The following is a 57,671-nucleotide window of genomic DNA, read 5'->3' on the forward strand; positions in this document are numbered from 1 at the left end:
CATTTTTGGCATCATCGAACTGGCGGGCGCTTAACTGTTGATCTAAGGTAGTTTCGGTCATTTCAATTAAAATATTTAAGATAGATATATGCATTTCCCGCAACAAAAGTTTAGCCAAAGAATAAACTTAATTGAAAATTATCCGGAATGTTGCAATAAACCAAGTGATAAAATAGTGTCTTTTTATCGTCCTGATTTTTGGAAAGCAATTGCAGTATTCCGTTGGTTAATTTCTTCCTGCTCTACCTTCTGCCATGAAAAATGGCATCCGTTCGATCAGGTTTATTTGGGTTATTTTTCTGCAATCAAGCCGGTTTTCCGTGCCACAGGCCTAAGTTTATAGCCCTGATCGGAGCGTCATCCCCGATATTTCATCGGGATAAAGCGGAGAGCAGGAGTAACGTTAAAAGAAGCGTATAGCATTGCGCTCCAAAAACAGCCGGCAATCTTATTATTTACTTTATGTAGTATAAACCTGCATGACAAATAACATTACGATGTTCCTTAATTCGGCTGATTATTTTATCTTTAGGCGATTTTAAAAAGACTGGTCTGCAAATCTGCAAAACCCGTCAGATATTTAACCTTAATAAGCAAAATCAATATAAACATGTCAAATACATCAAAAATTATCTACACCAAAACCGATGAGGCGCCAATGTTGGCAACCTACTCACTTTTACCTATTGTACAAGCTTTTACTGCGTCAGCAGGTATTGATGTAGAAACCAGAGATATTTCTTTAGCAGGAAGAATTTTGGCCAACTTTCCTGAGTATTTAAAAGACGACCAAAAAATTGGTGATGCTTTAGCTGAGCTTGGCGCACTGGCCACCACTCCGGAGGCAAATATTATTAAATTACCTAACATCTCGGCTTCAATTCCGCAGCTGGTAGGTGCTATTACCGAGTTACAGGCACAAGGTTTCGCCGTGCCAAATTATCCTGATAATGCACAAAGCGAAGAAGAAAAAGCAATTAAAGCTAAATATGCAAAAGTTTTAGGCTCGGCAGTAAACCCGGTTTTACGCGAAGGTAACTCTGACCGCAGAGCACCTAAAGCAGTTAAAAACTATGCAAAACAAAACCCACACTCGATGGGTAAATGGTCTGCAGATTCAAAAACCAGAGTAGCCAGCATGACTGAAGGCGACTTTTATGGTTCAGAAAAATCGGTAACCATCGATACTGCCAGCCAGTTTAAAATTGAATTTGTAGCTGCTGATGGCGCTGTTACTGAATTAAAAGGTTTATCACCGTTAAAGGCGGGTGAGGTGATTGATTGCTCTGCATTGAGTTTATCGGCATTAAAGGCCTTTGTAGCTAAAGAAATTGCTGAAGCTAAAGCGGCTGGTGTGCTATTATCTGCTCACTTAAAGGCAACCATGATGAAGGTTTCTGATCCGATTATTTTTGGTGCCATTGTAGAGGTTTACTTTGCCGATGTTTTTGCAAAATATGCTGATTTATTTAAAGAACTTAACATCGATACACGCAATGGTTTAGGTGATGTATATGCGAAAATTGCAGGTAACCCTAAACAGGCTGAAGTTGAAGCTGCGTTAGCGCAAGCGATTGAAAACGGTCCGGCACTGGCTATGGTTAACTCTGATAAAGGGATTACCAACCTACACGTACCAAGTGATGTAATTGTTGATGCTTCAATGCCAGCCATGATCCGTACTTCGGGCCAGATGTGGAACAAAGAAGGCAAATCGCAAGATACCATTGCTTTAATTCCTGATCGTTGTTATGCTGGTGTTTATACTGCAACAATTGACGATTGTAAAGCACACGGCGCTTTTGATGTGACTACCATGGGTTCGGTACCTAACGTAGGTTTAATGGCTCAAAAAGCTGAGGAATATGGTTCGCATGATAAAACTTTCCAGGCTACAGCAAGCGGAACAATCCGCGTAACGGATGCTGATGGCAAAGTATTTTTCGACCAGAAAGTTGAAAAAGGCGATATTTTCCGCATGTGCCAGACTAAAGATGCACCAATTCAGGATTGGGTTAAATTAGCAGTAACCAGAGCCCGTTTATCTGAGACACCAGCTGTTTTCTGGTTAGATGAAAAAAGAGCGCACGACAGAGAGATTATTGCTAAAGTAAATACTTATTTAAAAAATTACGATACTACTGGTTTAGATATCCGCATTTTAGCACCGGTTGAAGCGACTAAATTTACTTTAGAACGTATCCGCAAAGGTGAGGATACCATTTCGGTTACTGGTAACGTATTGCGCGATTATTTAACCGATCTTTTCCCGATTTTAGAACTGGGTACTTCGGCTAAAATGCTTTCAATCGTTCCATTAATGAACGGTGGTGGTTTATTTGAAACCGGTGCTGGTGGTTCGGCCCCTAAGCACATTGAGCAGTTTATTGAAGAAGGTTATCTGCGTTGGGATTCGTTAGGCGAGTTTTTAGCACTTCAGGCTTCTTTAGAGCATTTATCGCAAACACAAAACAATGCAAAAGCACAAATTTTAGCTGATGCTTTAGATGAGGCAAATGCTAAATTCCTGGCTACTGATAAATCTCCTGGTAGAAAATTAGGTACCATTGATAACCGTGGTTCGCACTTTTACCTGGCTTTATATTGGGCTGAGGCTTTGGCTGCACAAACTAAAGATGCGGAATTACAAGCCAGGTTTGCACCATTGGCAAAAGCTTTAACTGAAAACGAAGCTAAAATCAATGAAGAATTAATCGGTTCGCAAGGTAAGCCGCAGAATATTGGCGGTTACTATAACCCTAATGATGAATTAGCCAGCAAAGCGATGCGTCCTAGCGGAACATTAAATGCTGCTTTGGCATCGTTGTAGGCATTGTAAATAGCTAAAAACAAAGCTGTATCATAATGTGAGTGTCATCCTGAGCCTGTCGAAGGACTTAGGTTGCTCTTTATCACTTTATGATACAGCTTCTTTTGTTTAAAAGGGGATTGTTGCCACAATAACAAGTTTATTCAAACCACGCTCTCCCCTTATCCAATCGTGTTAGGAAATCGAAAAATGATATGCCAATTTCGATATGATATTGTTTATCTAAATCTATAAATGGTGATAATACAATACGATATTGATCATTTTCATCTCTTTCAATAGCGATAAATTCACCGCCACCGTTTCCTCCGATTGCCAATGTATTTGGTAAGTTTTCAAAGATACCATAATCAAGGTTTTGATCCAGTAACTCATCTAAATCCCATAGTATCACAAACTCTTTTCCAATGTTTACCTCAAATCCTGAATAACTATTGAGATAATGCCTGTAATCCTGTGGTATTTGAAAATTTGTAATCCGTTCTATTTCGGCAATCGCTTCTGGTGATGGAATTGATCTTTTGGGCCAATTATATTTATTGAGTATCTCTTCAAATCTTTTCATTAAGGGGCATTTTATTCTAAAATATAGAAAAGATGTATTGCTGACAAATTAAAGATTTCTGTGTGCAGGCATCTAAAATTACCGGCTTTCCCGGTTGTATGTTAATCAAATATTTTCAATATTGTGCAGGCATTCACAAACCAAAGTCCTGTCAATTTGTTATATTCATATTAAATTATAGGAGATTCATCACATGGCAAATAATAAACCTTCACGCGATAAACTGCACAGTACCACCGAAAATGGTGGCATTAATAAAGAAAATTTATCATACAACGAAAGCAAGCAGAGTTATGAACTTGATGTAAAAGGTACAGATGAAGATTACGATCACCCGATGGGCTACGAAACAGTGGCCGCAGGTGCCCGCGACGATGATTCTACTTATGATGAAGCCAACCCATACGTAGGCGACGAATACGCACGGAATGAAGAAATTGCAAACGATGATTTGGAGGAATTAGGTATGCACGTAGATAATGGTGAAAGTGTAAAGCTAAGTGCTGAAGATGAGATTCTGGCCCGCACGCCTGAAGATAACCGCGATGATTTGGATGAAGAAGGTTATCCGGTTAATGATACGCCCCAAAAATAGTCAATAGCACACCGTCGGGAAGATGGTGATTTGACGAAACAATCATATAAATGGAAAAGCAGGGTTACATTCGGTGTAGTCCTGCTTTTGTTTTATACCTTAATTTTAATTGCTTTTATGGGTTGATATCCAGGTTAAATCTCCTGCGCAGCTCATCCAGTTTCGGATTTTTGTTTACCAGGTAATCGTATTTTTCGCGGTTACCATACAACCTGTTTTCCAGTTTACGCTCTACCTGTTTATAAGTTACCAGTACCCCGAAATTTTTAAGTTCGTTTCTTAAGTAATTTAAAAGTTCAACAGATTCCTGCTGAATGAGGTGTTCCTGGGTTTTACTTTCTACTGAAATTTCAATCAGCTCGGGCTTTAAAAGTACCGGTGCAAAGTTGTTCAGGATGGTAAACAGGTTAATTTTATCGGCAGCTTTAAGAATTTGCACATAATTGCTCCACACCTCAAGCAAACGGTCATAACTAAAAACTTCACGTGCTTCGCCGGTTATAGCTTTTGGCTTACCGTCGTCGTCGCTATCTGCATTTCGTTCAAAATCGTTTAACGAAGGAATTAAGGTGCCCGCTGTTTTTTTGGGGATATTGATACTGATAGAAGTAGCCGTAGGCATGCTTACAGGCCTTGGCGCTTCGCTCGATGTATTTAAAGGTATACTCGCCGGAACTTCAGTCTTTGGGATATTTACTGTTGCCGGTGCAGCGTTTTCACTTTCAGCTTTTGGCTTTATGCTTTCGGCCTGCACTGCCTTTTCGGCTACGACATTAGTTTTTTTTTTATCCTGATCTCCGTCAGTTGCTGTGTTATTGGTATTTAAAGGCTGTTGTGCTAAATTGACGACGGACCGGATATGGCACATTTTAATCAGCGCCAGCTCTACCTGTAAACGTTGGTTTTTAGAGTTTTTATAGTTTAAATCGCAGGTATTGGCCAAATTTAAGGCCGTTAACAGGAATGATAATTCTGTTTGCCTGCACTGCTCTAAATATTTTTGTTTGATGTTTTCGCTTACCTCTAAGAGCTTAATGGTTGCATTGTCTTTACCTACCAGTAAATTACGGAAGTGACTCGCCAAACCATTGATAAAGTTGTTGCCATCGAAACCATTGTTCAATATTTCATCAAACAGGAGCAGGGTTTGGCTAACTTCGGCAGCAGTTAAAAAAGAGGTGAGTTTAAAAAAGTAATCGTAATCTAAAATGTTAAGGTTATCGATTACCGCTTTATAGGTAATGTTCTTATTGGCATAACTGGCAATCTGATCGAACATCGAAAGGGCATCACGCAAACCTCCGTCAGCTTTTTGCGCAATAATGTGCAAACCATCACTTTCAAAAGCAATGTTCTCGCGGTTGGCAATGGTCGAAAGATGATTGGCAATATCTTCTACCTGGATCCGGTTGAAATCGAAAATCTGGCAACGCGATAAAATGGTTGGCAGGATTTTGTGTTTCTCGGTAGTAGCCAGAATAAAAATAGCATATGAAGGTGGTTCCTCAAGGGTTTTCAGAAAGGCATTAAATGCACTTTGCGATAACATGTGAACCTCATCAATGATATAGATCTTGTATTTTCCGGCTTGTGGCGGTATGCGCACCTGCTCAATTAAACTACGGATATCATCAACCGAGTTGTTTGATGCCGCATCGAGCTCGTGCACGTTAAAAGAATGCCCGTTCTGAAATGACTGGCAATTGTCACAGGTACCACAGGCTTCCATATCGGCTGTAGGGTTAGTACAGTTAATGGTTTTGGCCAGGATACGCGCGCAAGTGGTTTTACCCACACCCCGCGGACCGCAAAACAAAAATGCCTGTGCAAGCTGGTTGTTTTTGATGGCGTTTTTTAAAGTACCCGTAATGTGCTGCTGACCAACCACAGTTTCGAACGTGGCCGGGCGGTATTTGCGGGCAGAAACAATAAAATTTTCCATCGGCACGAAAATAGGAATTTTTTACGAGTTGAGACTTGAAGCAACTGGAATGTGGAAAAGTTATAAATTGTATAACAAAACCGTTAAAATCAAAATAATGAAATTAAACCATTAGTGATGGTAGTTGTAAAATAGCTTATAGCTTTGCTCAAAGGATTCAAAACTACCAAAAACCTGCGTTATGGCTTTTTCTGTATCATAGCCCTGATTGGTAAGCCTGATGATTTGTTTTAAATTTTCGGTTCTTTTGCCTTTGATAAAAAAGTAAATTACACTGTAAGCGGTGTTATAATTGTCTTGTACCTCATGGCCATAAAATGAACCATTGTAAATGCCGAAGAATTTTTTTAACCGTTCAGCATCCTTTAAATCAATACCTGCTTTTATACTTTTAATGCGAAAGTCTTGCGGAGCAGCATATAAATTGCCTTCGCTATCAAAATCGAGTGTTTCGAAAAACTCTGCCAGTCCTTCATTTAGCCACCTTGGCGATTGTTTAAAATTAAACTGAAAAATACTGTGACTTGCCTCGTGTAAGGTAATGGCAATGAAATCGCGGTTTTTGTATACAAAAGCCTGGTTAATGTTGTCAATATAAAAGCCGTCGCTACTTGCTGGTGCATTATATTTTTTCTGCTCCAACCGGTAATCTTTGTTTTTGCCGTACAAGTTTATTTTCACCGGAGCGGTAATGTTCTCCCGGGTTTCGAAAATTTCGTTGCAAAACATGCGCTCGTAAGCAATTAGCTTTTCGATTTTCTTTTGCTCCGTATCGCTTATTTTGCAGTTTATAGTATTAATCTCTACATACTGGGCATAGGAAGCAAGACTAATCAAGTTAATCAATAAACATATCAAGCGCTTTTTCATATTGCAATATACCTTGTTTAAGGGTTATTTTGGGCTTATTTCATAATTGCTTTCAGTTCGTGCCTGTACTCTGATGCACTTTTACCAGTAAACTCCTTAAACAGCTTATTAAAATGACTAAAATTATTGAAACCGCTTTCGTAAGCAATATTGGCAATGCTGATCGGTTTTTCGGCCAGCAGTTTTGAAGCATGTACCACGCGATACTCGTTTACGAAATGCGTAAAGGTTTTTTTAGTAATCTTTTTAAAATACCGGCAAAAAGAAGGTACGGTCATACTCGACATTTCTGCAATATCATGCAGACTAATTGGTTCCTGGAAGTGATCTTTCACAAAGTTGAAGATCATGTTAATGCGGTCGTTATCCTGCACCTGCATTTCCATTGAAAAACCCCTGGCATTTAAAATTTTATAATCCCTGGCGTTTTCGAGTACCTTTAATACATATAATAAGGATAGCAAGCGCTCAAAAGGAGGCTGGTCATCCATCATTTCTATTTTGTCACCAATCAGGGCCTTGGTTTGGTTGCCAAATGCAATACCACCTTTTGCTTTATCGAACAATTCCTGTATGCCTTTAGTCTCCTGCAAGCTTAAAAAACCGGTACCCAAAAAATCGGGTTTCATCTGGATTACGGTTTCATTTTTATTACCGGTATTGGTATCAGTAAACCCGCAATGAGGCAAATTACTACCAATTAAAATCAAATCGCCTTCGGTATAATAAGAAACGTGACTACCAATTTGCCTTTTACCTGTACCGCCGTTTACAAAAACCATTTCAATCTCGGGATGGTAATGCCAAAGGTGCGCCATGTTATTTTCGTTGGCAATGTATTTCGAGTAATAAAAAGAGCTGCCGAAAGAGGGCTCTACTACTTCAAAACTTGGCTTCATGTTGATTAATTTTATATGCTAAAATAGGTTAAAAATATGTTAAATTATGTGTTTTACCGAAATATGACTGAATTAGGGGTAATATAGCATAGATATTGGCCAATATGCAATCGTCTGGGTATTTAAGCTTTGCCTACCTTAGTACCATCATAAAGTAATTAACTCTTTAAAATATTTGGTTATGAAAAAGTTCTTAAAAATCGGTTTAATAGCAGCGTTATTTTTTACTGCTACGGGTGTACACGCTAACGATGATGATTTTACTTTAAAAGTAAAAGGTGAAAAAGAAAAGTTTATCCGTTTTTCTGCAGATAAAGCAGAAGATCTAAATTTATCATTAGTAGGTGCTGATGATGAAGTATTGTTCGAAGAAACCATCCATGCTTCTGCTACAACAAGCAAAGTATATGATTTAAATGCACTTCCTGACGGAAAATATGTGCTAAAGGTAGAATCGGAAGCTAAACTTGCAAAATATAATGTAGTAATTGAAAATGGTGAGGCAATTGTTTCTGAGCCAAAAATTGCTAACGTTTTTAAACCAGTTTATACTAAAACTGATGATGTGGTGACCCTGAGCTTAAACAACCTGGATAAAAGCCCGATCGAAGTAAAAGTTTACAACGAATATAACGATGAGGTTTATGCAGAATCGTTTAAAGACAAAGCACAGTTAACTAAGAAATTCAACATCAGTAAAACAGATTCAAGATCGTTAACTTTCGTAGTAAAGTTTAAAGATGAGAGTTTTGTTAAAACGATCGAAACTTACTAAAAACTAACAGCTAATTGATTAGGGAGATTATCGGATAGATAATCTCCCTTTTTTGTTTGCAGTAAAAGGGTAGATGTAAGACGGAAGATGTAGCTTTTCGTTATTATCTTCCATTTGTCATTTCCCATTTTACATTATTCATTAATATATTCTGATTAATCGTTTGATTTTAAGAAATATATTGTTACTTTTGCATCCCCGTAATATACCTCGGGATTAAAAAATTAAAAACATAATTAATAACAATGAATCAGTACGAAACTGTTATCGTTCTAACCCCGTTGTTATCTGAAGACGCAGCGAAAGAGGCATTAGCTAAATTCAAAGCAGTTCTTACTGATAACGGAGCCGAAATTATCCAGGAGGATAATTGGGGTTTGAGAAAATTAGCGTATCCAATTGACAAAAAGTCAAATGGTTTCTTCAACTTAACTGAATACAAAGCTTCAGGTGATTTGATCGCAAAATTAGAGCTTCAATTAAAACGCGATGAGCGTGTGTTACGTTTCTTAACTATCCGTTTAGACAGACACGCTGTTGCTTACAATGAGAAAAAGCGTAGTGGTGCTTTTAACAAAAAAACTAAGGAGGTTGCAGCGTAATGGCAAGAGAACAAATTCAATACGTAACTGCCCCTAAAGTAGAGGATAACCGTAAAAAATATTGCCGTTTCAAGAAAAACGGAATTAAATATATCGATTACAAGGATGCAAACTTCTTGTTGAAATTCATTAACGATCAAGGTAAATTATTACCAAGACGCCTTACTGGTACTTCGTTAAAATTCCAACGTAAAGTGGCTCAGGCTGTTAAACGTGCCCGTCACATCGGTTTGTTACCTTTCGTTGCTGATCAATTAAAATAGGAGGCTAGAGATATGGAAATTATTTTAAAACAAGATATTAAAGGCCTTGGTGAGAAAGATGATGTAGTTACAGTAAAGCCAGGTTTTGGCCGTAACTATTTAATCCCTCAAGGATTTGCTGCATTAGCTACTTCTTCTGCTAAAAAAGTATTGGCAGAAAACTTAAAGCAAGCTGCTTTTAAACAAGATAAAATTAAGAAAGATGCTGAAGGTGTTGCTGAGCGTTTAACTGCTGTTAAACTTTCAATTGGCGCTAAAGCTGGCGAAAGCGGAAAAATCTTCGGAGCGGTTAACACCATCCAGATTGCTGAAGCATTAAAAGCTCAAGGCTTTGATGTAGACCGTCGTCGTATTACTTTCGAAACTGAACCAAAATTTGTTGGCGAATATGTTGCTAACTTAAACTTACACAAAGAAGTTAAAGTTCAGGTTCCTTTCGAAGTAGTTGCTGAATAAGCATTCTTTAAGAATCATAAAAAAAGTCCTTTCAGTTTTCTGAAAGGACTTTTTTTATGAAATAGATTTGAGACGTGAGACATGCGAAATGCAAACTAAATCTCACATCTAATGTCTCAAATCTCAGATCTTTCCTATCCCTTCGGAGTGGTTGGTCTGATTTCTACCTTGCTTGGCAGTGTTCTTGCCGGCATGGCTAATAAATCTACCAGCAGTTTGCCCATATCTTCTGGCTGAATTTTCCAGGCATCTGCCTCGGCATCAGGATTGTGATCGTTAAAATGACTGGCTACCGAACCCGGCATAATGGTACTTACTTTTACACCATATTTTCTTAAATCTAACATTACCGCCTGAGTAAAACCGGTTAAACCAAATTTACTGGCATTATAAGCCGAGCCTCCGGCAAAAAAGTTAGTGCCTGCCAGACTAGAAATGGTGAAAATATGCCCTTTCGTTTTTTTGATCTCTTCTACAGTAGCTTTAATGCTGTAAAAAACACCGGTTAAATTGGTATCGATGATTTCGTTCCATGAATTAATATCCAGCTCATCAATTGGTGCGAAATGCCCCACACCTGCATTGGCAATCAGTACATCAAGCTGTCCCCATTTCTGAATAATCAGGTCTACTGCTTCCTGCTGCGATTTAAAATCTTTAACATCCGCTTCAATGGCCAAAACATCGCCATGCGCTACTAAACCGGCAGCGGCCTGATTGGCTGCGTCAATCGTTCTGCTGGTGATGGCTACTTTATAACCGTCTTTTAAAAGGGCTTCGGCAACACCGAGCCCAATTCCTTTACTTCCTCCTGTAATTAGTGCAACTTTCATGTTCTCTTAACGTATATCTGTCAAAAATGTTTACTTAGATTTTGAGCTGGCAGGGATGGGGAGCTGTTTAATTTCGATATCTTTAAAATCAACAGGCTGACCTTCGCTTTGCAAGGCGATAAATCCCGATTTAAGCGCTTTGCCATCTATTTTAATTTTGGGGTCGAAACGGTTAGCTACGCCTCCGCCTATTTGTGGTTTGCTGTACTGCAGCACGGTATCGCCATTAATAATATGTGTAACCAGCGAATCGCCCAATACAATTAGCTCTGCCGATACCCACTGGTCGCCATCGTAAGTTTTCGATCTCGAATCTAAACAGTGCCCGGCGTACATTTTACCATTGTAGAAAATTTCGGTACCTGGTGAGCACATGTTACCGGTAGGGCGTGGCCTGCCATCGCTCAAACCACCTAAAAACTGCATTTCAATTGAAATTGGCCAATCCTGCTCTTTAGGCATGGTTTTCGGATCCTGCGAATGGAACATCACACCGCTATTGCGTAAAGTGTAGCCTGGTGCGCCTTTTTGCAGCTCACCAACCATACGGTATTTTAACTTTAGGTGATAGTATGAAAAAGGTGTTTTGTAGTAAAGGTGACCAAACTGATCATTAAAATCGCCATATTGATCGTAACGTACTTTTATAATGCCATCTTCTACGCGGAAAGTGTTTCCGAAGTTCACATTGTAATCGTGGTGGTGGATTTTAACATTCCAGTCTTTAATGTCTTTCCCGTTGAAAAGTGAAATCCACTTTCCATTGCCAGTGGTGTTTTTTGTAGTGCTGCAACCCCATAAAAGGACCAACATAAAAAGGTATCCGATTTTCTTCATCTGTGTAAATTTGAAACCCCAAAATACAGAAAATCGGAGCATTTAATTTTATTTCAGTATTTAATTTACAAATCGGCCGTTGGTTAATAATTCTTTCCGCTTGCATTTTCCTTTTCCATCGCTTTAATTACCTTTGCGCTATGGCGAAAACCCGGACAACCAGAGCGAAAAGTAAAGCAAAACACCCGCTTTTAAAGAAGATTACCAATATTGCATCGAAGGTATTTTTATACTTCCTGCTGGTTTCTGTTTTGTGGGTAATTGCGCTACGTTTTATTAATCCGCCAATTACCTTATTGATGGTTTTGCGTAACATTGAACGCAAAGCTGATGGAAAGCCTTTTAAAACCGAGAAAAAATGGGTTGATTTCGATGATATCTCAGATAACATGAAACGAGCTGCGGTATCGGCCGAGGATCAGTTGTTTTTAAAACATATTGGTTTTGATATGAAGGCCATCGAAAAAGCATTTGCCAGCAATGCCAAAGGCAAAAAAGTAAAAGGTGGCAGTACTATTTCGCAACAAACAGCAAAAAATGTTTTTTTGTGGCCAGGCCGTTCGTGGATCAGAAAAGGCTTTGAGGCTTACTTTACCTTATTAATTGAACTCTTCTGGAGCAAAGAACGTATTCTTGAGGTTTACCTCAATGTAATTGAAATGGGAGATGGTATTTACGGTGCTGAAGCTGCAGCGCAGGAATACTACGGTAAATCCTGCACCAAATTAACCAAAAAACAAGCCGCCTTAATTGCCTCTTGTTTCCCTAATCCATTGCGGTGGACACCTAAAAATGCAACACCATACATCAGGCACCGCCAATATTTAATTTTAAGAAATATGAACAGGCTGGGACCACTTGATTTTTAGTCAACAGTCTTTAGTCCTTAGTCTTCAGTCTATTTTTATTAATAGATAAGGGGACTCGGGACTAAAGACTTATGACTAATCATGATCCTTATTCCATCTGATTTTAATCCCGCCTTTTTCATCATCAACTGCTTTCAGGTGTAAAACAATACCACGCATGCGGGCCTCGCGCTTTTCCTGTTTGGTCAGGTTTTCATCCCCTTTGGGGTTTCTGAGTGGGATATCCATCGCTACATTGGTACCCGGACCCAGGGCATAAGTTCCCTTTACGTTAAAGTTCAGTGCGCTCGAGCTTACCTGCATCGGACTGATTTCTACTTTATCGCCATTGATATTTAAAGTACCATCGAGGTTTTTAATTTCTACGTTGGATAAATTCCGGTTGGCAAAGGCAAACTTGCCTACTTTAACCATGGGTTCGAAATTAACCAGGGCGGCATTATTAAGGTTAAATACCACTTTTCCGTTGATAGAACGGGGCAAGATTTTACCAGTATGCGAAATACGACCAGAAATATTCACCAAAGAAGACAAATAGCCTTTCAGGTTTTTATTGGTAATGGTATTCTGCCCAAAATTATCAAAAGAGTAAAAGAAATCTTTAACGCTTACATGGCTGATTTTTGAATTGATTTTAAAGCTGTTTGAAGCGGCCTGCTGGATAATATTTCCATTAAGCGATAATTGACCACCTGCATGCGCTACGCTGATTTTATTGAAGAATATACCTCCGCCACGTAAAGAAATATCAGCATCGAGGTTTTTGGCCATAAACTTCTCATAAATAGCTTTATTCACGGTAAGGCGGATATTCATTTGCGAAAGTTCTAATACGTTACTCAGTTCTTTCGAAACCACCTGCTTATTACCGCTTGATTTTGTTTTTTTAGCATTGCGCGGGCCTAAAAAAGGTAAAAACTCTTTTAAATAGAGTTGCGGACTGTTCATTTTAAGATTTACCAATATTTTTTCGGGGGCGGTATAATACAAATTGGCAAAGTTGGCAATGTCGCAGTTTACATTTAACTCGCTCTTACCCAGTTGGAAATGTCCGTTGCGGATGGATAAGTTATTTTGATTGAAATTGATATTCAAGGCACTTTTTACGAGGTGCAGATTACGCGGAATGTAAAGGATATCGGCATCGGCGATCTTTATTTCGCCTGAAACTACTGGTTTGGTAAACCTGAAGTTATCAATATCTGCCTGGCAGTACAGTCTTAAATCAGCTGTTCCGTTCTTGAACTCAAAATCGTTGGTTCCTAATGAATTGTTAAGGTTTGAAAGCGGAAACTGTGAGGTAACAAGTCCTGTTGCAATGGGGCGTGATAAGTTGTTAACCGTAAAGGTATCGATTTTTAGCGGTGCGTTGAAATACTTTGCAGTAAGCTTATGAAACTTGATAGCCGAGTTTTCATCGCCAATAATACCGCCAACAGTATCACGGTTAGTAAACGAGCCATCAAAATTACAAGCGGTTAATTTACCTGCCGGAATAGAAACCACATTATCCCTTACGGTTATCCCAACTTTAATCAGTGGGTCTCCGTATTTACCAGACCCATCGTCGATAATATTTCCCCTGATATCAATTGGTTTTTCTATGCCAAATTTTAGGAGTTTAGAAGAGATATTAGGTGCAAGTAGCAAAGCAACATTTCTAAACAAAATATCATCAACTGCAATACTAATGGCAAAGGCCGATTTATCCAATTCTATTTGGGCACCAATTTTAAAGGGATGACCGCCAATGTTTAAAATTTCTGGGTCTAAAATTACAGCATCCAACTTACGGCTGTAGTGAGCCGATAGGGTACCATCTAGAGTTTTATCTTTTAAAAAACTGCCTTTTCGGGTATTGAAAGCAAAGCTGTTAACTTTTGTTTTCAGTTTGATTTTGCCCGTCCAGCCGCTATCAGGGTATTCCATGCGCCCTTGTACTTGGTCGATATTGAAGTTAAAAAGCTTGTGGCGCTTTTTGTTATCAAGTACAAGATCTACCTTGTTAAAATCTATTTTTTTAATCTCCAGTGCAGAAGATTTAGGCGATGATTTCTTATCACTGCCTGCTTTGCTTTTAAAAATACTGGTATTGCTGTAGCCGGTAGAATCGGTATAAATGTATATGGCGGCATTATTAATGGCAATTTGCCTGATATTAACATTGCCCACAATAAGCGAAAGCACATTTAAGGATACATCAATATCCTGCGCTTTTAAAAGATCGTGTTTATGTTGTGCCCACAAGCTATCTCTCAGCAATACGCCATTTAACGATACCGAAACACCAGGGAAGCTTTTCAGCAGGGTAGGTTCCATGCTGGTTGCGGTTATTTCACCATTAAGGTTTTTGTTCAGCTGCGACAGGATAGAAGTAAGCACTTCTTTCTTATTGCGGCTAATGTAAAATGCGCCGGCAAGCCAGGTTAAAATAACCAGCACCACCAGAACAGCTAATATCTTTAAAGAAATTTTGAGCCAGCGTTTCATACACATTATTTTGGTTTAACCAATATAATGCTTTTTGGCTGCTAATTGTTTGGCAGTTAACGAAAATTAACTAACAATAGAGTTATAAGTTTTAAGAATTCTGATCAAAATTTTTAAAGCAGGTGTGAAAAAACCGTAGAGTGCCAGCTATTTTTAAATGGAACTTCCCATTTGCTATCCAATTCGGCCAGTGTTTGTACCATGTTGTTGAAAACAATCGTTTCAGGGGTAACCTGTTTAATGTTTACCAGCGTTTCGAAGTCTTCTTTACCCTGAACCTTCACTTCATCGTCAACCCGGTAGGCGATGTTAAAACGGTTAAAAAGATCAACATGGTATTCAGTTTCAATCTCTTTGATTAGTCTAACCGAGCTATCAATAGAACATCCTGTAACACCAGCCTGGCTTTCATCAACGGTAAGGATAATAAAAAAGCCATAACGGATTTCGGCCTTTGCAAGCAATTCGTTGCCATGGGCTTTCCATTGGTTGGTAAAAGCAGCTAATTTATTCAGGATCTGGTTTTCTTCAACGGAAGTAAACTTACGATCGCTTTGGTAGATCCAAACTCTTGATTGTGGAGAAAAACTCATATACAAATTTATGATTTTAATTAATTTGCTGTGTTTAAAACGCTGGCCATATGAAAAAGTTTACACTTTGCTTGAAAATGTCGTTTATTTCGGCGCTTTGTGTGTTTTTTTATGCTTTTTCCAATCCCGACCCCTTAGAGCAATACGCTGGTTTCCTGCAAAAAACATTCACCGATCACTACGATTCGGCGCAGGAAAGTAATCAGATTAAACGCTATGAGCTAAATGTTACTAACAATGGCTTTTGCCGTTACAAACGTTACTTTAATAACGGAAAAACGGAGTATTTCGCATTTAAGTTGTCGAAATTTAAAGATATGGATTATTATGGTAATACGGCGAGCGGTAAACTGTATCTGCATACTAAAGGCGATGATGTGATTGTACAGACGTATAAAGACAGGGGAGGCGATGTAGATTCGATGGCCACGCAGATTATTATTCCGCTTAAAAATATGGAGGCAGAAGATTTAAACCAGATTCGGGATAATTTGGAACAGATTGTTAAAATACCTGCTCAACCTGCAAAAGAAGTAGCGAAAGTGGAGGAGTAGGAAACGATTACTTAGGGATTAATTGCAAATGATACGCAATGATCCTTCGACAGGCTCAGGATGACAACCCATTGTTATAAATCGCTTTAATAAAAAAGTCTCAGCAATGTGCCAAGACTTAAATTTCTTAATTGACTTATACTTATATGGTTAATTCAAAGCTACAAACCATTCGCTCTTGCGGTGATCTCAGCAATATCCAATACTTTAACTTCCTGTTCTTTATCTTTCAGTTTCACCCCGTCACTAAGCATGGTCATGCAAAAAGGGCAACCTGCTGCAATAACTTGTGGATTGGTTTGTAAAGCTTCGTCAATACGCTCAACGTTAATATCTTTGTTGCCTTTTTCGGGCTCTTTAAACATTTGTGCACCACCTGCTCCACAACATAAGCCATTGCTTTTACAACGCTTCATTTCTACCAGCTGGGCATCTAAAACCTCGAGTGCTTTACGTGGTGCTTCGTAAATGCCATTGGCACGGCCCAGGTAACACGGATCGTGGTAAGTGATTTTTTTACCTTTAAAGCTTTCTCCGCCTTCGGCTTTGAGCTTACCTTCATTAATTAAATCCTGGATAAGTTGCGTATGGTGAATTACCTCGTAAGTGCCACCGAGCCCCGGATATTCATTTTTGATGGTATTGAAACAGTGCGGGCAGCCTGTTACAATTTTTTTGATATTATAGGCATTCAAAACCTCAATATTGGTCATGGCCTGCATCTGGAATAAAAATTCGTTACCTGCACGTTTAGCCGGATCGCCTGTACAGCTTTCTTCGGTGCCCAAAACAGCATATTTAATGCCTACATGATGTAAGATTTTGCAGATATCGCGGGTTATTTTTTGAGCGCGCTCATCGTAACTTCCGGCGCATCCAACCCAAAATAAAATTTCCGGTTCTTCACCAGCAGCCATTAGTTCGGCCATTGTAGGTACTTTAAATTCCATTTTTTTAGTATCTAGTATCAAGTATCAAGACTTGATGTAATTATTGTTTTAATTCAACTGAAAACTGTTAACTGCTAACTCTCTTGCGCCCAGTTAAAGCGGTCGGCCGGAGAGTATTTCCATGGAGCCTGGTTGTTTTCAATGTTGCCCATCATGGCATTGATGCTTGCAGGTGCCTGCGATTCTTCCATTACGGCATAGCGACGCAGTTCTACAATAATCTGCAATGGATCGATATTCACCGGGCAAGCTTCGGTACAGGCATTACAACTGGTACAGGCCCAGATTTCTTCCCTGCTGATATAATCATCCAGTAAAGATTTACCATCCTGATGTTCAGCGCCATGTTTATCGATGTTTTGACCAACTTCGGTAATACGGTCGCGGGTATCCATCATAATTTTACGTGGCGATAAAAGCTTGCCTGTAATATTTGCCGGACAAACTGAAGTACACCTTCCGCATTCGGTACAAGTATAGGCATTCATTAAGTTTACCCAGGTCAAATCTGTCACATCTTTTGCTCCAAATTTCCCCGGTTCACTTTCTGCTGGTACAAAAGAAGGATCGAGCATGGCTTTAACTTCGTTGGTTACCGATGCCATGTTGGTAAATTCGCCTTTCGGCTCCAGATTAGAGAAATAAGTATTTGGAAAGGCAAAAAGAATGTGGAAATGCTTAGAATAGGGTAGGTAATTCAGGAAAGCTAAAATGCCAATAATATGGAACCACCAGCAGCTGCGCTCAATAATTACCAATGCACTTTCGGTAGAAGGCAACAGATTAATTAAATACTGGCTTACCGGAAATGCACCTGCCTGTACATAGTGGCCTACACCCAGGCTTTGTAATTTTGCATCGGCTGCATTCATCAGTAAAAAGGCGCTCATTAACAATATCTCGGTAATGAGGATATAATTGGCATCTGACTTTGGCCAACTTTTCATTTCTACGCCGCTGAAACGCTTCAGTTTTAAAACATTTCTGCGGATCAGGAAAATGGCGCAGGATACCCACACAGTAAGTGCAAGGATCTCGAAGGATGCAATTAAAAAGTTGTACAGGCCGCCCAGACCATTGAAAATGCGGTGTGTACCGAAAATCCCATCGATCATGATTTCGAGCACCTCAATGTTGATGATGACGAAACCAATGTATACGAAGAAATGCAGGAAAGCCGGAATAGGACGTACCACCATTTTCGATTGGCCAAAAGCTACACGTAACATCGTTATCCAGCGTTTTGCAGGCTGATCGTTGCGGTTAACTGCTTTCCCCAACCGGATATTACGGATAATTTTACGGAGGTTAATTGTAAACAGCGCAATTGCTGCAAGTGTAAGTACTAGAAAAAGGATCTGTGCTACCATGCAATTATTAGATTGTTAACGCTAAATTAGGATATTAATCTAAATAAATTACTATGCATGCATAAAAAAATAGATAAAATTGTTTGTTTGTATTCATTCTAAGCAGTTATTGAGGCCGGTTTTTAGATGTGTGAAAAATTAATTCACTGATAATCAGTTGAGCAGTGAAATAATCGAAAAAAAGTTTTGCTTTTGAAAAAAGAACACTACATTTGCAATCCCAAACGGATGGTGCCATAGCTCAGTCGGTAGAGCAAAGGACTGAAAATCCTTGTGTCCCTGGTTCGAATCCAGGTGGCACCACTTCCAAAAGCCTTTCAGAAATGAGAGGCTTTTTTTGGTTTTAAGCATTTTTAGCAGAATCGTGTTAGCTCGATATACCTGAAATAGCTTAAGTAGTTCTTAATATCCGGCGAATATCTGAGCCCGTGCAAACTTCATCATTTTTTTAGATCAGCATTAAAATCTTTAAATCTACAGGAAAGTGAAGTAAGGGTAAGTTTGCTTAATAAAATGAAAATATTTTTTTCGGCGCATCTTGTTGCCTATCAAAAAGATGTGACTTCATGGTGCCGTTTCGAAGAAAAAAACTGAAATCCTTTTTTGGAATTGTGAAAAAGAACACTACATTTGCATTCCCAAACGGAGGGTGCCATAGCTCAGTCGGTAGAGCAAAGGACTGAAAATCCTTGTGTCCCTGGTTCGAATCCAGGTGGCACCACTTCTAAAAGTCTCGATGAAAATCGAGACTTTTTTGTTTTAAAGCTGTTTATGTTTCTACATGATATTCGCTTTCCGACATGGCTTTTACCTTTTTTAAAGCTGCTGGCCAGGTTTCGTTAAAATAATCCTTCCAGTCATCGATAATGTTCATCTCAATGATCAGTTCGGTGCACCCGTCTTTTTCTTTCAAAGTGTAGTTTTCCAGCGATTCGCCCCAATCATGTAATTCTTCTTTGCCATCTTTTATCTCGCCTATATGCTTAATAGACATAAATTCGTTGGGGATATTCTCGGCAATAACTGCTACCATTCCCGATCCTTTGCCATCTCCGAATACCGCTCTGCTTCCTTTTTTCCAGTCGGTTTCTACGCTCGATCCTTCTGCAAAAACCGAAGTCCATTTCGGGTAGCTTTCTACACCAAATAATACATCCCAAACCTTTTCGGCACTGGCGTTAATACTGGTTTTAAATTCAATCTTTTCCATGATTTTGATTTTAATTGTTTTCCATTATTACTTGATTAAACAAATTTGTTAAGTATTTGATTGATTTTTAAGGTGTAAAGGCGACAATTTGTGGGGGCAGAAGAGCTTAATTTTTTAAGTGGACAGTTGATCGCTTGATTTTAGCATATGGAGCAATAAACCAATTGATTGTGGCAAATCTGATTTTAACATATTTTCACTATAATAATCTCAGAATTAAGTAATTTAATCGGTAGATTTACGTAATTCAACGATACATGCACCTGGTTGCACAATATTTTGGATTATATTTAGTTGTTGCATGGTGGGTTTTCAGTTAACAGTTCTCAGTAAAGCGTTTTTCGGGACTGTTTTCGGGCTTGACCATAAAACAATAAAACAACTTTATTGCATCCCTTTACGTATATACAACACCATGTTACCAACTTCCATGAGAAATAATAAATTTAACAGGCTGTTACTTTTGGGCTTTTTGGGCCTTATGGCGACTGCTGCCTGTAAAAAGAGCAGTGTTACACCCGATGAGCCGGTTACGCCGACCGAAGTTACACCTCCAGGCACCCGCGAAGAGCTGACTAAGGATTCGATCTTTTTATATGCCAAAGAGCTGTATTACTGGAATACCTCTTTGCCCACTTACGAGACGTTTAAGCCGCGCAGCTTTAGCTCAAACGAGGCCGAGCTATATGCGGTAACCCAATATTCGAACGATCCTACAACGGGGAAACCTTACGAGTACGTAAGCGGTTCTGCAGAGCCAAAATATTCGTTTTTTGATTACACGGCAGCTACTACCGGAAAAACTGGAGCTTTAAAGGCGGATGTGAATGGTTCGGCAAACGATTATGGTTTTTCTATAAATTACAGCTCTACCGACGATTTGAGAGTGAAATATGTATATCCCAATTCTCCGGCAGCGCTGCAAGGGTTAACCCGTGGCTGCAGGATAACGAGCGTAAACGGCCGTACCAGTCTTACCTACAGCACTGCCAATGTAAGCTTCTTGTACGATGCTATTTTTGGAACTAATCCCAGTGTAAGCATCAGTTTTACTGATTTAAACAATAATACTAAAAGCGTGGTGATCACCAGCGCTTCTTATACAGTCAACCCAATTTTATATACGCATGTGTACACTGTTGGGGCTAAAAAGGTAGGGTATATTGTTTTTAACAGTTTTACCAACAATGCAACCGCTGGCTTAAACAGCGCTTTTGCGAATTTTGCCACACAAGGGGTAAGTGAGCTTATTGTCGATCTACGTTATAACGGTGGCGGGTATGTATCTACTGCAACGCAAATTATTAACCTGGCCGCACCAATTGCGCAAAACGGTAACATCATGTTTACCTCGTATTACAACAGCTATTTACAAAATATTACTACCGCGCAGCGTAAAGCTTCTATTTTGGCTCATCAGCCTTTATTAGATGACGCAGGTAAATTGCAGACTTTTACCTCGGGAGTTAACGGAAAATATGCTACATACGCCGATTTAAATTACTCGGCAAGCTCTGCCGATAATATCGAGCGTTTTGCAAAATCAGGTAACCTGGCATTAAGCCGGATTTATTTTATTGTAACCGGCTCTACAGCTTCCGCAAGTGAGTTAACCATTAATAGCTTAAAGCCGGTAATAGATGTAAAACTGATTGGTAAAACGACTTATGGTAAACCAGTGGGTTTCTTTCCGATCAGGATTGATAAACTGGATATGTATATTCCCGAATTTGAAACCAAGAACCAGGCCGGTGTTGGCGGATATTATTCTGGTTTAACTGTTGATAAAGATGCTTATGAAGACTATAAAAAGGATTGGGGTGATGAAACCGAAACTTATTTATATTATGCATTGGCCTATGCCAACACAGGTGCTTTCCCACTTACGGCACCAAAAACTGCCAGTTTAAAAACAAGCACTTTGCCGCTATCTTCAACCTTATCAACCGAAGAGATTAAATCTGTTGATATGCGGTTAGATCCGAATGGGTTTAAAGGAATGATTATGACCCCACACAGGAAAATGTAAAAGATTGATTCGATAAATAAAAAAAGCGCGGTTAACTTAAATGATTAACCGCGCTTTTTTTTTGTATGCTAAAAAGCTACAACAATATCTTACTGCTGATATCTTTATTGATGGTAATATAACCCGGATATTTAAATGGTGTGTTGCCTAACATAAAAGTCGGCTTAATTTTAATGGTTAATAAACCCAGTTTTTCATCTTTAGCTGATGATCCTTTTTGTGCAGCTTTTACAATGTCGTTAAATATATTGCCGTTTGATACCAGGCCATAAATATTGCTTACCAGTTGCACCGGAACAGTTACGGTTTGGCCTTGTGCAATGCTTACCGTTTGATTAACCAAGCCTTCGGCTAAATCGGTATTGTTTACCAGGATTTTATATTCGAACTGGTTTATGGCTGCCAGGTTGCTGGATGGATTGCTGATTTCTAAATTTAGGTTGGCCTTTAAAGGGATATCTTTGCGCAATAAACCCAATGCTACGCCCGGCAGGCTGCCAAGACTAAAACTTTGCTGGTCCATTAATTTCTTTACATCGGTGCCCGCAATAGATACCTGCTGAACGCCTGTAATTTTGTAGGTGCAGTTTTCCAGCGCTTTTATTTGCTGCGCCTGTTTATTAATGCCACAACCGAATACGGTGGTTACAAACAGGCAAATCATTAGTATGTTTTTCATGTTAATCATAACGCCAAAATAATAAAACTATTTTATTTGGCTTAATTGTTGAAACGGTTAAATGAGTTAACTGTTTTCTTCCCCTATACAAAGAGCCAGTTACCTGATTTTTATACTGCATGTGAATTAACCCTATTTACAGTAATTTTGAAAGAAAAACAGTTATGTCCATTACAGTGAGGAAAATTGTTGCAGAAGATGATGCGGCTGCGGCAGAAATGATCAGAACAATTTTGCGCGAATTTAAGATAGACCGTCCGGGTACGGTTTATACTGATCCGACAACCGATCACTTATCCAAATTATTTGAGCACCCTGAATCGGCTTACTGGATTGCCGAAGAAGATGGAGAAATATTAGGTGGCTGTGGCATTTATCCCACCTCAGGTTTACCCGAAGGTTGTGTAGAACTGGTGAAACTTTATACTGCGGCATCGGCCAGGGGAAAAGGGATAGGTAAAATGCTGATGCAAAAAAGTATCGAATCGGCACAGCATTTTGGCTACAATGAAGTTTACCTCGAATCATTCCCTGAGTTAACCACGGCCATCAGTATGTATAAAAAAGCAGGCTTTATAACCCTTCCAGCTCCTCTGGGCAATTCAGGTCACTTTGCCTGTAATGTTTGGATGCTCTTGGTACTGTAGGTTGGTTAATCGTTGAAACTGGTTAATCGGTTAATTGTTTGCAACTTTATAATAGGTTAATTGTTGGAACTGGTTAATCGGTTAACTGTCTTGCAACTCTATAATTGATTAATTGTTGAAACTGGTTAACTGTAGATACTCATACAATTAACCAGTTAACCGATTTGTACAGTTAACCAAATACATCAGTTAACCAACTAATTAGTTGCCTCCCACACGGTTTTCTTCCTCACGGGTACCTGTACTTCTGTTGCGTGCGGTTTTAATTTTCATATTACCGAATTTGTAAGTGAAACTCAGGTTTACCCTCCGACTTTCCCACTCATTTTTCCAGTAGGTTTTAATGTTATTGTATTCGAGGTTAGCCCTGAAGGCACTGGTGTTAAAAATATCATTCACTTTTAAGGCCAGCGTTGCATTCTTGTTCCAGAATAATTTTTTTGCGCCGATATTGAGCTGATAGCTGCCCAGGCTGTGAAAAAGACCCGAAACAGATGGCGAATCGTAATAAGCATAAGTGGTTAAGCTATAATTTTTAGGCAAGGTAATGGTGTTGTCCATCATTACCGACCAGTTCCACGAAAAAGCATTAAAGCCATTGCCCTGCACAGCAGATTGTGTGCGGTTAAAACCAGCCGAAACTTCGGTATTGTTGTTCCACCATTTGGTGATATCAATCGGGCTTCCGGTTGCCATGTAAAAATTGGTGGTACGGTTCAGGTTTTCTGGTCTCGAAATACTTTCTTTAGTTGCATCGTTCTGATAAACCACTTCCCACATCGATCCGTTATTTACCGAATAACTTAAAGTTAACACCCTAAAACTTTTGAGCGAATAATTCAATTGGAAACTATTGGCATAAGAAGGTTGCAGCAAGGGATTACCCTGTAAAGCAGTATAAGGATCGCTGTAAAAAGTAAATGGATTTAAACTTCGATACGATGGTCGGTTGATGCTTTTGCGGTAAGCAGCGGTAACCAGGTTGTTCGAATCAATTTTGAAGGATACAAAAACGGTTGGGAAAAGCTTCCAGTACTTTCTGTCAATTAAAGTGCTGGTGCCCGATGATGTACCCTTACCCAGTGTTTGCTCTGCACGAAGGCCTGCCTTAATCTGGATGTTTTTAAAGCTTTGATCTAAAGAAAGGTAAGCCGCATTAATGTTCTCGCGGTATAAGAACTGGTTGGTACGACGGGGATCGTTAATCCATCCTGCTGTTTTTAAGGAGTCGAAACGCACATCGCTTTCCGATTTTACCCAGCTGCTTTTCCAGCCCGTTTCCATTTTTAAGGTTTTGTTAAAGTTTAGGGTATAATCGGCTTTTACCGAATAGATAGCAACATTACCCATGCCCATATTGCGTAAATCGATAGGGTTGCCCATTACGTTATCATTTACATCAAAATAGGTGTTGGTGAACGTTTCGTTTTTGCTGTTATCGTACCGAACGTAATCGGCATCGAAACCAAGCTCGCCACCCAGACTATCGGTTTTATAGCGGTAGTTCAGGTTAAAGGCATGGTTCTTCTCTGTATTGGATTGTGGATTAAACATTTCGGTAGACCCCATTTTTGCCCCTGTAGCACTGTAATTAATAGAGTTGCTGTTTACTTTGGTTTCTTCGGGTGCAGTAAATCCCTTAACCATTACGCCTAAGGTATGTTTATCATTGATAAAATAATCGGCACCGGTAGAGTAATTAAGGCTATTGGTAATGGGATGCCAGAAATTAAGCTGGTTATATTGTTCGGCGCCAATGGTGCGGTTTAAGGTTAAGCGGTTGTAAGAATTATAATGTCCGGCGTTTAGGCGCAGGTAGGTACTCACTTTACCGATATTGTAATTGAGGTTGGTACCGGCGTTCACTTTCTCGTACCTGCCGTAGCCACCGCCAAGGTTCATGTTGCCGTTAAAACCCTGCATGCTGTTTCTTTTCAGTTTAATATTGATAATTCCTGCAGTACCTGCCGCATCAAAAGAAGCAGGTGGGTTCGAAATCAGTTCGATTTTACTCAGTACCGTTGCAGGCAGCGATTTCAGATAGGTGGTTAATTCCTGACCGCTCATGTAGCTCATCTTGCCATCAATCATCACATTAATGCCGCTTTTACCTTTCAGCACAATATTATCGTCCTTATCCAGCTTTACGCCCGGCGACCGGCTGATGACTTCCAATGCATTGTCGCCGGCAGTATTCATCTGTTCTACATTTACAATAACGCGATCGGCTTTTTGGTCGATAACCGGCATTTTGGAAATGATATTCACCTCTTTTAAGTTCTGGCTGTGATCGGCTAAAATAAGTGCAGGGATCCGAACAGCAGCTGCCTTTACTTCAAAAGGAGCCGATTGGTTTTTTTGGTAACCCATCATCAGTGTCTTAATCAGATAACGGCCCGCTTTAACATTGCTAAATTCGTATACACCTTGCTGATTGGTGGCCTGTAACGCAACTGAAGCCGAATCGGGCAGGTGGATCAGGGCAACTGAGGCATAATCTAATGGCTTATTGCTTTTGTCGGTTATTGTTCCCGATATTTTGTTGTTTTGTGCCCAGGCTGTTTGAATGCCTGAAATCAGTACTATAAAAAGAGCAGTTTTAAATATGCGGTTCATCATGGGGTTTGTTTTATAATTTGATGTTCCAAAGATGCAGTGGCTGCTGTGGCCAGCAAATTATATCATCCCAACCACCCAAAATATTATCCCAACGGGTTTTAGCAACTGAAACAGCTTTCGTACTAAAAAAACAGGGTTTGGGATAAATATTTACTGGTTTGGCATAAGAAAATAGGTGGTTAAAAATGCTTTGTATAGTTTTAGGGCATGAAAACATTAAAAACGGTTACACTACATATACTTTGCTGGGTACTGGTTCTGGGTTATTTTTACGGTGGCTCGCTCATACAAGGCATTACTTTAAGAGAATCGGCCTTTAGTATCTCCATGAACTTTATACAGATCATTGAATTTTACATTTGCTACCTGTGGGTATATCCGCATTTTTTGAAAAAAGGTAAAACCCCTCAGTTAATTGGGGGCATTGTACTTACCATTGCCATATTTATTGCTTTAAGATATCTGATTGAAGAAGTTCTGTATTTAAAATGGTTCGGTATTCATAACTATGCAGATGGTACAACAGCCTGGCACTACATTTCTGATAACATTTACTGGAGTTTAGCCTATATAGTGGTGCCCGCTGCGGTTTATGGTATCGAACAGAGTTTTAAATCTGAACAGGTAAACCGGAAACTTAAAGAAGAAGTGGTTAAAGCTGAACTTTCCTTTCTCAAATCGCAGATTAATCCGCATTTTTTGTACAATACTTTAAATTATGTGTATTCGCTGGCTATTCCCGTATCGGATAAACTGGCCAACGCGGTTTTACGTTTATCTGATTTGATGCGCTATACCTTAAACGATAGCCCGGATGGAAAAGTGAGCTTAGATAAAGAGGTAGGCTATTTGGAAAGTTATGTCGAACTGTTTAAAATGCGTTTCGAGCCCAATTTCTTTGTGAGTTTTAGCACAGAGGGGATTAGCGATCAGAAAATTGCTTCGTTGATCTTAATTCCTTTTGTTGAAAATGCTTTTAAACACGGGGTGGTAAACGATGAAAAGCAACCCGTGCGCATTAAACTTAAAGTGCAACAAAAACGCCTGAGTTTTGAGGTGAGCAATAAGATTAGTCATGCGCAAAAAGACCATAGCAGTGGGGTGGGCATGGTAAATGTACACCGCAGATTAGATCTCATTTACCCTGACCAACACGAATTGCTGATTTCTAATAACGGCAATACCTATAAAAGTACCTTGATTTTGAATCTCTAGCAGATAATTAGTATCATTGAAATTATTACCTAAACCCTAAGCCCAACATGATCCGTTGCCTTGCTGTTGATGATGAATCTTACGCCTCAGATATTATTGCGTCCTTTATCAATAAAACCCCTTTTCTTGAATTGGTTGGAACCACTTCCAATGCCTTTGAGGCGCTGAATATGGTGCAGGAAGGTAAGGTTGATCTGGTTTTTCTTGATATCCAGATGCCTGAATTAACCGGGATCCAGTTTTTAAAGATTTGTGGAGGCAAATGCAAAGTGATTTTAACTACAGCATATCCCGAATATGCGTTGGAGGGCTTTGAACTCGATGTGGTTGATTACCTGCTTAAGCCCATTTCTTACGAGCGGTTTTATAAAGCAGCCTCAAAAGCGCAGCAAATTATAAATCCGGTACCAGTGGTTCAACCTGAAATGATACAACAGGTGGCGCCAGGCAACGACTTTATTTTTATCAAAGGCGATACCAAGAATAAATTTATCAAAGTAAACTACGATGATATTTTATACATAGAAGGACTTAAAAACTATGTTTCGGTGTACACTGCCACACAGCGGATTATTACCTACCAGGCCCTGCGCGAGCTGGAAACACAATTGCCCAAACCACCCTTTTACCGCATCCATAAATCGTACATCATTTCGATCGAGAAGATTAAAATGATTGATGGTAATACGGTTTTTATTAATAATGAAGCCATTCCTGTTGGCGAAACCTATAAAGAAGAGTTTTTTAAGGTGATCAGGGAAGGGAAGAAGGGGTAGGTTAACTGTATAAATCGGTTAACTGGTTAATTGTTATGATGAACTTACAGTTAACCAGTTTCAGCAATTAACCGATTAACCAATTACGATTGTTCCATTGCTAAATTGTTCGATTGTAGGGATTGACCTCCAATTCAGTATTTCCACCTTAATTTTCTTAATCTCTTAATGGTAAAAATCTTTAAAGATTATCTCCAGGTGACCAGTTTAAACAATTAACCGATTAACCCCAGGAAGTGTGCATAAAATCTCCCGATTATTTCTTTCTATTTTTTTAAGTTTGCTGCACAAAGATTAAATAGAACATGAGCATGCAAGAAACCAATTCGCTAAACCAGGTTGCCGAATTCCACACTACTTTTAAACACCCTATTCTCGAAAATCCGGTTATCCCTTCAAAGCAAAGGGCTAATTTGCGTATTTCGCTTTTGGCTGAGGAGTTAAAAGAATTGCAGGAAGCGGTAGAAAATGATGATTTGGTAGAAGTTGCCGATGCATTGTGCGATTTGCAGTACGTTTTGGCCGGTGCAATTCATGAATTTGGTTTGGGTGGAAAGTTTAAAACGTTATTTGACGAGGTACACCGCTCAAACATGAGTAAAGCCTGCAAAACCATCGAAGAGGCCGAAAATACCATTCAGTTCTATTTAGATAAAGACGGAACAGAATCTTATTACAAAGAAATCGACGGATTATTTCTAGTATTCCGCAAATCAGACGATAAAACGTTGAAATCCATCAACTATTCGCCTGCTGATTTAAAATCACATTTAATTTATTAAGCTTTGAAAAGGCTAAAGCAGCTAATTGGCGATTTGAAGCAGCAACAGGGTAATCCCGATGCTGCTTTAATGCGCGAGTTTATTTTTTACTCGCCTAAAATGCCGCTACGCCTGCATCAGGAGCAGCTTATCGCCGAATCGAAGCAATTTAGTCTGCCCGTTTTCGATACCTATTTTACCCGTTCCGAAATCAGCATCAATTGTTTTAGCTGGGGCAAAGGTAAAAGGAAAGTGTTGCTTACCCATGGCTGGGCTTCAAAAGCACTCGATTTTTACGAGCTTATTTTAGCCCTTTTAAAAAATGATGACCTGGAAGTGATCGCTTTTGATGCGCCGGGCAATGGGAGTTCTGTTTCGGAATTTTCGAACCTGATGCTCTATGCCGATTCGGTAAAATCAATTGCACTTAATTACGCACAGCCCGATGTGCTCATTGGTCACTCGCTGGGCGGAATGGCCAATGTTATTGCCGTGCAGGAGCTGGCTATACAACCACAATTGCTGGTTAGCATTGCTCCTTTAATCCGCCTGAAAGAGAATTTTGAGCAAAGTCTCGATTCGGTCAACATTGCCAGCCAAGACCAGGAAATTTTCTTTGCCAATTTTGAAAAAGAGTTCCCGGTTTCGGCCAGTTATTTTAACCTGAGCAGTTTATATAAGTTAAAAAACGAAACCAATCACTTTCTGGCTTTCGATCCCGAAGACCATATTTCGCCCTATCCGTTTCTGAAAGAATTTCTAGATAAATACCCTGCTATCACCTCCAAATCATTCGAAAATGTAGGGCATTATAAAATCCTTAAATCGGTTGAAGTAATCGAAGATATTACAAAACAGATTCAAGCTTTAAGTTAATTTTTCTGTTTTTACTTTCATTAGTGCCACCTATGGTGTGATGGTTTCAAAGTAACTTTGATTTGACGCCACCCATGGTGGGAAGGTTTCAAAGTAGCTTTTATTTGTTGCCACCTACGGTGGGAAGGTTTCAAAGTAAAAATAAGCTGAATTACCTAAAATAAGGGCCTTTAAATTAATCTTATCTGTCTTGAATAGTGCTGTCAGCTGTTTCCAGCTGACAGTCTTGTACACTCAGTTCCTTTGTGGTTATTAAACAAAATTATTTAAGATCTTAGCTGTTCTAAGGTGTCTTAGGTGGTGAAAAAAAACTTTGTGCTTTCAGGTTTACCATCTGACAGTTCTCAAATATTGCTTTTAATCCAATTGGTTTCACGAACTCCATCTACATATTATCTCCCGCTGATTTCGCGGATCATCGCAGAGATTGAATAATCTTTCTTGAATATCCTCATATGTCTTAAATGGTGAAAAAATGTTCTACCCTTTTTAAATCCATAACAGTGCATGACAGTTAAAATTGTGGTATATTCTATTTTAGAGCAACCAAATATTAATTAACAGCATGCAGGCAATTTTAGGTGTTATTTTTCATTTCTTCGGTGGTTTCGCCTCCGGAAGTTTTTACATTCCTTATAAAAAAGTTAAAGGTTGGGCCTGGGAAAGCTACTGGATCGTTGGCGGGATATTTTCCTGGCTGATTGTTCCACCGCTGGCAGCTTATTTAACTATCCCGAATTTTAGCGCGATCATCAGCAGTACCAATGGCAGCATTTTATGGCTCACTTATTTTTTTGGTGTGCTTTGGGGTATTGGTGGCCTTACTTACGGCTTAGGTGTTCGTTACCTGGGCGTATCGCTGGGGAGCAGTATCATTCTGGGATTATGCATGGTTTTAGGCTCTATTTTGCCATCCATCTATTTCGATTTTTTTCCGCAAGCCGGTAAAGATACTTTCACCATGTTTTTGCAAACCGATTGGGGGCGCATGGTTTTACTGGGCTTACTGGTATGTGTGCTGGGGATTGTGATTTGCGGCAGGGCCGGAATGATGAAGGAAAAGGAAATGAAAACGGATATTACCGATCCGCACGGTATGGAGGTAAAAACCGAATATAAATTTGGTTTGGGTTTATTTGTAGGGATCGTTTCAGGCGTGTTAAGTGCTTGTTTCAATTTTGGTATCGAAGCGGGTAAACCCATGGCCGATGCTGCCAATGCCATCTGGAAAGCCGCTAACCCAGCTGAAACAGGCAATTTTCTTTTTCAAAACAACGTTACTTATGTAATTGTGCTTTGGGGCGGACTTACCACTAATTTTATCTGGTGTATGGTGCTTAATGCCCGCAACAAATCATTTGGCGACTATACCAATAAAACAACTCCGCTCTTAAAAAATTATATTTTCTCAGCCCTGGCTGGTACCACCTGGTTCCTGCAGTTCTTCTTTTACGGAATGGGCGAGAGTAAAATGGGTAACGGTGCCAGCTCGTGGATTTTACACATGGCCTTTATCATCTTAATTGCAAACGTTTGGGGGCTGATATTAAAAGAATGGAAAGGCGTATCGCGCAAAACACTGGTAACGGTTTTGGTGGGCATTGTAACCATCATTCTTTCAGTGCTCATTGTGGGTTATGGCAACTCAATAAAAGGTTAATCAAATAGAAAAATTTAAATAGAATAATATAATGTCAATCGATACGAAAAGTTATAAGCATGTAAGCTACTTGTGGGATGAAGAAGAAGCTGCAAAACTGGCTGGTGATGAAGTTGCTTTGTTAATCTACCGCTCAAATTTATTGGGTGCCGATTTACGCCTTACCAATTACGGAGGTGGCAATACTTCTTGTAAACTGTTGGAAAAAGATCCGCTAACCGGCCTTGAAACCGAGGTGATGTGGGTAAAAGGTTCGGGTGGTGATTTAGGTACTTTAAAGAAAAGTGGTTTAGCTGCATTATATGTAGACCGTTTACGCAGCCTGAAAAACATTTACCGCGGGGTGGCTTACGAAGATGAAATGGTTGAATTGTTTAATCACTGCATTTTTGATTTAAGCTCTAAGGCACCGTCAATTGATACACCTTTACATGGTTTCTTACCTTTCAAACATATCGATCACCTGCACCCTGATGCCGCCATTGCCATTGCAGCAGCAAAAGATGGTAAACGCATTACGCAGGAATTGTTTAATGGTACCATTGGTTGGGTTGAGTGGAAAAAACCAGGTTTTGAGCTGGGTTTACAGTTAAAGCAGTGCTTAGACGAAAACCCGGGTATCCGCGGCATTATGTTAGGTTCGCACGGGTTATTTACCTGGGGCGATACCGCTTACGAAAGTTATTTAAATACTTTAGAAGTAATCGAAATTTGTTCAGATTACCTTAGCCAGAACTATGGTAAAAAAGGCCCTGTTTTTGGCGGGCAGAAAATAGAAAGTGCCGAAGCAGATAATCGTAAAAAACAAGCTGCTGCATTGGCGCCGGTTTTACGTGGTTTATGTTCTTCAAAGCAGCACATGATTGGTCATTTTACCGATGATGCACGTGTATTGGAGTTTATCAATTCGAACGATTTGGGCCGTTTAGCCCCAATGGGAACCAGTTGTCCCGATCACTTTTTGCGCACTAAAATCAGTCCGCTGGTTTTAGATTTAGCCAGCGATGCCGATTTATCGGATGTTAAGGCATTGAAAGAAACTTTGGAGCCTGCTTTCGAAGCTTACAGAGCCATGTATACCGATTATTATGAAACCTGTAAGCATCCAAACAGTCCGGCCATTCGCGATACCAACCCTGTTGTAATTTTATACCCGGGTATTGGTATGTTTACTTTCTCAAAAGATAAACAAACGGCAAGGGTTGCGGCAGAATTTTACATCAATGCCATTAATGTAATGAAAGGTGCTGAAGCTGTTTCTGAGTATACTTCTTTACCGCACCAGGAAGCTTTCAATATCGAATACTGGTTGCTGGAAGAAGCCAAATTACAGCGTATGCCTAAACCTAAACCGCTTACCGGTAAAATTGCTTTAATTACAGGCAGTGCTGGTGGTATTGGTAAAGCCATTGCTAAAAAATTCGTGTCAGAAGGTGGTGTGGTTATTTTAAACGATATGAATGCCGAGCGTTTAGAAGAAGCAGGTAAAGAATTTGCGGCGCAGTTTGGTAAAGATTCGTACAGTACAGCCATTCTGGATGTAACCAGCGAAGCAGACATTAAAAATGCTTTTGATGCCGCTGCACTGGCATTTGGCGGGGTAGATATTATTGTAAACAACGCAGGTTTATCGATCTCTAAAACCATTGCCGACCATACCGAGAAAGACTGGGATCTTTTATATGATGTTTTGGTAAAAGGGCAATTTTTTATCACCCAGGCTGCAACAAATACGATGCAAAAGCAAAATATCGGTGGCGATATTATTAATATTGTAAGTAAGAATGCTTTAGTTAGCGGACCAAATAATGCAGGTTACGGCAGTGCAAAAGCAGCGCAGTTACATTTAAGCAGATTAAACGCTGCTGAGTTAGGTGCCGATAATATCCGCGTAAATGTGGTTAATCCTGATGCGGTAATCAGCGATAGCAATATCTGGGCTGGTGGATGGGCCGAAGGTCGTGCCAAAGCTTATGGTATTACTGTAGCCGAGTTGCCTGCTTATTACGCAAAACGTACTTTGTTAAACCAGATTATATTACCGGATGATATTGCTAATGCTTGCTTTGCCTTTGTTGGTGGCTTGTTGCAAAAATCAACCGGCAATGTGCTTAATGTAGATGGCGGTGTAGCCATGGCATTTGTAAGATAATAAAAATGTAACCACAGATAAAAAGGATGAACACAGATGAAATTTGATCTATCGGTTGGTGTCCTCACCAATCGATATAAATGCAGCAATACAAATCTGTGTTTATCTGTGTGCATCTGTGGTTAAACAAAAAATAGTGGTCAGTGTGGGCACTGACCACGGCTATTTTAAATTCAGTTTTAGTAAGTTGTTTCATCGGTCTGTGTTTAGGCACAGATCGAAAATGACTTTAAATTTTTGTTATCGTCCTCGTTTTTAACGAGGATGAACGAGAAAGGCGATTGTATCGCCAAAATAATTAACCTAATAAAACCAAATATCCTCATGAATATCGGGCAGAACCAAATAGAAAAACACAACGACTCATTGTTAACCGCACATCAGCGTAAGCTTGCTTTTTTAAAAGAAGACTGGGCACACGTTGATCTTGAAGCTGTAATTCAAAAACTGGTCGATTTTCAGATTGCCATTCCAAGCTGGGCCTTGGGAACAGGTGGTACACGTTTCGGTCGTTTTGCCATTACCGGTGGAGAGCCACGTACCATTGAAGAAAAAATTGAAGATGTGGGTTTATTGCATGCCTTGAATGGTGCAAGTGGAGCAATTTCACTTCATATTCCATGGGATATTCCTCAAAATGCCGGAGAATTAAAAAAACTGGCTGCGGGTTATGGCCTGAAGTTCGATGCCATGAACTCCAATACCTTTCAGGATCAGGCAGGTTCGGCACACAGTTACAAATTTGGTTCCTTACAAAATGTAAATAAAGCCATTCGCAAACAGGCGATTGAGCACAATATAGAAGTAATTAAACACGGTATCGCATTGGGTTCCGATGCTTTAACCGTTTGGCTAGCCGATGGATCTTGTTTCCCTGGTCAGCTTAACTTCCGCAAGGCCTTCGAAAATACATTGGAAAGCTTACAGGAAATTTATTCGGCCCTGCCTGATGACTGGAAAATGTTTGTGGAGTACAAAGCTTTTGAGCCTAACTTTTATTCAACTACAGTAGGCGATTGGGGGCAGTCGTTATTGTATGCCAGCAAACTGGGCAAAAAAGCCTATACACTAGTTGATTTGGGTCACCACCTGCCCAATGCCAATATCGAGCAAATTGTAGCTTTGTTGTTGATGGAAGGAAAATTGGGTGGTTTCCACTTCAACGATTCTAAATATGGCGATGATGATTTAACCGCCGGAAGCATTAAACCTTACCAGCTATTCCTGATTTTTAATGAGCTGGTTGAAGGAATGGATGCAAAAGGCATGAACCATGCTAAAGATCTGGGCTGGATGATCGATGCTTCGCACAATGTCAAAGATCCTTTAGAAGACCTGCTGCAATCGGTCGAAGCCATTATGATTGCTTATGCACAGGCACTTTTGGTAGATAGAAAAGCATTAAATGCAGCACAGGATAATAACGATGTAGCAAAAGCACAGGAGATTTTACAACATACTTTCCGTAGCGATTTAAGGGCATTGGTTGCCGAGGCGCGCTTAAGAGCCGGAGCGGCATTATCGCCAATTGGTTTATACCGCGATTTAGATGTGCGTAATCATTTAGTTAATCACCGTGGAAAAACTGTTGCTACAGGTTTGTAAAGAGGAGAATAGAAATGCCAAAACCGGTTATTGCCATATTTGATGTAGGGAAAACGAATAAAAAACTCTTTTTGATCGACGAAAATTACCAGATCGTTTACGAGCGTTCAGCCCGTTTTGTAGAAACTGTTGATGAAGATGGCGAAGTTTGCGAAAACCTGGAAAGTCTGCGCTCATCTGTGTACGATTCCCTGCATCAGGTTTTGCAGTTAAAAGAGTTTGATGTTAAAGCTATTAATTTTTCTACCTATGGTGCCAGTTTTGTGTACCTCGATGAAAATGGTGAGCCTTTAACACCACTTTATAATTATTTAAAAGCCTATCCCGAAGCGCTTAAGCAGCGCTTTTACACTACGTACGGGGGGGAGGATAAGATTTCTTTAGAAACCGCTTCACCAGTTCTGGGCAGTTTAAATTCGGGTATGCAGTTGTACCGTTTAAAACACGAAAAGCCTGCGTTATTTGATAAAGTAAAATGGGCTTTGCATTTGCCTCAATACCTGAGTTATCTGATTACAGGTAAAGCTGTGGCCGATATTACCAGCATTGGCTGTCATACCCAGCTGTGGGATTTTAACAAAAACCAGTACCACAATTGGGTATCGACAGAAAAGATCGATGGCAAGTTTGGCGCATTTACACCCGCCGACTCGAGCCTGAAAACAGATTTTGAAGGCAGCAGCATCAAAGTGGGGGTAGGTCTGCACGATAGTTCAGCTGCTTTAATTCCGTATCTGGCTAATTTCAATACCCCTTTTGTACTCATTTCTACCGGTACCTGGTGCATTAGTTTAAATCCTTTTAACCAGGAACCTCTAACAGCCGAAGAACTGAAACAAGATTGTCTGTGTTACATGCACTATAAAGGCAAAGCGGTTAAAGCTTCGCGTATTTTTGCAGGTTACGAGCATGAGGTGCAGCTTAAACGTATTGCCGAGCATTTTGATCGGGCAGCTTACCTGTTTAAGCATTTGAAGTTTAATCCTTCTATGATTTTGAAACTGGCCAATAAGATTCCGGAGAATAAGGAGGCGCAGACGGGATTTTTGGCGAATTCGGCATTTCCAGATCGCGATCTGAATATTTTTCAAACGGCCGAAGAAGCTTACCACCAGCTTATTTTTGATCTGGTAAAACAGCAGCTCTATTCGTTAAAATTGATTTTAAACCCAGGCGTAAAACGGATTTTTGTTGACGGGGGATTTGGTAAAAATGCCATTTACATGCATTTGTTGGCTACCGCTATTCCGGATATAGAAGTATATGCTTCTTCAGTTTCGCAGGCTACCGCTATTGGAACGGCTTTAGCCATTAACGATGCCTGGAACGAAAATCCGGTACCTACGGATATGATTCAGTTAAAATACTATTCAGCCATACAACGTACACTGGATTTTTAGGAATTTCCTTATATTAGAAATCCTAATACCCTAACCATTTTGAAACCAGAAGATCTAATACCTTATCTCAATGTTGATGAATACTCGTCGACACCAAAATACAAACAGCTAACCAACGCCATTTTGGCGGCAATAGAAAGTGGTAAATTGCTTAAAAACAGTTTGCTGCCTTCTATTAACGAGCTCAGTTTTAGTTTGGAAATGTCGCGCGATACAGCAGAGAAGGGTTACCGGAACTTACGGAAACTGGGGGTGGTAGATTCGGTACCGGGGAAGGGCTATTTTATCATTAACACCGATTTTTCGCGGAAACTTAAAATCTGCCTGCTGTTTAATAAGCTCAGTACGCATAAAAAGATCATCTACGATTCTTTTACCAAAACCATAGGCGAACGGGCGGCTATTGATTTTTACATTTATAACAACGATTATGCGCTGTTTAAAAAGATGATTGTGGCCAAGCGCGATGAATATTCGCACTTTGTAATTATTCCGCACTTTCTGGAAGGGGGAGAAAATGCACATGAAATCATCAACACCATTCCCAAAGAAAAACTGGTAATTTTGGACAAACTGTTACCAGGGGTAACCGGAAATTATGCTGCAGCCTACGAAAACTTTGCACAGGATATTTACGCAGCTTTGGAGCAGGCCTTAGACCGCCTTTCCAACTACCGCACTTTAAAGATTATTTTCCCCCGAAACAGCTATTTTCCACACGAAATACTTACTGGTTTCTACCGTTTTTGCCAGCAATATGCTTTCGATCATAAAGTGATCCATAATATTAAAGATGAAGAAATAAATCCGGGTGAGGTTTACATTAACCTGATGGAAGATGACCTGGTGATGCTGATTGAACGTTTGATTGCACAAAAGCTCAAAATTGGCAAAGATGTAGGGGTAATTTCTTACAACGAAACGCCATTAAAAAGAATCATTTTAGACGGAATAACCACCATTTCTACTGATTTCAGCGAGTTAGGTGCTCAGGCAGCAGAGTTTGTATTGAGTGGCAAAACAGAAAGGGTGGAGGTGCCTTTTTATCTGAATTTGAGGAAATCGCTTTAGCTTGTAGTTGATCCGTCATCTCGACTGAAGCGTAGCGAAATGGAGAGACCTTTAATAGATTTCTCGACTTCGTTGCACTTCGCGCGAACTGACGATATTTAATTGTGCATAAAAACCCTTAAACGAACTTTACCCCAAAGCGAATAATCATTACTTTTATCGTTTAGCTTTTTTAAATGAATGAAACGGTAACTACACAGCTGCGATCAGAAGAAAACCCTTACGATTATATTTTAAGGGATTTTAATCTCAAAGATCTCAGCGAAATTGTTATCCTCAAACATTTGGGCGGGCTGGTACGTACCGATGTAAAAGGTTTTTATCATTTGCACCCCGAACAGATCGAAATTGATTTTGCTGCGTTTAGTCAGGGAGAAGCAGTTGAACCTTTTCCTGTGGTGATGGTGCTGCAGCAAAATAATTCGGTAAAGCTTTCGTGTCGCTGCGCTACGCCAAAAAACAAACTCTGTACACACCAGGCTCAGGTTTTATACAATATTCTTCAACGCAAAGCGCTGCGTATTTTTTTCGATGCTAACCTACGCAGAGAAAAATTGATTAAAATAGCCATCGATTATGGGCTGGAAAAGGAAGCAAATCCCGATCTGCTTTTTAACCTGACCTATCAGCAGGATGAGGTTGAAATTAAACCCAAAATGGAAGCCTTGCAGCCTTTTAATAAAGAAGCTCAGCAAAACCTGGCCGACCTGCTGTTACCCCAAACGAAGTCAGAAATTAAGGCTTGGGATAAAGGTGATTTAAGTAAAATGATCCTGGTATTGGGGCAGCACCGCTATTACAACCATTTAACCATCGAGCTTTTTGAAGCAGCCATTACCAAGACCGGAAAGGTTAAAAATCCATTAAAAGGTATTCATCCGGCAGATTTAATTTTTAAAACAGAAGATACCGATCTGCTGAAATTTTTTAGCGGCATTACCACCTTTCAGCAAAACTACAATACCGACCAAAGCGAGGTAGAAATCGAAGCTTTAAAAGCAATTGTTAAAAATCCGGCTAAAATTCCGGTTTATTTGCAGGATGTGCAACAATCGTCGGTTATTCAGCCGTCCAGCATCTCGGCAGTTGATGTGCAACCACTCAATGTCGATTTAAGGCTTGCGGTAAACCAGCGCGAGGATTATTATGAAATAACGGGGCGTTTAATTATCGAAGGTAAATCGTACGAATTGGATAACCTGCAATTGGTGCACCAGTACTTCATTAAGCTCAAAAATCAGCTTTATCTGATTGGCAGACTTGATTTTTTAAGGGTGATCGGATTTTTTAAAAAACAAAGTAATCGGTTAATCTTACACAAAAGTAAATATCCCGAATTTCAGAAAGCCATTCTGATTCAACTGGAAGGCAGTATACATGTCGATTATTCTTATTTAAAGCCTGCCACCAAAAGCCAGATCGAAGAGAAAGGTTTCGACCTCGAAAACGAACAATTAATTTATTTGTCCGAATCCGAAGATTTTATCCTGTTAACCCCCGTAATGCGCTACGGAAATTTAGAAATTCCGGTTTTATCTAAAAAGCAAATTCAGGCGCAGGATAAATTTGGTAATGTTTTTAAGCTTAACCGCGATGAAAAAGCTGAACTTCAGTTCGTTTCTAACATCATCAGGTCGCACCCCTACTTTTACGAACAAATTGAAAACGATTTCCTCTTTGAGCAGAATAAATATGATTCCTTTTATCTGCACCGGAAAAGATTTTTAGAAGAAGCCTGGTTTTTAGATGCCTTTGAAATCTGGCGGAATAAGGGAATTCAGGTTTTAGGCTTCAATCAGTTGAAAAACAATAAGCTAAGCGAATTTAAACCGGAGATAAATATTGAGGTAATTAGCGGACTGGATTGGTTTGAAACAAAGGTAGAGGTAAAATTTGCCCGGCAGGTGGTGCCCTTAAAGCATTTGCATAAATCCATTCGCAATAAGAGCAGGTTTGTCAAGCTCGATGATGGCACCGAAGGTATTTTGCCACAAGAATGGGTAGAGAAGTTTGCATCCTATTTTAATGCAGGCGAAATTACCGAAGATGCGATCCTGACGCCGAAAATAAAATTTGCCACAGTAAATGAATTGTATGAAGATGCCCTATTGGATGGCGAAGTTAAAAATGAGTTGCAGCTTTATAAACAGAAGTTCGAAGGCGCAAATGCAATTGAAGAAGTAGAAGTGCCCTCAGCTTTACAGGCAACCTTGCGCCATTATCAGAAAGATGGACTGAACTGGCTTAACTTTTTAGATGATTTTAATTTTGGTTCGTGCCTGGCCGATGATATGGGACTGGGTAAAACCATACAGATTTTAGCCTTTATTTTATCGCAGCGCGAAAAAGTGAAACACAATACCAACCTGGTTGTGGTTCCGGCTTCGCTGATTTTTAACTGGAAAGCCGAGGTAGAAAAGTTTGCACCATCTATACAGGTTAAAACCATTTATGCCGGCGAAAGGAGCAAAACCACCGAAGATTTTGACCAGTATGAAATCATTTTAACCTCTTATGGCACCTTGCTTTCTGATGTTCGCTTTTTAAAAGATTATCGTTTCAATTACATCTTTTTAGATGAATCTCAGCTCATTAAAAACCCCGAGTCGCAGCGTTATAAAGCAGTGAGGATGCTGCAATCGCGCAACAAAGTGGCCATTACAGGTACGCCCGTTGAGAACAATACCTTCGATTTGTACGGACAGTTGTCTTTTGCCTGCCCCGGCCTGTTTGGCAGCAAGCAACAGTTTGCCGATTTATATTCTACCCCGATTGATCAGTTTAAAGATAGCCGTAGGGCAGATGAACTTCAAAGAAAGATTAGGCCATTCATTTTACGCCGGACTAAGGAGCAGGTAGCGAAAGAACTTCCGGATAAAACGGAAATTATACTGTACTGCGAAATGGGCGAGGAGCAACGCGAAGTATATGAGGCGAATAAAAAGGAAATCCAGGATTATATTTTGGGTAAACAGGAAGATGAACTGCCTAAAAGCTCAATGCATGTATTGAAAAGCATTACCACGCTGAGGCAAATTTGTAATTCGGCAGCTTTGCTGGCTGATGGAAAATCTTATCTGCAGGCCTCTTCCAAAATTGATGTCTTGCTGGAGCAGATTGAAAATAAAGCCGGTAAACATAAAATTCTGGTTTTCTCGCAGTTTGTAACCATGCTCGATTTGATTAAAAAAGAACTCGACAAGCGGCATATTGGTTATGCTTATCTCACCGGCCAGACAAGGAACAGGGAAGAGGTGGTGACTTCGTTTCAGCAAAATAAAGATATTCCAGTTTTTCTGATTAGCCTTAAGGCCGGGGGAACGGGACTGAATTTAACAGAGGCAGATTATGTTTACCTGGTTGATCCATGGTGGAACCCCGCAGTAGAGAACCAGGCCATTGACCGTGCTTACCGCATTGGCCAGCATAAAAACGTAATGGCAGTGCGGCTTATTTGCCCCGATACAATTGAAGAAAAAATTATGAAGCTGCAGGCCACTAAAAAGGATTTGGTCAGTAACCTGATCCAAACCGAGGGTAGTTTTTTCAAAAATTTAACCAAAAAAGAGTTGTTGGGATTGCTGAGTTAGAAGGTTTTGCTATTGGTTTACAGAGATAATTTAGATAGCCCCAGAATGACGCCCGTCATTTCGAGCGGAGTGCAACGTAGTCGAGAACCCGAAGGCTCAGCGAAGCTAAATCTATCAAGATAGATCTCTCCATTACGCTGCGCTTCAGTCGAGATGACGATTTCTATTTTGGACTTTGACTAGTTAGATCCCCACCTCGAAATCGTAATCCAAATACTTCGGCACATTCAAACTCTCTACAATTTTCCAGTTTTTCTTTTCGGCAATAAACTCAGGTATAGCTAACCCCGATGCTTTGGCCGCTTCCATATAAAAATCCATTTTCGCGGAGTGTGTAGGCGAGCAGGCATGATAAATGCGGCCAAAGGCTTGTTTTTCCAATAACCGGATAGCAATACCAACTGCATCTGTTTGATGGATGAGATTTACCGGTGCTAAACCATTGGGTACGCCGGTTTTGCCTGCAAAGAACCTTCCCGGGTTACGGTCGGGACCAATTAATCCTGCAAAGCGGATAATGGTAGAATTAGGGCATCCAGCGCTTAAAATTTCTTCAGCAGCTACCACAACCTTGCCCGAATCGGTATCCGGACAAGTTGTGCTTTCTTCGTTTACCAACTGGTTTTCATCTGCAAAAACACTCGTTGAACTGATGAGTACAATTTGGGCTGTTTTGCCTTTGGCAGCCGCTATAATCGACTTAATTTTTGCAGGATAATCCTGCAGCTCGGTTGAGTTTCTTTTTGGCGGGATACAAATAAACAAGGCATCACATTCAAAAAAGGAAGGATCTGCTTCAATTTTTGCTGTTGTGAAATTAACCAGATAAGGCACAATTTGTGCATCGACCAATGTAGTAAGTTTAATTTCGGTAGTGGTTGAACCATTAACTGAATAGCCGCGGGCAACCAGTGCTTTGGCAAACGCAAAGCCAAACCAGCCACAACCTAAAACCGAAACCTTTTTAATTGCCTTTTGATGCACTTTAGAACCTGAAATCATAGTGCCTAAAGATAGCTTTCTGCCGGTAATTTATTTGTCAATTCTGTTCTTGTACAAGGTTTTCGATAAGGCTAAAATGCCATCGTGGTAACTGGTTGGTTTAAAGTTAAAAGCTTTTTCAAATTTTGTGGAATCGAAATGGTAATCGTGATCGTACTGGTAATACATTTCAACAGTGCCCGCTACTACTTTTTTAAATAAGCCAACCAAACGGAGCATCAGTTTATTAATTACCGAATAACGGGCTTTAGTGCCGTAAATTTGCGCGGCCATTTCAATAAAAGCTTTTCCTTTTAAAGGAGCTGCGGTTGGTAAATGCCAGATCTGGTTGCCCGAATCGGGTGTTTGGCCCAAGAGAAAGAGCGCTTTGCCGGCATCCGGAATGTAAGTAAAGCTATGTAAGGTATTGGGATTTCCTATCCACTGGCCGCTGGTATTTTTGGCATATTTGTCCAGTATCATCATATCGAAGAAACTGTTCATAGAATCGGTGCCATAAAAATCGGCTGCACGGGCTATGGTTGCATTAATGTGGCCTGCTTTGCTCTCATCCATTAATTGCTGAGCTATTTTTGCCCTCACTTCGCCTTTCAGGCTGCAAGGATGGTAAGGCGTATTCTCCGTCATCGGCCCTTTTACCAGCCCATACATGTAAACATTGTCGAAAAAGATTAATCGTGCTCCCGTTTGCTTACAGGCATTAATCACATTTTGAATAATAACGGGCCACTGTTGCTGCCATATTTGGGCATCATAAACTAAACCGGCGCACAAATAAATGATGCTCGAGCCTGCTGTTGCGGCAAGTACTTCCTGTTCGTTCAACAAATCAGCCTTTTGCCAGCTTACATTGGGATTGTTGGTCGCTACCGGTTTACGGCTTACCAGCCTAAGGGTTTGGTTATGGGCAATTAATTCCTGGGTTAATGCGTTTGCTGTTGGCCCGCCGGCGCCTAATATCGTGTGCATAGCTTTTCTTTTTTGATTGACTCAAAGTTAGCTGTGCTTTGATGCAGAAAACGTTAACAAAAGATAATGAATACAAAAAGTATAAGAATAGGCTTAGTGCTGTAATAAGGTTCTTTTACGAATGCGCGAAAGTGAAACAGGCGTAATGCCCAGAAAATTGGCAATAAAATGCTGCGGAACCCGCTGAAAAATATCGCCGGCCGTCTTCTCGAGTGCAGTATAACGCTCTTCGGGACTTTGTGTTATAAAAGCGGTAACCCGGTCTTCGTAACAACAGATGTAATATTCGGCTATTAAACGACCAAAACGTTCCATTTTTAAGGCCAGTAGCGGGTGGTTTAACATCTGCTGCAAATGCTGGTAAGAAATCATTACCAGTTCGGTTTCTTCAAGGGCTTGAATGTAATTGCGGTTTGGGGTCCGTTTAACAAAACTTTTGTAAGCGCTCATCAATTCATTTTCAAAGCTAAAGTATCCGGTAATCTCCTGACCGTCTTTGATATGGTAATAGCGTACAGCCCCACGGGTAATAAAGGCCATATAGTCGCACACCTTTCCTTCGACGGCAAAATGTTCCTTTTTGTTTAGACTCGAAAAACTGAGGTAAGTGGTAAAGATTTCCCACTCTGTATCGCTAAAGGTTACAAATTGGGTAATACCGATTCTAAATGCTTTAAGTTGAGACTGTTTATCCATACCAGAGGTGAAATTCTGATTAAAGATACAGATTTGCAGGCAATAGTATTAACCCTTACCGAGGTTATAACAAGCCCTGCAGCGGGGTTCGTAGCTTTCTTTTTCGCCAAGCAATACGGTAGCTTCGTCGGCAGCCGTGCGGTAGCTGTATAAAGCAGGGTTGCCACAGCAAACACAAACTGCATTTACCTTTGTTACATGTTCGGCAATGGCCATTAGCGCTGGCATGGGGCCAAAAGGCCTGCCGGTAAAATCCATATCCAAACCTGCAACGATTACGCGGATACCTCTGAGGGCTAATTTATTGCAGACATCAGGCAATTCATCATCAAAAAACTGGGCTTCATCAATGCCTACCACCTGGGTATTGGTACCCAGTAATAAAATGGCCGAGGCACTATCAACAGGTGTTGAATTAATCGAGTTTAAATCGTGCGAAACCACAGCTGTTTCATGGTAACGGGTATCAGTTCTGGGCTTAAAGATTTCGACATTCAATTTAGCAATCTGGGCTCTTTTTAGCCGGCGAATCAGTTCTTCTGTTTTGCCCGAAAACATGGAGCCGCATACCACTTCAATACTTCCCGAAAATTCGCCCCTTCTTCTAAAATTTTGTTCGCTAAATAACATGCCTTATTTTTTATTCCCCAGTATCAGCCCGATAATTTTTAAACCGAACAAATATGAGAATTATGTGTTATTTTTGAAGAGATAGTTACCAACATAAATCGATCAGAAATTCGTTTTAACTTTATGATGAACCAACAAGATATTTTCAAAAAGATAGGCAGTATTTTAACAGAGTTGAATGAGCAATACCAGTTTTTAGCTCAAAATCCTCAGCAACTGAATGATTTGGAACTCGAACTTTTCCTGGCCAATGCACATTTCCTTTCCGATCACGTTAATATCGTAAAAAAACTAAATACCATCATTGAAGATAAAACACCTGAACCGGGCAATCACCCGCGTTTAGCTGAACAAAATACAATTATTCTGCCCGAAGCCCCTAAAAGCTATGCAGAAGATGATGAGTGCTTCGATCCGCAGGAACTGGAAGAAGTAGCTACTGCAGAAGAAGAGGAAGCACGCGTTGATATTAAGCCTGCACAGGAGATTATAGATGAGGAAGCCGCTGAAGTTGAAAAAGCCGTTGAGCTAGAAAAAACAGCTTCAACAATCAATAACGATTTCTTTAAACCAGATCAGGACGATCATACTTTTGAATTTGTGCTGGGCACGCATGATGAAAATGCACAGTTTGATTACGAGTTAAAACCTGCTGAAGAAATCTTTGACCGGCCTTTAAGTAAAGAGGAAGCCGAAATTCTGGCTCAAAAGAAAAGAATACACGAAAAAGAAAGAGCATTACCCGCTGATGAAACTCCTTTGCCTGCCGAAGAAGATGAAATTGGTCCTGAACCTTTTTTAATTGATCATGAAGTGGAAGAAGAAGTAGTAGCGGCTGTTACACCTACACCGAAAGAAGAACCGGTAGCTGTCGCCACGAAGCCTATCGAGGCACTTAAGGATGTAAAACTGGATGAGCCTGTCATTTCGCCGCCTGTTGAGCATGAAAGACCATTGTTTACACCAGAGGCTGTTCCGGTAAAACCAACACCAGAGCCTGTGGCAGCAAAACCTGTTCAAAGTTTAAATGAGTTATTGGCGCAAACAAATGGCAAAAACGAGGAGACTGTAAAAGCACCAATAGCCGATTTAAAACAGGCGATTAGCTTAAACGAAAAATTGCTTTTCATCAAAGATCTTTTTAACGGCTATAACCTGGCTTACTCTGAAGCGATTGATATTGTAAATAAAATGAACAGTTTTGAAGCTGCTGACGGCTTCCTGCAAAATAACTATGCTGCAAAGAATAACTGGGCCAGTAAGCAGGGCACGGTTGATCAGTTCTACGAATTGTTGAACAGAAGGTTTAGCAGGTAAGGCGTTTAGCGGTAAGCGTTTGGCGGTCTTGATCGTCCGCGTTTGTAACGCGGATGCATGAACCCGGCATTTGCAATGCCTCTTGCCACTTAAATAAAACCCGTCCTGTTCGAATCGAGCTTTAAGATAAATTGCTGGATGGTAAAATCAGTAGATTGTCCGCGTTTGTAACGCGGATGTATGAGCTTGGCATTTGTAATGCCTCTTGATGCTTAAATAAATCTCATTCTGTTCGAGTCGAGCTTTAAGATAAGTTGCAGGATGGTAAAATCTAAAGATCGTCCGCGTTTGTAACGCGATGCCAGAACCCGGCATTTGCAATGCCTCTTGCTCCTTAAATAAAACCCGTCCTGTTCGAATCGAGCTTTAAGATAAATTGCTGGATGGTAAAATCAGTAGATCGTCCGCGTTTGTAACGCGGATGCCGGAACATGGCATTTGCAATGCCTCTTGCTCCTTAAATAAAACCCATTCTGTTCGAATCTAGCTTTAGAAAGATAAACAGCAGGATAGTAAAACTCCAAAGCGACGATCCTCCGTAGCTAATTAAAGGTAAGGGAATCCCAATAACCGGAATAATACCTATCGTCATCCCGATATTGATAAATACGTGGAAAAACAGGATACAGGCCACGCTGTAACCATAAACCCGCGAAAATGTAGAACGTTGTCGCTCTGCCAGATTAATTAATCTGAGCAGTAAAAAGATGTACAAGCCAATTACAACTGAACAACCTAAAAAACCCCACTCTTCGCCAATGGTGGAAAAGATAAAGTCGGTACTTTGCTCAGGTACATAGCCATATTTGGTTTGTGTACCCTGTAAAAAGCCACGTCCTGTTGCCTGCCCCGAGCCAATGGCAATCTGCGACTGGATTACATTATAGCCCGCACCCTTATTATCTGTTTTAAGACCGAGCATCAGCTCGATACGGCTGCGCTGGTGCGGTGCCAGTACTTTTTCGTAAGCAATTTTAACCACAAAAAGATAGGCAATGGCGATTAAGGTTACTAAAACGGTAGAAATAATTATTTTTTGTTTTCTCCTGTTATTGTAGATAAACAGTCCTCCAATAGCAGTAAGTACAAGAATTATCAGGTAGGTGGGAACTAAGAAATCGGCAACAAACAGCACGATCATGCCCAGGAAAATCAACAGAAAATAACCCGACAAGCCTTCGCGGTACAACGGGAACATAAAAGCCAGGAAAACCAGTGCCGAACCTGTATCAGGTTGCAACATGATCAGTAACAATGGTGCCAAAACAATTAATCCCGCAATAACAATCGATTTAATGTCTCTGAATTTTGGATTAAAAGTACTTACATAACGTGCCAAAAGCAGTGCTGTGCCAAATTTGGCAAACTCTGAAGGTTGCAGCCTGAAAGAGCCTATTGGTATCCAGGCCTGATTACCACCAACATTTCTGCCGACAAATAGCACCGCTACCAAAAGCAGTAAAGTTATGCCATAGATAAAAGGAGCGAAAACATTAAACAGTCGCCCATCGAACAAAAGTATTGATAGGCCCAGCACTAAACCGGTAATAATATAGATTAACTGTTTCCCATAAAGGGCACCAATATCAAATGCAGCTGATTTTTCGGGTGGTACCGAAGCAAAAATATTGGTAAAACCAACCGCGCATAACGCGATGTAGATTAAAACGGTAATCCAGTCTACATTAAAAAAGAAGCGGTTTCCTCCCTGTTGCTGCATCGTTAATTGTTTTTTACAGGTTTATCAATTAGAACTGGCCTGGTTAATTTTGCTGGTGTTGTCGCCGTCGGTTTGAGTACGTTAGGTTTTATTTTCAAACTGTCTTTTATCCGTTTAACTGAGTCGGCTTTCTTAATTTTTAGACTATCAAGCTTAGTCAGTTTAATTTTTTTTGTTTTATCAATAATCGCAGGGAGCAAGTTTGTTTCTGCGAATGCTTTTACCGTATAACCATTTGATTTTGGCTTGATCGAATCTGTTAGGTATTTTTCTACTATAAAACTGGATATTGGTGCAGCATAAGATCCGCCGTAGCCACCATTTTCTACAATTACTGCAATGGCAATTTTAGGGTTATTCATCGGGGCAAATCCGATAAAAACAGAGTGGTTCTTACCATGCGGATTTTGTACTGTTCCGGTTTTTCCACACATCAGGATATTGGGAATCTGCGATTCTTTCGCGGTTCCCCATGGACTGTTTACCGCATCCCGCATCCCTTCAATTACAGGAGTAAAATATTGGGCATCAACGCCTACATAGTTTTTAACCACATATTCTTTTTTAACTACATTTTTATCGCCAATTCCTTTAATCAGGTGTGGTTTCATGTAATAACCGCGGTTAGCAATAGCAGCCATTACGTTGGCCATTTGCAGCGGGGTAGAGGTAATTTCCCCCTGACCAATTGCCTGAGAAATTACAGTAGTGTATCCCCAGCGTTTACCATATATCTTATCGTAATGATCGGCGGTATAAAATATTCCTTTCTTTTCAAAAGGCATATCAATCCCAAGCTTTTGGCCAAATCCCCATTTAGAAATTTGCTCGTGCCAGTGTGCATAAGTCTGGCGCTGGTTTTTCATCCCATTTTTAGTGATGATACTCTGAAAAACGTGACAGAAATAAGTATTACATGATCTGGCAATACCACGCTGCATATTGATGGTACCATCAACGTGTTCGCATTTTACCTTATGATTGCCGGCCATATAGTAGCCTGGGCAGAAAAACTGTGTACTTGGATCAATGGCTCCATCCTGCAAGGCCACTAATGCATCGACAGGTTTAAATGACGATCCAGGTGAATACTGACCAGCGATAGGACGCACAATCTGTGGCCGGTAAGGGTTTGCAATCAGGCTCATGTAGTTTTTTCCCCAGTCTTTACCCACCAGTTGATTCGGGTCATAACCAGGGCTACTCACAAAAGCCAGTATCTCGCCCGTAGCGGGTTCAATGGCTACAATAGCACCTACTTTATTTTTCATCAACTCTTCGCCTAGGCGCTGAATTCTGATATCTATTGATGAAATTAGCCGATCGCCAGAAACTGCATTAATATCATATTTACCATTGGCATAACTGCCTTGCGCTACATTATGTACATCATATAAAGTATTTACTACGCCCTTTTCGCCACGTAGAAAATCTTCATAGGATCTTTCCAAACCGCTTTTTCCAATAAAATCACCGGGTTTATAATATCCTTCCGATTTTTCAATATCATCCGGACTTACTTCTTTTACGTAGCCAAAAAGCTGTCCGGCAATGCTATCAGGGTAATGCCTGATGGTTCTGTCCTGGGTTGCAAAGCCCGGAAAGCGATACATAATTTCCTGTAAGCGGGCATAGGATTGAACTGAAATTTGCCTTTCAAAAAATGTGGACTGATATGGTGATTGCGCTCTGGCTTTTTTTAGCTTTTTGCGTACATCGTTAACTGTTATTTCGAGTGCATTGGCCAAGGCAAGGGTATCGAATTCCTTTACTTCGTTGGGGATCACCATTAAATCGTACACCGGTTCATTTTGAACAATCACCTTCATGTTACGATCTAAAATAGCACCACGAGCCGGGAACTTAAATTTCTTTTTTAATACGTTACTCTCGGCAGAAATAAAGGCTTTGTCGCTAATGATCTGGATATAGAAAAGCTTGCCCAATAAGATAAGGGCAATCACGATAAATAATCCCTGAACGATATATTTCCGGTTAAATAACTGATCCATTAGCGTGGTGTTCTTCTATAGAATATAAACTCTACCAATAAAATAATAAGCAGTGTAAAGATACAACTTAAGCCGCATCTCATTAAGGTATAACCAATTTCGGTTAGCCTGAATGTTTCTAAGAAGAACAACACCAGATGGTGTGTGATAACGCAGAGAAAAGCATAAAGTGAAAACCATTGGAAACCCATGTAACTTAACGATGGTTCAGGGTCGTCAATTGCGTCGCGGTTTAAACTGATGGATATAAATGAAATCCTGACAAATGCCAGCACTACACAAGCGGTTGCGTGCACGCCCATGGTATCGTAAAATGCATCGAGTGTTAAGCCCGTTGCAAAGGCCAATCCGTACAATAAAATGTTAGGGATACCAAAAGGCAGAAGCAGCAAAAACAATACGTAGATAAATGGGGTGGACAGATTGTAAAAGCCCATATTCTTGAGCAGAAAGATCTGCACAAAAAGCAGTAAAAACCACCTGATCACATTTACAATTATGATTCTACTATTCATTGGGCTTAGCTAGGCTTTCTAAAGCTTTTTGCTCTTCAGCAAGTTTATCTTTAACCACATATACATATTGCAATGTGCTAAAATCTGTAAATAAATTCAATTCTCCCGATAAGAAATTGTCGTTGGTAGCCACATTGGGTTTGCTAATTTTGCCTACTAAGATCCCTGCAGGAAATGAGCCATAGCCCGAGGTAACAACCGTATCGCCCACATACATTTTGATGTGGTTGGGTACTTCTTTAACGAAGGCTTTTCTGATATCGAAATTGCCATCACCCCAAACTAAAGAGCCAAGGGCATGATTCTTCTTTAGCATAACACTAATTCGGGTATCTTTATGCAATAGCGATTGGATGGTGGCTAAATGTGCCGAAACATCGCGGATGAAACCAACTACCCCCTTTTGTGGAGCAATTACAGCCATACCACTTTTAATGCCATCAACAGTACCCTTATTAATGGTCATTACATTGTTGCGAAGGGTAATCGAGTTTTTAACCACCTTAGCCGCCAGGTACGAATACTGCTGATTGGTAACGGTATCAATAACTTTAACAACTTTAGCGCTATCAACGGTAGTTAAACCCAATAAGCGGGTTTTAAGTTTGGCATTTTCTGCTGCAAGGCTATCGTTTACCATTCCCAGGTTTAAATAGCGTTTAAAAACATTAAGCCTTTCGTATGCGGTACCTACTACTTCGTTTGAAGAATTTAAGGTTACGCTACGCTGGTAGGCATTGTTTTTCACCGTTAGGTAAATCCCTATCGTAAAAAAGATAATAAACAGGAAAAATGCGTTGTATCTGCTGATGAAAATCCAAAGGTTACGCATTGCTCATGGGATATGAGACTTAAGATGTGAGATGTGAGATGGAATAACTAGTCTCCAGTCTCAAATCTCATATCTCAAATCCAGGTTATTGCATCAAGAATTTATATCCGCCAATATTTTTTAAGGCGATACCAGTACCGCGAACTACTGCACGAAGCGGATCTTCTGCCACGTGTACCGGTAATTTTGTTTTTGCGGCCACACGTTTGTCTAATCCTCTTAATAAGGCACCACCACCTGTTAAATAAATACCGGTTTGGTAAATATCTGCAGAAAGTTCAGGAGGGGTAATCTCTAATGCTTTTAAAATCGCTTCTTCAATTTTAGAGATCGATTTATCCAGACAGTGTGCAATTTCGGTATAAGAAACTGTAATTTGTTTAGGTACACCGGTCATTAAATCACGGCCCTGAACAGCAAAGTCAGAAGGTGCATCCTGTAACTCAGGTAAAGCAGCACCAACTTCGATTTTAATTTTCTCAGCAGTACGGTCACCAATCATAATGTTGTGCTGGCGACGGATGTAGTTTACAATATCAGAGTCGAAGTTATCTCCGGCCACACGGATAGATTGATCGCAAACAATACCTGATAAAGCGATTACCGCAATCTCGGTAGTACCACCACCGATATCGATAATCATATTACCCATAGGTTCTTCTACATCGATACCAATACCTACAGCAGCAGCCATTGGTTCGTGTATTAAATAAACTTCTTTAGCACCAGCAATCTCGGCCGAGTCACGTACTGCACGTTTTTCTACCTCAGTAATACCCGAAGGGATACAGATTACCATTCGTAAAGATGGGAACATCCAGCCTTTACCACCGTTAAGCATGCGGATCATACCTTTAATCATGGCTTCAGCAGCGTTGAAATCGGCAATTACACCATCCTTTAGCGGACGAACGGTTTTAATATTATCGTGGGTTTTACCCTCCATTTGCATGGCCTGACGACCAATTGCAATAACTTTGTTTGTAGTGCGGTCAAAAGCAACAATTGATGGCTCATCTACCACCACTTTGTCGTTATGTATAATTAGGGTATTCGCAGTGCCCAAATCAATGGCAACTTCTTGCGTAAACCAGTTAAATAATCCCATGTATGAGGTATGTTTCTTTAATTTTAATAAATGTATACTATTCCTAATGTAAAAATAGCTTTTTTATTGTTTTAACTTCTATTTTCTTTAAGCATTAAATTGTTTTTTAGGCAATTAAAATGTTTTAGGTAATTAAAGTTTAAATAAATTCAAAAGACTAACGCTTATGCCGGGTGCTTTAAGCTTTAGTCTTTCAGCTTTATGCTTATATTAGTGTTTAAAGTGTCTTACGCCAGTGGTAACCATTGCAATACCTTTCTCGTTTGCTTTTGCAACAGAATCGGCATCTTTAATCGAACCTCCTGGTTGTAAAACTGCGGTAATTCCGGCATCGGCAGCAATTTCAACACAATCAGGGAAAGGGAAGAAGGCATCAGAAGCCATTGCAGCACCTTTAACGCTGAAACCGAATGAGGCCGCTTTTTCGATCGCTTGTCTTAAAGCATCCACACGTGAGGTTTGGCCAACACCACTTGCAATTAACACATCATCTTTAACCAAAACAATGGTGTTCGATTTAGTGTGTTTTACAATTTTATTGGCGAAATATAAATCTTTTAATTCTTGTGCAGTAGGTGCTTTATCGGTAACGGTTGTCATTTGCTCCGGACCTTCGATAATTAAATCTTTATCCTGCTCAATTACACCGTTTAATAAGGTTTTAAATTGTTTTTTGCTCAAATCAACCTCGTTGCGTTTTAAAATTACACGGTTTTTCTTTTTGCTGAATAACTCAACAGCTTCTGGTTGGTAGGCAGGTGCAATTAATACTTCAAAAAACAGGTTGTTAATTTCTTCAGCCGTAGCTAAATCAACTTCAACGTTGGTAATTAAAACACCGCCGAAAGCAGAAACCGGATCGCAGGCTAAGGCATCAATCCAGGCTTGTTTTACAGTTGGGCGTGAGGCAATGCCGCAAGCATTAGTATGTTTTAAGATCGCAAAGGTTGGATCCTGGAATTCGTCAATTAAGGCAACAGCGGCATCCACATCAACCAAATTGTTGTAAGAAAGTTCTTTACCGTTTAATTTGGTAAACATGGCTTCTAAATCACCATAAAATACAGCGCCTTGGTGCGGGTTTTCGCCATAACGCAAAGTTTTAGCTTCGGTTACGCTTTGTTTAAAAACATCAAGTGGCTCTTCCTGGTTAAAATAGTTAAAAATTGCCGTATCGTAGTGCGAAGAAGTATGGAAAGCAGTTTTAGCAAACGATTTACGTTGTGCTAAAGTAGTTTCGCCATTTTGCGCTTCTAATTGTGCCTGTAAAGTAGGGTAGTCGTTTTTCGATGCAATGATAACCACATCGTTAAAGTTTTTCGCCGCTGCACGGATTAATGAAATACCACCGATATCAATTTTCTCGATAATCTCTTCTGGTGTTCCGCCTGCTTTAACGGTTTCTTCAAATGGGTATAAATCAACAATTACCAGATCAATTTCCGGAATTTCATATTCAGCAATCTGCTCCTGGTCGCCAGTTAAAGCCCTGCGGTTTAAAATACCGCCAAATACTTTTGGGTGTAAAGTTTTAACACGTCCGCCTAAAATAGAAGGATATCCTGTTAAATCCTCAACCGCTGTAACCGGAAGGTTTAAATCTTTGATAAATTGTTCGGTACCACCTGTTGAGAATAACTGTACTCCCTGTGCGGCTAACAATTTTACCAATGGTTCTAAACCATCTTTATAATATACTGAAATTAAAGCGTTTTTAATCTTAATTGGCTGACTCATTTTACTGTAAATTTTGAGCCGCAAAGGTAGTAAAACAGGATTGTTTTTTTATTATGTTTTATTGGTAAAAAATTACCTGCCGGATTAAAAAAACAAAAAGAATATTTTGATCTGTTAAATGGTGTTAAATTGCTAGTTATAAATGTTTAAGTAGCCGTCGATAGGATGATTTTAAGCAATAAAGCAAAAATCTGTTTTTAAGGTTGACAGTTGAGTTTAAAACTGGCTTACACTATTATATGTATATGCTTTGCATTATAAGTATAAGGTATAACAAAAAATAGCCGCATATAGTCAGGCTAATGCAGTTGAACAATACCAGTTATAATTTGTGGATGATGGTTATTTGCTGATTTTCTTTACAATGCTTTCAACAATACGCGGGTAATGCTGGTGCTCCAGTTGTTGCCCCTTAAATTTAACCATTTCCAAACTGTCGTTTTTATCGATCTTATAACGGGCCTGATAAATGTACTCGCCCTCATCGTAATTTTCGTTGACGTAATGAATGGTGATGCCGCCTTCGGGTTCGCCTGCAGCAATTACAGCATTGTGTACATGGTCGCCGTACATGCCTTTACCTCCAAATTTGGGTAAAATAGCTGGGTGTATATTAACGATGCGGCCAGGGTAGGCGTGGATTAAGCTTTTAGGAATTAACCAAAGGAAGCCTGCAAGCACAATGAAATCTATTTCCAGATTCTTGAGCAGTTCTATTACCTCATCGGTTTTATAAAACTCATTTTTGTCAAAAATGTGGGTAGGGATTTCAAAATTATCAGCTCTTTGTAATACATAGGCTTCGGCATTATTGGTTAGTACCAAAGAAATTTCTATCTCATTACTCCGCTTGAAATGCTCCATCAGTTTTTGGGCATTAGAACCAGAACCTGATGCAAAGATGGCTATTCGTTTTTTCACTCAAAAAGGGTTTTGCCCAAAAATAGTATTTTTAGGGCTGTTTTCTTAATCGAAATTAATTTTTATTGTAAGCGCTTAAAGTATTATTAATGAATAAATTTAGTGTATTTTTGCGCTTCGGTAAGCGGGCTGAATTTTAGTGAATAAAAAAGTTAAAAGTGTTTTGTATTTTTAAAACATTAATTCTATATTTGCAACCCGAATTATAGGAAACGATTAAGAAAAATAAAAGGCTAAATAGAAATGGCAAATCATAAATCTTCATTAAAAAGAATTAGAGCAAACGCAACAAAACGTTTACGTAACAGATATCAGGCAAAAACTACACGTACTTTCATCAAAAGATTACGTGCTGCAGAAGACAAAAAATCTGCATCTGATTTATTGCCTAAAGTAATCTCTATGTTAGATCGTTTAGCTAAAAAGAACATCATCCACAAAAACAAAGCGGCTAACAACAAATCAAAATTAACGAAATTCGTTAACGGTTTAAAATAAGCCAATTTTTTTACGATATTAGTAAAAGGCATCCCAACCAAAAGTTGGGATGCCTTTTTTTTGTCGAAAAAAATGGAAAACAACAAACAAAAGTTAGGCATTAAATTATGGGCAGAGGCCGACCGGCCACGCGAAAGGCTTTTGCAACATGGCAGAAGGTATTTAACAGATGCCGAATTAATTGCCATTCTAATCGGTTCTGGCAATAAGAACGAAACGGCCCTTGATCTCAGCAAACGGATTCTGGCTTTTTACGATAACAATTTAGTCCGGCTGGGCAAGGCTTCTATTCAGGAACTATCCAGGTTTAAGGGAATTGGTGAAGCAAAAGCACTTACGATTATCGCTGCACTGGAATTGGGTTTGCGCCGCAAAGAGACCGACGATGAACAGATTGTGCAGGTCACTACGGCCAGGCAGGCCTATAATTATATGCACCAGACTTTCGAAGATCTTCATTACGAAGAATTTTGGATATTGCTCTTAAACAGGTCAAATCATGTAATTGGCAAATTTCAAATCAGCAAGGGTGGGCAGGCCGGAACCATCGCCGATCCGAAAATCATCTTTAAAATCGCCCTGGAAAATAATGCAGCAAATATCATATTGGCCCACAACCATCCGTCAGGTAATTTAAAGCCAAGCGATAGCGACAATAAACTTACGCGCGATCTTGTTGCATCGGGCCGAATGCTTGGTCTTTTTGTGGTCGATCACATTATTTTTGCCCGTAACAATTATTATAGTTACAGGGATGAAGATTTAATTTAAAAATATATTAACTGGGTAAAGTAGAATTAATCTTAAATTGTTATCATCGCAGCTTATTAAATTTATGCGCCGGAATGGCGACAGTGATTAAGCACAATTATACACAAATGAAAAGATTATTAGTTCTTCCTATTGCCCTGTTGCTAACAGTGGCAGCTTTTGCCCAGAAAAAGGGTACACCTGTTAATATTATAACCTATAATATTCGTTTAAATGTTGCATCTGATGGGGTAAATGCCTGGCCTAACCGTAAAGATAATGTTAAAGCCCTGGTGAAATTTCACGATGCCGATATCCTTTGCGTTCAGGAAGCCTTGCCCGAGCAATTTGATGCTCTACTGGAAGATTCAAATTTTGATGTGGTAGGTGTTGGTCGTGATGACGGCAAAAGAAAAGGGGAATTCTCTGCAGTTTATTATGATAAAGACCGTTTTACTAAAAAAGATGGCGGAACTTTCTGGTTATCAGAAACACCTGATGTTCCATCGAAAGGCTGGGATGCTGCGCTTAACCGGGTATGTAGCTGGGTAAGGTTATATGATAAACTGAATAAAAAAGAGTTTTTGGTTTTTAATACCCATTACGATCACATTGGAGTTCAGGCCAGAATTGAATCGGCCAAATTATTAAAGCAAAAAATACAGCAAATTGCCCCGACCTTGCCGGTTGTTTTTACGGGAGATTTAAATGTGACACCAGAAACTGAAGCCATTGCGACGATTAAATCCTTCCTGATTGATGCAAAAGAAGTTTCAACCGAAAAACCTTACGGGCCAACCGGTACTTTTAATGCTTTTCACTTTGATAGTGATTTGAAAGACCGTATCGATTACATTTTCGTAAACAAAGGATTTAAAGTGCAGAAGTTTGCGGTATTATCAGATAGTAAGGACAAAAGATATTACTCAGATCATTTGCCTGTTTTTGCCAGGCTTTGGTTTTAGGGGGATTTAGAGTTGTCGACTTTTAATAGCAAACTGGCAATTAAAGTCGACAACTCTCCAAAAGTAGATTATGATGTCGGGTCTATGTTGACATGGACCATGTAGCATGAATGCCAGGTCCATCATACCTCTTCCATTTTCCATCATTTATTCCGGTTTGGTTTTCTCCTTTTGGCTTTAAATAATATCTTTGCGTTTTAATAAATTGATTATCCTTTGGGCTTGTTCCAATACCCGATACTCACTACTTGATTCTCTAAAATGAAAATATCATATAACTGGTTAAAACAATTTGTACAAATAGACAAAACTCCTCAGGAACTTTCTTTAATCCTTACCAATGTAGGTTTGGAGGTAGAAAGTGTAGAAAAAGTGCAGCCTGTTGTGGGCGGCTTAGAGGGTTTGGTTATTGGCGAAGTATTAACCTGTGTGCAGCATCCTAATGCCGACCGTTTGCGGGTAACAACTGTAAATGTTGGCGGAAATGAAAATCTTCAGATTGTTTGTGGCGCACCTAATGTAGCTGCCGGACAAAAAGTAGTTGTGGCTACAGTTGGTACAACCGTTTATCCTTTAGAAGGCGAACCTTTTAAAATCAAAGAATCAAAAATCAGGGGAGAACTTTCGCAGGGGATGATCTGTGCTGAAGATGAAATTGGTTTGGGTAAATCGCACGATGGAATTATGGTTTTAGCTGAAGATACCGAAGTGGGAATCAAGGCTAAAGATCATTTCAAAATGGACGATGATTATGTTTTCGAAATCGGGTTAACACCTAACCGTGCCGATGCAGCTTCGCATTTAGGTGTAGCCAGAGATTTGGCCGCTTATTTCAGAAGCGAATACGAAATTCCTGATCTTACTGCTTTTAAAACAGACAACGAAAGCCTGGTTATTCCGGTTGAGGTTGAAGATTTGGAAGCTTGTCCGCGTTACAGCAGTGTTACCATTTCTGGTGTAACCGTTACTGAATCGCCTGAGTGGTTAAAAGATAAACTGAAAGTAATTGGCCTGCGTCCGATTAATAATGTGGTAGATATTACCAATTATGTATTGCATGGCTTAGGTCAGCCGCTACATGCTTTTGATGCTGATAAAATTGCTGGTGGAAAAGTGATTGTTAAAAAAGTTACCGAAGCTACACCTTTTGTAACGCTTGATGATGTTGAACGCAAATTAAGTGCAGACGATTTAATGATCTGCAATGCAGAAGCGCCAATGTGTATTGCAGGTGTTTTCGGTGGCAAAACTTCGGGTGTAGACACAGAAACTAAAAATATCTTTTTAGAGAGTGCTTACTTTAATGCGGTTTCTGTCCGTAAAACAGCTAAAAGACACGGATTAAAAACCGATGCTTCTTTCCGTTTTGAGCGTGGTACCGATCCTGAAATTACCGTTACTGCTTTAAAATATGCT

At 39.9% G+C, this 57,671-nt stretch carries 50 protein-coding genes and 2 tRNA genes (2 of these 52 cut by a window edge); 27 read left to right on the plus strand and 25 right to left on the minus strand.

From position 1 onward, the window contains the following. Positions 1-94, minus strand: the 5' end (the start) of a protein-coding gene (locus OC25_RS16370; protein ID WP_052266255.1) for an ankyrin repeat domain-containing protein. 1,142 nt of this gene lie to the left of the window's left edge; 94 of the gene's 1,236 nt are visible here — the first part of the coding sequence; the start codon lies at positions 92-94; the stop codon falls past the left edge of the window. 516 nt (positions 95-610) lie between these two features. Between OC25_RS16370 and OC25_RS16380 the strand changes: the two genes are divergently transcribed. Continuing rightward, the gene (locus OC25_RS16380) at positions 611-2,830 is read left to right on the plus strand and encodes an NADP-dependent isocitrate dehydrogenase (RefSeq protein ID WP_039478191.1); all 2,220 of its coding nucleotides are present in this window, start codon (positions 611-613) and stop codon (positions 2,828-2,830) included. Between the two features lie 139 nt (positions 2,831-2,969). Here OC25_RS16380 and OC25_RS16385 read toward each other — a convergent pair whose 3' ends face one another. Further along, positions 2,970-3,395 (minus strand): SMI1/KNR4 family protein, encoded by a 426-nt coding sequence (locus tag OC25_RS16385; RefSeq protein WP_039478193.1) that lies wholly within the window; start codon positions 3,393-3,395, stop codon positions 2,970-2,972. A gap of 193 nt (positions 3,396-3,588) precedes the next feature. Here OC25_RS16385 and OC25_RS16390 point away from each other — a divergent pair, with 193 nt between their 5' ends. Further along, positions 3,589-3,990, plus strand: coding sequence for a hypothetical protein (locus tag OC25_RS16390; protein ID WP_039478195.1), 402 nt, complete (start codon positions 3,589-3,591; stop codon positions 3,988-3,990). A 115-nt stretch (positions 3,991-4,105) separates the two neighbouring features. Here OC25_RS16390 and OC25_RS16395 read toward each other — a convergent pair whose 3' ends face one another. The 3 genes from OC25_RS16395 to OC25_RS16405 form a co-directional block, all read right to left on the minus strand. Continuing rightward, positions 4,106-5,932 (minus strand): DNA polymerase III subunit gamma/tau, encoded by a 1,827-nt coding sequence (locus OC25_RS16395; protein ID WP_039478197.1) that lies wholly within the window; start codon positions 5,930-5,932, stop codon positions 4,106-4,108. Positions 5,933-6,043: 111 nt separating this feature from the next. After that, entirely contained in the window at positions 6,044-6,802 is a 759-nt protein-coding gene (locus OC25_RS16400; RefSeq protein WP_039478199.1) for a DUF1570 domain-containing protein, read from the minus strand. A gap of 35 nt (positions 6,803-6,837) precedes the next feature. Next, complete coding sequence (locus OC25_RS16405; protein WP_039478201.1) at positions 6,838-7,701, minus strand: AraC family transcriptional regulator; 864 nt, start codon at positions 7,699-7,701, stop codon at positions 6,838-6,840. Positions 7,702-7,882: 181 nt separating this feature from the next. Between OC25_RS16405 and OC25_RS16410 the strand changes: the two genes are divergently transcribed. The 4 genes from OC25_RS16410 to rplI all read left to right on the plus strand — a co-directional run bounded on the left by OC25_RS16410 (position 7,883) and on the right by rplI (position 9,797). Next, positions 7,883-8,476 carry a hypothetical protein gene (locus OC25_RS16410; RefSeq protein WP_039478203.1) on the plus strand — a complete coding sequence of 198 codons (594 nt, stop codon included), beginning with the start codon at positions 7,883-7,885 and terminating at the stop codon, positions 8,474-8,476. A 245-nt stretch (positions 8,477-8,721) separates the two neighbouring features. Beyond that, complete coding sequence (gene rpsF, locus OC25_RS16415; RefSeq protein ID WP_039478204.1) at positions 8,722-9,078, plus strand: 30S ribosomal protein S6; 357 nt, start codon at positions 8,722-8,724, stop codon at positions 9,076-9,078. Further along, positions 9,078-9,341, plus strand: a complete 264-nt coding sequence (rpsR, locus tag OC25_RS16420) for a 30S ribosomal protein S18 (RefSeq protein WP_010599582.1) — start codon at positions 9,078-9,080, stop codon at positions 9,339-9,341. The genes rpsF and rpsR overlap by 1 nt, the downstream gene beginning before the upstream one ends. A gap of 12 nt (positions 9,342-9,353) precedes the next feature. Then, positions 9,354-9,797 (plus strand): 50S ribosomal protein L9, encoded by a 444-nt coding sequence (gene rplI / locus OC25_RS16425; RefSeq protein WP_039478206.1) that lies wholly within the window; start codon positions 9,354-9,356, stop codon positions 9,795-9,797. A gap of 134 nt (positions 9,798-9,931) precedes the next feature. Here rplI and OC25_RS16430 read toward each other — a convergent pair whose 3' ends face one another. Continuing rightward, positions 9,932-10,630 carry an SDR family oxidoreductase gene (locus OC25_RS16430; protein WP_039478208.1) on the minus strand — a complete coding sequence of 233 codons (699 nt, stop codon included), beginning with the start codon at positions 10,628-10,630 and terminating at the stop codon, positions 9,932-9,934. A 30-nt stretch (positions 10,631-10,660) separates the two neighbouring features. Next, entirely contained in the window at positions 10,661-11,467 is an 807-nt protein-coding gene (locus OC25_RS16435) for a 3-keto-disaccharide hydrolase (RefSeq protein ID WP_039478316.1), read from the minus strand. Positions 11,468-11,607: 140 nt separating this feature from the next. On the opposite strand from OC25_RS16435, the gene mtgA reads away from it, so the two are divergent. Continuing rightward, positions 11,608-12,336 carry a monofunctional biosynthetic peptidoglycan transglycosylase gene (gene mtgA / locus OC25_RS16440; RefSeq protein ID WP_039478210.1) on the plus strand — a complete coding sequence of 243 codons (729 nt, stop codon included), beginning with the start codon at positions 11,608-11,610 and terminating at the stop codon, positions 12,334-12,336. Positions 12,337-12,411: 75 nt separating this feature from the next. Here mtgA and OC25_RS16445 read toward each other — a convergent pair whose 3' ends face one another. Next, entirely contained in the window at positions 12,412-14,826 is a 2,415-nt protein-coding gene (locus OC25_RS16445; protein ID WP_039478212.1) for an AsmA family protein, read from the minus strand. Between the two features lie 113 nt (positions 14,827-14,939). Further along, complete coding sequence (locus OC25_RS16450) at positions 14,940-15,419, minus strand: hypothetical protein (RefSeq protein ID WP_039478213.1); 480 nt, start codon at positions 15,417-15,419, stop codon at positions 14,940-14,942. Between the two features lie 50 nt (positions 15,420-15,469). Between OC25_RS16450 and OC25_RS16455 the strand changes: the two genes are divergently transcribed. Next, positions 15,470-15,973, plus strand: coding sequence for a hypothetical protein (locus tag OC25_RS16455; RefSeq protein ID WP_039478215.1), 504 nt, complete (start codon positions 15,470-15,472; stop codon positions 15,971-15,973). Positions 15,974-16,134: 161 nt separating this feature from the next. Here the strand turns inward: OC25_RS16455 and OC25_RS16460 are convergent, their stop codons facing one another. Together OC25_RS16460 and OC25_RS16465 are read right to left on the minus strand one after the other, a co-directional pair. Further along, positions 16,135-16,923, minus strand: coding sequence for a (Fe-S)-binding protein (locus tag OC25_RS16460; protein ID WP_039478218.1), 789 nt, complete (start codon positions 16,921-16,923; stop codon positions 16,135-16,137). A gap of 74 nt (positions 16,924-16,997) precedes the next feature. After that, entirely contained in the window at positions 16,998-18,293 is a 1,296-nt protein-coding gene (locus OC25_RS16465) for a 4Fe-4S dicluster domain-containing protein (RefSeq protein WP_039478220.1), read from the minus strand. Positions 18,294-18,523: 230 nt separating this feature from the next. On the opposite strand from OC25_RS16465, the gene OC25_RS16470 reads away from it, so the two are divergent. Next, positions 18,524-18,596: transfer RNA gene (locus tag OC25_RS16470), tRNA-Phe, on the plus strand. A gap of 345 nt (positions 18,597-18,941) precedes the next feature. Continuing rightward, positions 18,942-19,014, plus strand: a tRNA-Phe gene (locus OC25_RS16475). 48 nt (positions 19,015-19,062) lie between these two features. Here OC25_RS16475 and OC25_RS16480 read toward each other — a convergent pair. After that, on the minus strand, positions 19,063-19,503 hold the full coding sequence (locus tag OC25_RS16480) for an SRPBCC domain-containing protein (protein WP_039478223.1): 441 nt from the start codon (positions 19,501-19,503) through the stop codon (positions 19,063-19,065). A 430-nt stretch (positions 19,504-19,933) separates the two neighbouring features. On the opposite strand from OC25_RS16480, the gene OC25_RS26990 reads away from it, so the two are divergent. Further along, positions 19,934-21,532: a S41 family peptidase gene (locus OC25_RS26990; RefSeq protein ID WP_052266256.1), complete on the plus strand. Its 1,599-nt coding sequence runs from the start codon at positions 19,934-19,936 to the stop codon at positions 21,530-21,532. A gap of 76 nt (positions 21,533-21,608) precedes the next feature. On the opposite strand, the gene OC25_RS16490 is transcribed toward OC25_RS26990, so the two are convergent. Next, positions 21,609-22,211, minus strand: a complete 603-nt coding sequence (locus OC25_RS16490) for a hypothetical protein (protein WP_039478320.1) — start codon at positions 22,209-22,211, stop codon at positions 21,609-21,611. A 164-nt stretch (positions 22,212-22,375) separates the two neighbouring features. Between OC25_RS16490 and OC25_RS16495 the strand changes: the two genes are divergently transcribed. Next, positions 22,376-22,858: a GNAT family N-acetyltransferase gene (locus tag OC25_RS16495; RefSeq protein WP_039478225.1), complete on the plus strand. Its 483-nt coding sequence runs from the start codon at positions 22,376-22,378 to the stop codon at positions 22,856-22,858. Between the two features lie 201 nt (positions 22,859-23,059). Here the strand turns inward: OC25_RS16495 and OC25_RS16500 are convergent, their stop codons facing one another. After that, on the minus strand, positions 23,060-25,477 hold the full coding sequence (locus OC25_RS16500; protein ID WP_082018628.1) for an outer membrane beta-barrel family protein: 2,418 nt from the start codon (positions 25,475-25,477) through the stop codon (positions 23,060-23,062). Positions 25,478-25,684: 207 nt separating this feature from the next. Here OC25_RS16500 and OC25_RS16505 point away from each other — a divergent pair, with 207 nt between their 5' ends. The 10 genes from OC25_RS16505 (at position 25,685) to OC25_RS16550 (ending at position 40,583) form a co-directional block, all read left to right on the plus strand. Continuing rightward, a complete protein-coding gene (locus OC25_RS16505) occupies positions 25,685-26,692 on the plus strand; it encodes a sensor histidine kinase (RefSeq protein ID WP_052266257.1) in 1,008 nt (335 codons plus the stop codon). Between the two features lie 47 nt (positions 26,693-26,739). After that, positions 26,740-27,468, plus strand: coding sequence for a LytR/AlgR family response regulator transcription factor (locus OC25_RS16510; RefSeq protein ID WP_039478231.1), 729 nt, complete (start codon positions 26,740-26,742; stop codon positions 27,466-27,468). 305 nt (positions 27,469-27,773) lie between these two features. Then, positions 27,774-28,250, plus strand: a complete 477-nt coding sequence (locus tag OC25_RS16515) for a pyrophosphohydrolase domain-containing protein (protein WP_244154748.1) — start codon at positions 27,774-27,776, stop codon at positions 28,248-28,250. A 3-nt stretch (positions 28,251-28,253) separates the two neighbouring features. After that, positions 28,254-29,105: an alpha/beta fold hydrolase gene (locus OC25_RS16520; RefSeq protein ID WP_039478234.1), complete on the plus strand. Its 852-nt coding sequence runs from the start codon at positions 28,254-28,256 to the stop codon at positions 29,103-29,105. 565 nt (positions 29,106-29,670) lie between these two features. Further along, a complete protein-coding gene (gene rhaT / locus OC25_RS16525; protein ID WP_039478237.1) occupies positions 29,671-30,765 on the plus strand; it encodes an L-rhamnose/proton symporter RhaT in 1,095 nt (364 codons plus the stop codon). A 31-nt stretch (positions 30,766-30,796) separates the two neighbouring features. Continuing rightward, entirely contained in the window at positions 30,797-32,917 is a 2,121-nt protein-coding gene (locus OC25_RS16530; protein WP_039478240.1) for a bifunctional rhamnulose-1-phosphate aldolase/short-chain dehydrogenase, read from the plus strand. Positions 32,918-33,241: 324 nt separating this feature from the next. Then, a complete protein-coding gene (locus tag OC25_RS16535) occupies positions 33,242-34,522 on the plus strand; it encodes a sugar isomerase (protein WP_039478324.1) in 1,281 nt (426 codons plus the stop codon). Positions 34,523-34,536: 14 nt separating this feature from the next. Continuing rightward, positions 34,537-35,922, plus strand: a complete 1,386-nt coding sequence (locus tag OC25_RS16540) for an FGGY-family carbohydrate kinase (RefSeq protein ID WP_039478244.1) — start codon at positions 34,537-34,539, stop codon at positions 35,920-35,922. Between the two features lie 39 nt (positions 35,923-35,961). Continuing rightward, on the plus strand, positions 35,962-36,993 hold the full coding sequence (locus tag OC25_RS16545) for a GntR family transcriptional regulator (protein WP_039478247.1): 1,032 nt from the start codon (positions 35,962-35,964) through the stop codon (positions 36,991-36,993). 176 nt (positions 36,994-37,169) lie between these two features. Then, positions 37,170-40,583, plus strand: a complete 3,414-nt coding sequence (locus tag OC25_RS16550) for a DEAD/DEAH box helicase (RefSeq protein WP_052266258.1) — start codon at positions 37,170-37,172, stop codon at positions 40,581-40,583. A gap of 183 nt (positions 40,584-40,766) precedes the next feature. Here the strand turns inward: OC25_RS16550 and OC25_RS16555 are convergent, their stop codons facing one another. The 4 genes from OC25_RS16555 to OC25_RS16570 all read right to left on the minus strand — a co-directional run bounded on the left by OC25_RS16555 (position 40,767) and on the right by OC25_RS16570 (position 43,880). Then, positions 40,767-41,585: a Rossmann-fold NAD(P)-binding domain-containing protein gene (locus OC25_RS16555; RefSeq protein WP_052266259.1), complete on the minus strand. Its 819-nt coding sequence runs from the start codon at positions 41,583-41,585 to the stop codon at positions 40,767-40,769. Between the two features lie 30 nt (positions 41,586-41,615). Next, the gene (locus OC25_RS16560; RefSeq protein ID WP_039478249.1) at positions 41,616-42,554 is read right to left on the minus strand and encodes an NAD-dependent epimerase/dehydratase family protein; all 939 of its coding nucleotides are present in this window, start codon (positions 42,552-42,554) and stop codon (positions 41,616-41,618) included. A gap of 93 nt (positions 42,555-42,647) precedes the next feature. Beyond that, a complete protein-coding gene (locus OC25_RS16565) occupies positions 42,648-43,250 on the minus strand; it encodes a Crp/Fnr family transcriptional regulator (protein WP_052266260.1) in 603 nt (200 codons plus the stop codon). Positions 43,251-43,298: 48 nt separating this feature from the next. After that, positions 43,299-43,880, minus strand: a complete 582-nt coding sequence (locus tag OC25_RS16570; RefSeq protein WP_039478251.1) for a thymidine kinase — start codon at positions 43,878-43,880, stop codon at positions 43,299-43,301. A 123-nt stretch (positions 43,881-44,003) separates the two neighbouring features. On the opposite strand from OC25_RS16570, the gene OC25_RS16575 reads away from it, so the two are divergent. After that, positions 44,004-45,197: a hypothetical protein gene (locus OC25_RS16575; protein WP_039478253.1), complete on the plus strand. Its 1,194-nt coding sequence runs from the start codon at positions 44,004-44,006 to the stop codon at positions 45,195-45,197. A gap of 457 nt (positions 45,198-45,654) precedes the next feature. On the opposite strand, the gene rodA is transcribed toward OC25_RS16575, so the two are convergent. The 7 genes from rodA to purN all read right to left on the minus strand — a co-directional run bounded on the left by rodA (position 45,655) and on the right by purN (position 54,042). After that, complete coding sequence (gene rodA / locus OC25_RS16580; protein WP_039478255.1) at positions 45,655-46,917, minus strand: rod shape-determining protein RodA; 1,263 nt, start codon at positions 46,915-46,917, stop codon at positions 45,655-45,657. 2 nt (positions 46,918-46,919) lie between these two features. Beyond that, positions 46,920-48,929, minus strand: coding sequence for a penicillin-binding protein 2 (mrdA, locus tag OC25_RS16585; protein ID WP_039478257.1), 2,010 nt, complete (start codon positions 48,927-48,929; stop codon positions 46,920-46,922). Further along, entirely contained in the window at positions 48,929-49,444 is a 516-nt protein-coding gene (locus tag OC25_RS16590) for a hypothetical protein (RefSeq protein ID WP_039478259.1), read from the minus strand. The genes mrdA and OC25_RS16590 overlap by 1 nt, the downstream gene beginning before the upstream one ends. Then, positions 49,437-50,276, minus strand: a complete 840-nt coding sequence (gene mreC, locus OC25_RS16595; RefSeq protein ID WP_039478261.1) for a rod shape-determining protein MreC — start codon at positions 50,274-50,276, stop codon at positions 49,437-49,439. The genes OC25_RS16590 and mreC overlap by 8 nt, the downstream gene beginning before the upstream one ends. 85 nt (positions 50,277-50,361) lie before the next feature. After that, a complete protein-coding gene (locus OC25_RS16600) occupies positions 50,362-51,384 on the minus strand; it encodes a rod shape-determining protein (RefSeq protein ID WP_039478263.1) in 1,023 nt (340 codons plus the stop codon). Between the two features lie 210 nt (positions 51,385-51,594). Beyond that, on the minus strand, positions 51,595-53,121 hold the full coding sequence (gene purH / locus OC25_RS16605) for a bifunctional phosphoribosylaminoimidazolecarboxamide formyltransferase/IMP cyclohydrolase (RefSeq protein WP_039478265.1): 1,527 nt from the start codon (positions 53,119-53,121) through the stop codon (positions 51,595-51,597). A 342-nt stretch (positions 53,122-53,463) separates the two neighbouring features. Further along, the gene (gene purN / locus OC25_RS16610; RefSeq protein WP_039478268.1) at positions 53,464-54,042 is read right to left on the minus strand and encodes a phosphoribosylglycinamide formyltransferase; all 579 of its coding nucleotides are present in this window, start codon (positions 54,040-54,042) and stop codon (positions 53,464-53,466) included. A gap of 243 nt (positions 54,043-54,285) precedes the next feature. On the opposite strand from purN, the gene rpsT reads away from it, so the two are divergent. The 4 genes from rpsT to pheT all read left to right on the plus strand — a co-directional run. After that, on the plus strand, positions 54,286-54,540 hold the full coding sequence (gene rpsT, locus OC25_RS27365) for a 30S ribosomal protein S20 (RefSeq protein WP_029277289.1): 255 nt from the start codon (positions 54,286-54,288) through the stop codon (positions 54,538-54,540). A 72-nt stretch (positions 54,541-54,612) separates the two neighbouring features. Beyond that, positions 54,613-55,311 (plus strand): RadC family protein, encoded by a 699-nt coding sequence (gene radC, locus OC25_RS16620; protein WP_039478272.1) that lies wholly within the window; start codon positions 54,613-54,615, stop codon positions 55,309-55,311. A 107-nt stretch (positions 55,312-55,418) separates the two neighbouring features. Then, a complete protein-coding gene (locus OC25_RS16625; protein WP_039478274.1) occupies positions 55,419-56,255 on the plus strand; it encodes an endonuclease/exonuclease/phosphatase family protein in 837 nt (278 codons plus the stop codon). A gap of 261 nt (positions 56,256-56,516) precedes the next feature. Next, positions 56,517-57,671: the 5' end (the start) of a phenylalanine--tRNA ligase subunit beta gene (gene pheT, locus OC25_RS16630; protein WP_039478276.1), read on the plus strand. Its footprint extends 1,245 nt past the window's final position; the window shows 1,155 of its 2,400 coding nt (coding positions 1-1,155); it begins with the start codon at positions 56,517-56,519; its stop codon lies beyond the right edge, outside the window.

The organism is Pedobacter kyungheensis (assembly GCF_000812965.1).
GTDB classification, from domain to species: Bacteria; Bacteroidota; Bacteroidia; order Sphingobacteriales; family Sphingobacteriaceae; genus Pedobacter; species Pedobacter kyungheensis.

Bases quoted from the DNA above. Each gene is read 5' to 3' on its own strand.
- OC25_RS16380 (WP_039478191.1), top strand. From the start codon at position 611: ATGTCAAATACATCAAAAATTATCTACACCAAAACCGATGAGGCGCCA.
- OC25_RS16385 (WP_039478193.1), bottom strand. From the start codon at position 3,395: ATGAAAAGATTTGAAGAGATACTCAATAAATATAATTGGCCCAAAAGA.
- OC25_RS16390 (WP_039478195.1), top strand. From the start codon at position 3,589: ATGGCAAATAATAAACCTTCACGCGATAAACTGCACAGTACCACCGAA.
- OC25_RS16395 (WP_039478197.1), bottom strand. From the start codon at position 5,932: ATGGAAAATTTTATTGTTTCTGCCCGCAAATACCGCCCGGCCACGTTC.
- OC25_RS16400 (WP_039478199.1), bottom strand. From the start codon at position 6,802: ATGAAAAAGCGCTTGATATGTTTATTGATTAACTTGATTAGTCTTGCT.
- OC25_RS16405 (WP_039478201.1), bottom strand. From the start codon at position 7,701: ATGAAGCCAAGTTTTGAAGTAGTAGAGCCCTCTTTCGGCAGCTCTTTT.
- OC25_RS16410 (WP_039478203.1), top strand. From the start codon at position 7,883: ATGAAAAAGTTCTTAAAAATCGGTTTAATAGCAGCGTTATTTTTTACT.
- rpsF (WP_039478204.1), top strand. From the start codon at position 8,722: ATGAATCAGTACGAAACTGTTATCGTTCTAACCCCGTTGTTATCTGAA.
- rpsR (WP_010599582.1), top strand. From the start codon at position 9,078: ATGGCAAGAGAACAAATTCAATACGTAACTGCCCCTAAAGTAGAGGAT.
- rplI (WP_039478206.1), top strand. From the start codon at position 9,354: ATGGAAATTATTTTAAAACAAGATATTAAAGGCCTTGGTGAGAAAGAT.
- OC25_RS16430 (WP_039478208.1), bottom strand. From the start codon at position 10,630: ATGAAAGTTGCACTAATTACAGGAGGAAGTAAAGGAATTGGGCTCGGT.
- OC25_RS16435 (WP_039478316.1), bottom strand. From the start codon at position 11,467: ATGAAGAAAATCGGATACCTTTTTATGTTGGTCCTTTTATGGGGTTGC.
- mtgA (WP_039478210.1), top strand. From the start codon at position 11,608: ATGGCGAAAACCCGGACAACCAGAGCGAAAAGTAAAGCAAAACACCCG.
- OC25_RS16445 (WP_039478212.1), bottom strand. From the start codon at position 14,826: ATGAAACGCTGGCTCAAAATTTCTTTAAAGATATTAGCTGTTCTGGTG.
- OC25_RS16450 (WP_039478213.1), bottom strand. From the start codon at position 15,419: ATGAGTTTTTCTCCACAATCAAGAGTTTGGATCTACCAAAGCGATCGT.
- OC25_RS16455 (WP_039478215.1), top strand. From the start codon at position 15,470: ATGAAAAAGTTTACACTTTGCTTGAAAATGTCGTTTATTTCGGCGCTT.
- OC25_RS16460 (WP_039478218.1), bottom strand. From the start codon at position 16,923: ATGGAATTTAAAGTACCTACAATGGCCGAACTAATGGCTGCTGGTGAA.
- OC25_RS16465 (WP_039478220.1), bottom strand. From the start codon at position 18,293: ATGGTAGCACAGATCCTTTTTCTAGTACTTACACTTGCAGCAATTGCG.
- OC25_RS16480 (WP_039478223.1), bottom strand. From the start codon at position 19,503: ATGGAAAAGATTGAATTTAAAACCAGTATTAACGCCAGTGCCGAAAAG.
- OC25_RS26990 (WP_052266256.1), top strand. From the start codon at position 19,934: ATGAGAAATAATAAATTTAACAGGCTGTTACTTTTGGGCTTTTTGGGC.
- OC25_RS16490 (WP_039478320.1), bottom strand. From the start codon at position 22,211: ATGAAAAACATACTAATGATTTGCCTGTTTGTAACCACCGTATTCGGT.
- OC25_RS16495 (WP_039478225.1), top strand. From the start codon at position 22,376: ATGTCCATTACAGTGAGGAAAATTGTTGCAGAAGATGATGCGGCTGCG.
- OC25_RS16500 (WP_082018628.1), bottom strand. From the start codon at position 25,477: ATGATGAACCGCATATTTAAAACTGCTCTTTTTATAGTACTGATTTCA.
- OC25_RS16505 (WP_052266257.1), top strand. From the start codon at position 25,685: ATGAAAACATTAAAAACGGTTACACTACATATACTTTGCTGGGTACTG.
- OC25_RS16510 (WP_039478231.1), top strand. From the start codon at position 26,740: ATGATCCGTTGCCTTGCTGTTGATGATGAATCTTACGCCTCAGATATT.
- OC25_RS16515 (WP_244154748.1), top strand. From the start codon at position 27,774: ATGAGCATGCAAGAAACCAATTCGCTAAACCAGGTTGCCGAATTCCAC.
- rhaT (WP_039478237.1), top strand. From the start codon at position 29,671: ATGCAGGCAATTTTAGGTGTTATTTTTCATTTCTTCGGTGGTTTCGCC.
- OC25_RS16530 (WP_039478240.1), top strand. From the start codon at position 30,797: ATGTCAATCGATACGAAAAGTTATAAGCATGTAAGCTACTTGTGGGAT.
- OC25_RS16535 (WP_039478324.1), top strand. From the start codon at position 33,242: ATGAATATCGGGCAGAACCAAATAGAAAAACACAACGACTCATTGTTA.
- OC25_RS16540 (WP_039478244.1), top strand. From the start codon at position 34,537: ATGCCAAAACCGGTTATTGCCATATTTGATGTAGGGAAAACGAATAAA.
- OC25_RS16550 (WP_052266258.1), top strand. From the start codon at position 37,170: ATGAATGAAACGGTAACTACACAGCTGCGATCAGAAGAAAACCCTTAC.
- OC25_RS16555 (WP_052266259.1), bottom strand. From the start codon at position 41,585: ATGATTTCAGGTTCTAAAGTGCATCAAAAGGCAATTAAAAAGGTTTCG.
- OC25_RS16560 (WP_039478249.1), bottom strand. From the start codon at position 42,554: ATGCACACGATATTAGGCGCCGGCGGGCCAACAGCAAACGCATTAACC.
- OC25_RS16565 (WP_052266260.1), bottom strand. From the start codon at position 43,250: ATGGATAAACAGTCTCAACTTAAAGCATTTAGAATCGGTATTACCCAA.
- OC25_RS16570 (WP_039478251.1), bottom strand. From the start codon at position 43,880: ATGTTATTTAGCGAACAAAATTTTAGAAGAAGGGGCGAATTTTCGGGA.
- OC25_RS16575 (WP_039478253.1), top strand. From the start codon at position 44,004: ATGATGAACCAACAAGATATTTTCAAAAAGATAGGCAGTATTTTAACA.
- rodA (WP_039478255.1), bottom strand. From the start codon at position 46,917: ATGCAGCAACAGGGAGGAAACCGCTTCTTTTTTAATGTAGACTGGATT.
- mrdA (WP_039478257.1), bottom strand. From the start codon at position 48,929: ATGGATCAGTTATTTAACCGGAAATATATCGTTCAGGGATTATTTATC.
- OC25_RS16590 (WP_039478259.1), bottom strand. From the start codon at position 49,444: ATGAATAGTAGAATCATAATTGTAAATGTGATCAGGTGGTTTTTACTG.
- mreC (WP_039478261.1), bottom strand. From the start codon at position 50,276: ATGCGTAACCTTTGGATTTTCATCAGCAGATACAACGCATTTTTCCTG.
- OC25_RS16600 (WP_039478263.1), bottom strand. From the start codon at position 51,384: ATGGGATTATTTAACTGGTTTACGCAAGAAGTTGCCATTGATTTGGGC.
- purH (WP_039478265.1), bottom strand. From the start codon at position 53,121: ATGAGTCAGCCAATTAAGATTAAAAACGCTTTAATTTCAGTATATTAT.
- rpsT (WP_029277289.1), top strand. From the start codon at position 54,286: ATGGCAAATCATAAATCTTCATTAAAAAGAATTAGAGCAAACGCAACA.
- radC (WP_039478272.1), top strand. From the start codon at position 54,613: ATGGAAAACAACAAACAAAAGTTAGGCATTAAATTATGGGCAGAGGCC.
- OC25_RS16625 (WP_039478274.1), top strand. From the start codon at position 55,419: ATGAAAAGATTATTAGTTCTTCCTATTGCCCTGTTGCTAACAGTGGCA.